This is a genomic window from Nocardia testacea NBRC 100365, assembly GCF_000308775.1.
Taxonomy (GTDB): domain Bacteria; phylum Actinomycetota; class Actinomycetes; order Mycobacteriales; family Mycobacteriaceae; genus Nocardia; species Nocardia testacea.
Genome location: NZ_BAGJ01000265.1, coordinates 1 through 56,082, shown reverse-complemented (window position 1 = coordinate 56,082; position 56,082 = coordinate 1). Strand labels below are relative to the sequence as shown.

Genomic DNA, 56,082 nt, shown 5'->3' with positions numbered 1-56,082 from the left:
TGGTACAGGCCGACGACGTCGACCACTTGCTCCACGAATAGCGGATCGGTCGATAGTTTGAACCCGTCGACCTGGTGCGGTTTCAGCTCGAACCGCCACCAGATCCGCCCGATCGGCGATTTCGACAGCCCGGTCCGGTCGGTCGTGGTAATCCTCCTCGGCCAGCAATGATTTCACGCTGGCCTGTTCAAGAACGCATCGATTTTCGAGCAACGGAGAGGCGTCGACTCCCTATCTGCTCGGCGGTGACAAGCGGGCGCTTCTTGAACAGTCGTGACGGGGGCCGGTCTCCGGCACAGCCAGCAGGCCATATGACCGATGGGTTGGTCCCCGTTCGAGGAAGTCTCCGGTTGTCCACCGGTTGTGACGCGGATGATTTCCCGAGATGGCAACCCGACCAGCTTGGGCCAGGCGATCGCCCACTACGGGCGGATCTTCAAGACCTTGCAGTGCGCCACGAGGCGCTGTTTTGTTCGGACGGAGGTGAGAGACCACCGTGGCCCTGTCGTCGTAGCGGCGGGGTGAAGTTGGAGGCAGCCTGATCCAGGGGTCGCCGGTGAGGGTGGGAGCAGCCTCGACGAAGTCAGGTCGGGCCGGGACTACCGGATGGGTCGGGCCTGGTGAACGAGACAGGAAGGTATACGCGAGGAACCGGTGTCGTTAAGCCTCTTCATTTTGAACCAGCTCGAACCCGGTGGATATGGGCCGGGGTGCGATGCGCACCCACGTGCAAGATAGGCAGGTGGGGAACTTCTGGCTGGGTATTGTTGGCCTGAGCTGGGAGGCCATAGTGAAGGACTGCGGCGTAACCATGGCGATATCGCAGGGGCAGAGCCGGGTGCCTAACCCGTTGACCGAACAACAGTGAACGTGGGAACCGTCCGCGTGCGCTCTCTCCTGACTCCCAGCCAGAGAGATCGATGGGGATAGGCCCGACGCCGGCCGAAGCGCGGACGGGGCGGAGCCGTCGTAGTACTCCGAGCTGGGGAGAGCCCGGCGCATGGGGAAGGGCGGCAGCATGTCAGTCAAGGAGAAGGGTGCAATGTCCGAAGTTGCGCTGGTGAATACCAGCGCCGTGCAGTGGCCGGATCCCGATTCGGCGTACTTCACGGTACGGACAGATCAAGTTGCATCGCTGGGCGGGAGAAGAGTCCTCCCGCCGTTTCGGCGATCTGTTCAACCTCGTCCATGACCCGGCGTTTCTGATGCATGCGTGGGAACGCGTGTCCGGTAACACCGGAGCAAGGACGGCGGGGATCGACAGGGTCACTGTGGCCCAGCTCGAGACCGGGATCGGGGTACATGCGTTCCTGGACGGCATCCGGAATTCGCTGAAGTCCGGCGAGTTCTCACCGGTCGCAGTGCGGCAGGCGATGATCCCCAAAGCAGGCGGCAACCTGCGCAAGCTCGGGATTCCGACTGTCGCCGACCGGGTCGTGCAGGCCAGTCTGAAAGCGGCGCTCGAGCCGATTTTCGAGGCGGACTTTCTGCCGTGCTCGTATGGGTTCCGTCCGAACCGGCGGGCACATGACGCGATTTCCGAGATCCATTTTCTCGCATCCCGCCCGAGGGATTACCACTGGGTGTTGGAGGCGGACATCAAGGCGTGTTTCGACGAGATCGATCACTCTGCCCTGATGAGTCGCGTGCGGGGCCGGGTCAAGGACAAGCGGGTGTGCGCGTTGGTGACGGCGTTCCTGAAATCCGGGGTCATGACGATCTTCGGAGAAACGGAAGACACCTGGACCGGGGTGCCCCAGGGCGGGTTCCTCTCCCCGCTGCTGGCGAATATCGCCCTCTTCGCGCTGGATGAGCACTTCGACCAGCAATGGCAGACGGTAATGGGCACCGATAAGCGGCGGCCCACACGCAGACGAAAGGGCCTGGGCAACTGGAGAATTGTCCGCTTTGCGGACGATTTCGTCCTGATGGTGTCGGGCGACCGACGCCATGCCGAGGCGCTGCGTGAGGAGGTGGCAGGCGTGCTGGCTCCGTTGGGGTTGCGCTTGGCGCCGGAGAAGACCCGTGTCGTTCATGTTGACGAGGGCTTCGACTTCCTCGGCCACTATACCGCAGGCAGCGGAAACGAGGGACGCAGAAGCATTACATCTATACCCGGCCGTCCAAAAAGGCGATTGAGTCGATCAAGGGCAAGGTCCGGGCGAAAGTGAACAGGTCGACCCTGCATCTCACCCTGGACGAACTGGTCAACAGTTTGAACAGGATGCTGCGGGGCTTGGCGAACTACTTCAGGTATGGAGTGTCCAAGCAGGTATTCCACGCGATCGACCACCTAACGTGGCACCGCATCGCAAAGTGGCTGCACCACAAACACTCCCGGCTCAAATAGAGCGAGTTGCGTCGTCGGTTCTGCCGACCGGGTACCTGGATCATCGAACACAACGGGGCCGTATTCACCGGCGCATCCAGCGTCAAAGTGATCCGTTACCGCCACCGCCGCAACACCATCCCGGCCCCTTGGACCCCGAAACCGGCAGTCACCGCTATCGGTGCCTGACCAGCGGGAAAGGCGCGTGGAGCGCCCGTTGCGTGGAGACACGCACGGCGGGTGCGGCGGGCGGACCGGGAAACAGGCTGGTTGCAAAGCCAGTACCGCGCCCCGGTCCGACCCAACCATCTTGCGGCTGGCCGACGACGAACCGTATCGACGCGAGGCCAAGGCCCAGGCCAACATTCAAGAAGGACGCCACGAACTGGGCCGCACCGTATTTCACGGCAAAGAAGGGCGAGATGACGCGCGCCTACCTCGACGGGATGGAGAATCAGCTCGCGGCGCTGGGGCTGATCTTGAACTGTGTGGTGCTGTGGAACACGGTGTACCTGGACCGGGCGCTGGTCGAACTACGAGCACAGGACTATCCGGCGCGCGATGAGGATGCCGCCCGGCTGTCGGCGTTCATGCGCCGCCATATCCGGCTCGAAGGCCACTACAGCTTCGCGCTGCCCGACCTCGGTGGCATCCACCGACCGCTACGCGATCCGGACGCCCCCGACGAGGACGAATGACCTACATGGGTATGTTGTCGTCGCGCTCGCCGACACCATGGTGCGGGGCCTGTGATCTGGGCAACCGTGACCGATATCGGTAGCGGACCGACGGAATCGATACATTTGCGCGTCATGGTTGCCGACGAGCACGCGCGGCCTTGCTCTTACAAGGTAATCGAGCAGACGACGGACGGTTCGGCGTGGTTGGCGCGATTGCTAGGCAGTGCCTCCCGATAGATTTCGCGGCGCTTGCGCGGCCGATCGATTCACTGGATCGTCTCGTCGGCGAGGCGTTGTAGGTAGCTGGCGAATTGGCGGCGGTCGTGTTCGTTCCACGCCGCGGTGAGCTGGTCGAAGCAGCGGCGTTGCCAGTCGTGGGACGTGCTCAGCAACTCGTGTCCGCTGCCGGTGAGTTGCACGACGACACGGCGACGGTCGCGAGCGGAGTCGCTGCGGGCAAGGTATCCGGCTGCCGGATGTGTGCGTTATGTCCGAACGGATCATGCTCGACTGCCTGGGCCGGTACAAGGCGATGGGCTGGGTCGGCGCGGTCCCCGCCGCCTGCCACCACACCCAGCTACACATTCCGGAAGGCTATGCGCCCTGGCTGTGGGGCTGGCCAGAACGGCTCGCCGAGCGCATGGCAGACGCGGATGCCCGGATCGTGCTCGTCGCCGGGTCCGGCGGCGTCTCCGAGGGTTTCGACACTCCCGAATCCCTCGACCGGATCCCCAGCGGATTCACCGGCCTGGTCTGGACCAACCGGATCGACACCATCGCATCGCTGCTTCAATGAGCATCGGCGCATAGCCGGCCCCAGCCGGACGGGAAGCACAGAACCGCACCCCACCCCATCACCTTCTGCTGCATGACGGGTGGCGCCAGCTATACGAGAACACGACCGTCTGGCCCAGCTCGGCAGCCGCAATGTAGCGGTCAGGGCTTCGTGACCGCGGTCATCTTGGGCTCGCGGGGGACAGTCTTCTCGTGGTCAAGGTGCCTGTCCACCGTCGAGCGGGGCACGTCGAACATGTCGGCGATCTGCTGGACCGTCGTCTCCCGCTCGTCGTAGAGCCGTTGGATGAGCGCGCGGCCTGGTCGCGGAACGAGCAGGGCCCAGGCCGAAGGTGAGGACCGCTCGAGCGGCCGTCAGGCGACGGTTCGGCGACGACCTGACCTGACCGGGCCGGGCCACAAATCCGCGCCGACGGCTGAAGGCGCTGGCCGGCGTATCCGTGTGCCTGGCCACCGCGACGCCGTCTGCGGGTCGCCCGCGCCCCCGGCAGTTACGTACACCATCAGTGTCAGACGCGCTCGTAGATCGCGCCGGACTCGTTCCTGCACAGCATGCCCTCGTCCACGAGGGCGCGGCGCAGGGTCACCCAGTCGTCGAACCACTCGCCGCAGATCGCATTGACCTTGGCCTCGGGGTAGGGCACGCCGGGCTCGAACGAGTCCCTCACCACATCCAGCACCCGGCTGCGCACTTCCGTGTTGCCCGGGATGGAGGTCAGTCGGCCACGCCGGAAGTAGGAGCCCGCTCCGTCCCCGCGGGCTCGCCCGGCGACCCTGACCTCCGACTGGATGGCTAGCCGGAAGGTGTCGTCGAGCAGGGTGTACGTGTGTTTCTCACGGTCGAAGGAAGCGATTCTGACGTCCGCCAGCTTCTGCAGGGCCACGGCGGCGGCCGGTGAGCGCAGCCCGGCGCGTTCGGCGACCTCGGCCACGGTCGTCGCACCGAGGGCGAGCGCCGCGTAGGCAGCGCGCCGGTCGTTCTGGGCGAGCGCGCCCACCAGGTCGCGGCAGGAAGGCTGATGGTCGTCTGCGGGGGGCATTTTCAGCGTGTCCGTTCTGGTTGTTGTCGGGGCGCCGGCTGTCCTTTGAACCGCGCGCGTCTCTACGAATGTCAGACAGCCTCTCGGGCGCAAGTGGTGTGGAGGCGTTCCCATAGGCCGACCACATGCGCGTGCAGAACCTCCTCAGCCTCCTCTGCGCTCAGGTGGCCTATGAGCACGTGGCTGGTGAGGCCGTCGGCGAGGGCGAGCAGGGTGCGAGCCTCGCGCTGCGGGTCGGGCGGCGCAGCGCCTTCGTCGGCCGGGACGCTCTCGGCGGCCTCCGTGATGAGGCGGGCGAGGAGGCCTTGGAGGGCCGCGTAGCTGGTTCTCAGCGGGGCGGCGAGCGGCTCACTGACGGCCGCCTGGGCGACGAACGCGAGCCAGATCCGTGCTTCGGCGCGGTGTTCTTTCCGAAGCAGGGCGATCTCGGTGGCCACGTGGCCCAGCGCGGTGGCGGCCGTCTGGGCCGGGGTTCGGGCCAGGCAGTCCCGCATGCGTTCGGTGATGCGTTCGCCGACATGGTCGACGGCGAACAGGAGCATCTCTTCCTTGCTGCGGAAGCAGCGCTGAACTGCACCCAGGGAGACCTGCGCGCGGGCGGCGACGTCGCGCATGGTCACTCCTTCCGGTCCGTGTTCGTCGGCGAGCAGGCAGACGGCTTCGGCAATCTGGCGGCGTCGGCTTTCGTAGTCCACCTGCTTGGGCATGCTCGTTGTCTCCTTATTCCGATACGATCGTATCGTATCCGGGGTATGGTTCCGATACAAGCACGTCGACATGTGGATGGGGAGCGCAAGGATCATGCAGGACGCCCTGTGGAAGCTGCCGGCCGCCGCCCAGGCGCAGGCGGTCCGAGGTGGAGAGGTATCGGCGGTCGAACTCGTCGACAGCCACCTGGAACGCATCAATGAGGTCAACCCGCAGGTCAACGCGGTCACACAACTGTTGGCCGAGCGTGCCCGTGAGGCCGCCGCACAAATGGACCGGCGGCGGGCCGCGGGCGAAGAACTCGGGCCTCTGGCAGGCGTGCCGTTCACGGTGAAGGAATCCACCGCTATCGAAGGCGTGCCGACCACTTTCGGAACGGCGCGCTTCCGTGACCTGGTAGCGCCTGCAGACGCGCTGCCGGTGGCTCGGCTGCGTGCGGCCGGAGCCATACCGATCGGACACAGCAATATGCCCACCCTGATCCTGGCGGGGATGCACTCTCGCAGCGAGCTGTTCGGCGACACCGTCAACCCCTGGGACCCGAGCCGGACCCCAGGGGGCAGCAGCGGTGGCGACGGGGTGGCCGTGGCCACCGGCATGGCCGCGCTCGGACTCGGCAACGACTCCGGTGGATCAGTACGGATCCCGGCCTCGTTCTGCGGCGTGGCTGGGCTGAAGCCGACCACCGGGCGGTTCCCCGCCGACCACCGCGTCCTCGGCCCGGACGACCCTGGACCGGCCTCACAGCTACTGGTCACAGACGGGCCACTGGCCCGCAGGGTCACCGACCTGCGGCTGGCATACGAGGCGCTGGCCGGGACCGACCCGCGCGACCCGCGGGCCGTACCGGTGCCCGTGTACGGCGCGCCGCTGCCGGGGCGGACGAAGGTCGCAGTCGTTGCCGACCCCGGCGGCCACGGTGTCCACCCCACGGTCCGCGAGGCAGTTGCATCCGCGGCCGACGCGCTGCGAGACGCCGGGTATGACGTGCAGGAGGTGGCGGACGTTCCGCGGCTGGACGAGGCACTCAAGGCGTACGGCCGGATCACCGTGACCGAGTTCGCCGAGACCTGGCCAGTGGTGCGGACACTGCTTGGCAAGGGCGGAGACCGCTACATCGAGATGGCGATGGAGAAGACTCCGCCCGTGACAGCCTCGGAGTTCATGAAGCTGATGGGGGCCTGGCTGGGCATCCGACGTTCCTGGGCGGAGTTCCTCGACGAGTATCCGCTGTTGCTCGGGCCGGTGTTCACCGAGCCGCCTGTCGAGCCGGGGCTGGAGTCACGCGACAGAGCGGGACAGGCACGAGTCGGCGCGGGCATGCGCCTGTGTACGGTGACCAGCTTCGTGGGCGTGCCCGGGGTCGCCGTACCGACCGGAGTGACCGACGGGCTGCCGTCCGGCGTGCAGATCATCGGGCGCGCGTTCCGGGAGGACCTGTGCCTGGCCGCTGCCCAGGAGGTCGAAGACCGCCTCGGCGTGCTCACACCGATCAACCCACGCTCCGAAATTTCGACTGCCGCACGGTAGGCGGTGCTACCGCACCGAGCAGCAAGGAGAGGCAAGCATCCGGTGGCAGGCCCAGACCGATCAGTCAAAGCCGCCGTCGCGCGGCGGGGTCGGTCTGGGCCTGCCACCGGATCAACGCCTCCGCTGATGGGCGCGCGTACTTACCGAGCGACCGGACCGAGGTGTGTCCACTCATCCGCATCAGCATCGGCGTCGATGCGCCGTCCTCGGCCACATGGGTCAACCGGCTGTGCCGAAGCTGATGCAGCGTGAACGGACCGCGCGCGAAGTCGGCCGTGTGCTGCTCGCACAACTCCAGCGCTCGCCGATACGACAACCGGCCCCGCAGCGTCGACGGGTCGATATCGCCTACCGCCACCCCAGGTTTCGCCTTTTGGTCGGTCGGATATACCGGTCCCTGTCTGCGCCCGGCCAACAGTCGTGGCAGTAGCCGCGCGGTCCCGGTCTGCCAGGCAACCACATCCTTGGCTCCGCCCTTGCGGGTCGCCGTGGCGGACCGGTTCGCTGGATCCGGCCGAATGGGGTCGATGCTAGTTGTAGTGAATGTTCCAGATCTGCAGCGCCTCTTGGCGCTGCAGATCCGAGGTCCATTCACGGGCGTAGAGCAATTCCTCGGCCAAGATCCTGTTGTAGCGCTCGACTTTCCCGTTATGGCGGGGCGTGTAGGACGTGATCCGCTGGTGGCGGGCCCCGAGAAGTACCTTCGCGAAGTCGTGGGCCTTGTAGCAGGGGCCGTTGTCGGTGACGATCCGCTCGATCCGGGTGATGCCGTGCGCGGCGAAGAACGCTCGTGCCCGGAACATGAGCCCGATCGCGGTGAACGCTTTCTCATCATCGAGGGATTCGGTGTAGGCCAGGCGCGAGTAACCGTCGACCGCGGTGTGCAGGAACGCATACCCGGGTCGGCGGCGTTTGGCCGCGGCCCGGGCGGTCAGGTCCTGGACAGAGCCTCGGCCGTGGACACGCCAGCCGCCGCCGTCGGGGATCCGGCCGACTTTCTGGATGTCGACATGCACCATATGCCCCGGTCGGCGGGCGATGATCCGGCGTGGCGCCCGGTTCGGTTCGCCGTTCGGGTCCAGGAAGCGACGCCGGTTCAGCCTGAGCCAGGCCGAGTAACGGCCGACGGTCCGCACCGAGACCGGGGTACCCTCGGCCGCCAATTCCAGCGCGATCCTGCGTGCCGACCACTCCCTGGTCCTTCGTAGCTGTTCGATTCGGTGGACGAGCTCGAGGGGATCGCCGTCGGTGACCGGTGCGGAGCCGAGGATCTGTCGAGCAGGCCGAGCTCTCCGAAGCGGCGGAATCGGTTGAGCCACTTCGATGCACATTGCCGTGAGATGCCCATCTCGGCGGCGACATGAGCGATCGGACGGTGCCTGCAGCGGTGCACGAGCCGGTGGCGGCTCTCGATGGTGAGCGGGGCGTTACGGTGAGACACGGCGGTTCTTTCGGTTGTGGCTGATGTGTGAGTTGGCGCTTCACATCTTGCCGCCGGAAGAACCGCCCCTTTCAGCTCACCCCACACCGCGCGTCACCGACATCACGACCCGCACCTGCTAAATTACCTGCAGCATTTTCGCGATTGCCTCGCCTTTCAACGCGGTCATCGAGGTTTCCCATCGCCGCGACCGGGGCCGTCGAGCAGCCGGATCACACGTGGTGAAGTCGACCTCGGTGAGCGTCGGGGCGGCACCGTCCAGCAGTGGCGCGCCGAAGTCCGCCGCTATATGCCGATGGTGCTATGTGGCCTTCACCTCTCGGCGCAATCGCTCGAAAGCCGCGGGATTCCGATACTCCGGCACGGCGGGGTGCACGGAGAACTGACGCGCGCAGGGCCGGGTCCGCCAGAAACCGCAACGGCGCGACGGTGCGCACGTTGCGGCCGCAAACACCCTGCAGATGCGCTTCTTGCGAAGGCTGACAGCGTCGAAGCCGCCCTTGGACTGCGGACAGGCGGTGCGCTCGACCGACGTCACCCGCAAACCCTCCCCGGCCGGGCCGTAGGACCGTGGTGTGGCGGGCCTGGTATGCCCACATCACTTTGTCGATGCTCGCCCTCGCGTGGCCTGCTTCCGCGAAAGCCATTGCAGCAAAGGGAATCATCGACAGCGATCGAGACATAATCGCCCTCACGTTGCCGGAGATCCGCCGACTCACCACCGCCTTGGTCCTGCCTGCACTCCGCTGCGCCCACCAGGTCCGGGCATGGTCGAACTGGCGGCGTCGCCGCCGACACCAAGCCCGCTTATCCCACTACAGGCGCCGAGGACACCATCGCCTGAGTGCCGTTGCAGTACTAGGGGTAGGAGATTCAGCGGGGTCCGCACGCGGCTTCCTCCGGAAAAGACCATTTCCGTCCCGCGGTAGTCCTATCGTCATCACCCCGGCCGATCGGACTCTGATTTCAGCTGACCGCAGTCACCGGGAGCCGTTCAGCGTAAACGCTCCCGCCAATACGGGGCCGAGAAAGATTCCGAGATAAGAGAGGGTGACCCATGGCTGGTTCGCCACGTAGTAGTCGTACGCCGGCAGGCCCCACCGCGTGTTGCCCAGGATTACGACATATATCACAAAGTCGATGGTTACTGCGCATGCCACCCAAGCGACGCCGAGGCGCAAAGATTGTCGTCGGCGATCGAGTGTCGCCCGAGATAGGGCGAGTAGGCCGCATATGCCCCAGATCAGCAGGTTCGTGACTACATGCACCGGCACGGTGGCTTGATATGCGGGATCGTACAAGAAGTCGGAATCCGGAACTGTCGTGCCGGCAACTCCCGTGTATACGAGCGTTATGGCCGTATTCACCACATTGACGATCAGATACGCCGCCAGGAACCAGATCATCGCACGTCTGAGCATTGCAAAACCTCCAGTATGAGATACGCAGTAGAGTATGGCATACGCACTTGCGTACGGCATCCGGCGGTCGGGTCGTACACTCGGCTCGGTTTCGCTGTAGAGTCTGTTGGTTTCGAGTTCGTGACCGGTCACAGATCGGACCAGAGGTTCGGAGGCGCACATTCTCTACGCCGCAACATCGGAGTGGACTGGTTCGCGCTAGCCTGCCTGTGGGCCGACCGACGGGCTGACGCACTGACGACGATCGGAGATGCAGCAGGGCAATGAGTGAAGACAACGGGCCGGACGCCGTCGCGGCCGAGGTTTCATGGCTGTGGGAGTCTCAGACCCGTGCGCGGCGCCGCCCGAGGCCAGAGCTGAGTCTGCAACTCATAGTGAGGGCCGGTATCGAACTGGCGGATAGCGAGGGGCTTGCGGCAGTTGCCATGGCTCGAATCGCTGACAGCCTAGGCGCCGGCACTATGTCCCTGTATCGTTATGTACCCAACAAGACCCAGCTGGTTCGAGCGATGCTCGATACCGCAATCGGGCAACCGCCGCCAACGATTCCTGCCGCTTGGCAGACGCAGTTGCGCGCCTGGGCGGTCAGCCTGGGAGCGATGATAGTCGCACATCCCTGGATGTTGCCGCTCTTGAACGAGCGCAGAGCGATGGGCCCCAACGAATTGGCCTGGTTCGAATCGGCTCTGGCTGTCGCCACAAGTGCTGGCTTCACGCCACGTATGGCAGTGCAGGTCGTGTTCGCCATAAATTCATACGTTCGGGGTACGGCAGGTGATCGAGCCAGGATGTCCGAGACCGAACGCGATACGGGAGTCAGTGAGGATGAATGGCGCGATCCCTATCTCGATGCCCTTACGCGAGTTGTCGATGAACAGCGCTATCCCACTCTTTCGGTTGCTCTGGCCGCCGGTGCACTCAGCCGGCCCGTATACTTCGAGTACGGACTGGATCGCCTGCTGGAAGGGATCACCGCTGCTGTCGGTGACACCGAGAAATCCTGAACGCGAAGTATGCCGAGCGGATGCTCGAGCAGTGCACGCGAACTGAGGAGCCCGGCCCCTCCGAACAGTGACGGGAACTGCATCGCCGCAACCGGCTACTCGAGCAGGAGAACGAGGTGCTTGGGCTTCATCAGCGGTGAACCAGCGACGCGATGTCTTCGCGGCCAGAGCGCGTTCCAGCATGGCCATCACCAGTCGCGGCTTGGTTGCGGACCTCGTTGGGAATTCCGGTTGCCCGGCAACGGCCGCGGTCGCCGGTCCACGATTCCGGCATATGCAACTCCCGAGCGACCAGAGCATGACTGTACTGGGAGGCCTACGCGAGGAAGACCCTGATCTGGCAGTCGGGTACTCACCGCGGGAGCCGCCGGTCGCGGCTTCGAGCGATTGCGCCGAGAGGTGGAGGCCCCACCGCGCCATCGGCATATAGTGGCGGACTTCGTCGCGCCTAGTGGCGGACTTCGTCGCGCCGCTGCTGGACGGTCGACCGATATCGGGCGAGATCGCTTACCCAGCCCAAGCGATGGCGCAGAGGACGCCGCCGGGACGTCCTCGCGAATATGAGGCGAGTCTTTCGAGGATCTCTTCGGACGTCTTGGTCCAGACGAACGCTGCGAGTTCTCGATCCAGGCGGCCATCCAGTACTTGGCTATGACTCGGTGTGTCGGCGGCTCACGAATGCATCGACTGCCCTCGGACCGCGGTGACGATCTCGTCGGTGGTGGGGAAGTGCTCACGCGTTCGTTTCGCCACCGAGACGCCGTCCACTGCAACGTCGAAAACGCCGCCTCGGCCAGGGATCAGGTCGACGGTAAGCCCTAGATCACGTGCGATCGCATCGGCTGCGTTCTGGGCGCGCTTGTCGTACTTGCACGGAACGCAGTACGTGATGGTGATGGTCATGGTCTCCTCTTCTGTTCGTTGCGGTTCGCGGGGCCGACGGTCGGTCGGCTACCTGGTCTGATGAGCGTCGGCTGCGAGCATGGCAGGCAGGGCGATCGCCCGGAACCGGTCGAGCGGGGCCCTGCTGCGCTCGACCTTCGTGCGGAGGATCGCGCCCTCCCAGCCGGTGATGAGCAGGTCGGCGAGATCGTGGGCGTCGAACGCGTCGGTGACCTCGCCGACGCGTTGAGCCTCTGCGATCCACTCGGTGAACCTCCCGATCCATTCCTGGTAGATATCGCTCAGCCGGGCACGGATCGGCTCGCTGTGGCCAGGTGCCTCGATGCTGAGGTCGCCGATGAGACATCCCCGAGCGAAGTCGTCGCTTATCAGCCGGTCGGTGACGAGGTCGAGGTAGCGCTCGATCTTGTCGCGCGGTGAGGGTGTCTCGTCGGCCACGGCCATCAGTGACCTGACGTGCTCGAAGTAGGTGTCGAGAACTTCAAGGGCGAACTGTTCCTTGGAGCGGAAATGATTGGTGAACGAACCGTGGGGAGCTCCTGCCGCATCGGCGATCTCACGCACGCCGGCGCCCACGTACCCCTTGCGGAACATGGTCCGAAGTCCCGCTTCGACCAGAGCGTCGCGGTGGCTGGGCTTGGGCATCAGGGTGCTTCGTTCTCGCGAATCCAACGGGCGACCTCGTTGCCGATCAACTGCGGGAAGTCCTCTTGGAGGTAATGCCGGCCGCCTGGCAGCTGCACCAATTCGACGTTCGTCAGAGTCGCGACGAACTCGCGAGCCTGCTGGGGGCTGAGGAGAGCGCCGGGGTCGCCCGCGAATACGAGCTTCGGATAGACCGAGGCGCGCAGCGCGTCGTGCGCGATGCTCAGCATCGCTGTGACGTCGGCAGGCTCGCCGCCGATTGGCAGCTGTCGGGGAAAGGCGAGCGTCGGTCGCCGGGAGTCCGAGGTCACGAACGGTGTGCGATAGGTGTCGAGCTCCTCGGCCAGGAGTGGCCGTTCGATCGATCCGGGCAGCACGCGTTCGACGAAGATGTTCTGCTCCAGGATCAGCCGCTCTCCGGCGGGTGATCGGAGCGACTGGAAAAGTTCGCGGGCCTGATCGCTCTGGTGGAAATCCGACCAAGAGGGCATCGGCCGGATGAATTCCATGAACACGAGGCCGCGGACGAAGTCGGGACGCCTGGCCGCGAGGTGGAAAGCGAGGGCAGTGCCCCAGTCCTGGGCCACCAGATAGGCGGACTCGATACCGAGCTCGTCGATGAACGCGTCGAGGTATGCAGCGTGCTGGATGAAGCTGTAATCGAGTGCTGGCTTGCCCGACTGTCCGAATCCGATCAGGTCCGGCGCGATAGCCCGCGCTACGGGAGCGACGAGGGGAAGGATGTCGCGCCAAATGTACGACGAAGTCGGGTTTCCGTGCAGGAAGAGGGTGATGGGTGCATCCGGGTCGCCGGCTGAACGATAGGCCATTTGTTCGCCCAGCACATCGATGCGCGGGAGGAGAGTGTCCATAGGTGCAGGTGTCATAGCCCTAGAATACGTACGAACGTATTAAAGTCAAGAGGCGGGTTTCCGGGGTTCCAGTAGCAGCCGGGACGTGACAACCGATACCGTCAATTCTTCTGGTGGGTGCACGCGTCGAGCGCGTCCGGCCCGAGCTCGCGTCCGAAGCCGCTCTGCTTGTACCCGACGTAGGGCATCAGCTCGGGAGGCGGTGCCGGTCGTTGATCCACACCCTGCCGGATTCCAGCCGGTCGGCGACCGTACGGGCGCGTATCAACACCCAATCTGCGCGCCCTCTAGGTTTCTCGGATTCTTCGGTCAGGCTTTCGCGTGGCTTCGGCGCGGACTTCGTCGATGATGTCCCGAGGGATGTGGTCGATGATGTCCTCGCGGGACCTGACCTTCAATTTGCGCAGGATGGCGGTGATCTGCGCGTCGATGGTCCTGGTGGATTTCCCTCGGTGGGCGGCGATGGCGGGATTGGTCCAGCCTGCAGTGGCCAGGACGGCGACCTCGCGTTCGGCTCGGGTCAATTCGTGCCAGTGGGAAACGTGCTGGTGCTCGGTGGGGTGATCGGCGGTCGAGGTCTCGATGGTGAGCGTGCCCAGGGCCAGCCGCTGGGTCTCGTTGTATTCGGGGCGCAGGCGCCTGCCGCGTGCTTCTGCCGCAGCGAACGTACTGGGGCCCAGTATCCGATGGGCAATCGCAATGGCCTCTTCGGACTTCTCGGTCAAGGGCCCTATCGCATCGATGACGATGCCGAACCTGTCGGCCATGGTCGCCATACCTCCCGCGAGGTGGGCGATCTCGATGGCCAGAGTCGTCGACTCGGTGTGGTCGGGGTTTCCGGTGGTGAGTAGGTCGGTGATCAGACGCGCCAGCGTCCAGATGCGGATCTGCACGGCCCACATTCCGACCACCCAGTCACCGACAGCGAGCTGATAGGCTAGCGAGGACCGCCCGAGCTCTAATGCTTTGCAAGGCTCACCGTACCGGGTCAGAGCAACCGCCCAGGCGAGCTCGGCCCATGACCTCTCCTGTGATGTTGCGGGAAAGTTGACGTGGTCGTAGTAACGCTGGGTCAATTCCAAGGATTGATCGGCGGTTCCCAGCACGCCCGCGGCGAGGTTGGCATGCAGTTCGCTCACGGCCGCCGAACCATAATCGCGCTGCTCGAGGTATTTGTCTCGGGCGCGCACGAACACATCGATGGCACCGATATCGCCGCGGACGAACAGCAGCTCGTATCCCCATGCGTGTTCGACGGCAGGGGCTAGGCCGATATCCGTCCCGGTGGTACTCCGCCAGTTAGCCCTGGCGTCCGGATCATCGATGCAGGCGGTGACGCAGGCCTCCAGTATCTGTTCGGTCTCCTCCACTCTGCCCTGGTGCAGGGCCAGCCCCGAGATAGTGGCCATACCTGCGATCTGGAGGCCGGTGAGCCGACTGTCCTGTGCCCGAGTGGCGTTGAGGCATCGTTCGGTCCAGCCACGCATTTCTCGCACCGACCCGTTGACAAAATTTTGCATAGCGTAGAGATCGACGCAGATTTGCAGGCCGAGAGCGGCCTGAGCGGGCGTTGTGAGGCTGGTCTCGAGGGCGATCACAGTATTGGCCCAGGTTGTTCGAACCCAAGCCATGAGATGCTGCCGCTCGGAGCGCGGCCACTGGGTGGCAGCGTAACGGATTCGGTCCCGGTAGTACCGCAGGTGCCGGTCGGCCAGCACGGCGGGCTCGTCCCCAGTGGGACGGCTGCGTTGCCGCAACTGGTCCTGGGCATAGACCCGGAGGCTTTCCAGCAAGCTGTACCGCACCGTGGTCGGTGTCCGGTGCACCGACACCAGCGCGTGATCGACGAGCCGTTCCAGCAGGTCCTCGATCTCTTCCGGGGCCAGGATCACGCGGCTGCCGTCAGTGTCCTCGAGCGAGTCGGTTTCGTCGCTGCAGATGGTCCGGATGGCCTCCAGATCGGCACCGACATCCGGATCGGCGGTACCGGGGCCGGTGGCGTAACCGGCGGCGAAGATCGACAGGCGGTCGAACAGCAAACGTTCTTTGTTCGTGCACAACTCATACGACCAGGTGATGGCGTCGCCTACCCCGTAATGGCGGGGCTCGGCTCCCACGCGGAGACTGCGCTTCCAGCGCAGCCGGGCGTCGTCGGCGCGTCCGGTGAGCCCACTCAGCACCAGCGCCGGCGGTTGATGACGTAGCCGGGCGGCCGCCAACTGAATGTATAGGGGGTGATTGTGCAGCCGATGGCAGATCTTGGCGGCGGTATTCATCTGATCATTGCCCGCCAGCGGGTGGCCGGTGAGTTCGGCGCGCCGGCGAAACAGCAGCGCCGCCTGCTGGTCGGTCAGCGGCGGGACCGGGACCAGGTACTCGTCGACCCAGCCGACCGGCTGGCGGCTGGTGGCCAACACGGTCAACTCGGGGATCACCTCGAGCAGATCGGCTATCACCTCGGCAACGTCGGGGAGCACATGTTCGCAGTTGTCGAGTACCAATACGGTGGGCGGGACACGCCCGGTCGGCCCGGTGCGGGTGAAGGTGTCGACGAGGGCGTCCCAGGTCGACCGCCCGGAGAAATCGCCGTCGATCACCGCATGAGCAATTTCCTCTTCTACCGCAGCGCTTCCGCTTCCCTTGGGTAAACGCGCCAACCGCACCCAGAACACGGCGGAACGCCCGGAGTGCGCATGACGGTACTCGCGGATCACTTCAGCGGCCAGGCGGGTCTTTCCGATTCCGCCCGGACCGATCAGGGTTGTCAACCGGACCGTACCCAGGAGCGTCCTGATCTGCTGCAACTCTTGTTCCCGACCCACAAAGGTGAGATCGGGGGCGGGCAGGCCACCGGCAGGGTCCCGCGGAGGTGCTTCCACGACAGAAGAATAACGCGTTACAGCCGGGCCTGTCATGCCGCCCGGCGCCCTGACCTGGCAAAAACCCGCTTCTACACGGCGGGACACGCCGGGTGAGTTTCGCGCGGATCAGCAGATCCGCGCCGGTATCGGTGATCTGCTCGATCAACGCGGTGACCGCGAAGTTCCGTTCGGCCGGCGACAAAATGCCCGGTCGGGTCGCACGCCGGGGCGGGGTTGCTGTACGGACCGCGGGGAATGCCGGTTCGACCAGGCGCTTGTCGACGTAGCGGTCACTGTCGCGCAAGCCCGGCGCCCGGCACGATCCCGGGAAGATCATGACGGATCTCGCGGTGATGCTCTCGCTGGGAGGGTACTGCGTGTCCGACTCGCGTGGCTGCGCGGCGAGCCCGGGGTGTTCGGTGTGGTGGTGGCGTGCGGCACCACCACACCGTCGTCGATATCGTGTTCGGCCCGTTGCGGATCGCCGAAACCGCATATGCTCCCGCGAGTGGCGGGTGTTTGCGCCGTCGGGTGAAATGATGTCGCAGGCGTTGGGTTCGGGCTACCGCAGAGCGCCGAGAGCGACGATCTGGATGAGGAATTCCTGATGTCCCGTGCGGTTGCGCGGTCTACCGGCATGCTCAGCACCGGCTGGGCTGGATGCGCAGGACGTCGGTCCTTGCGATCGCCTCGTCCCGTTCGGCGATCAGCGCCTGGCGTCGTGGATCGTTCAGGTAGGCGTCCAGCGCATCGTCGCCGGGAAAGATGAGCCACTGTACTTCTGTGGGCGCCTCGTCGGCGGGCGCTTGCACAGTGCCGCGTTGCAGAACCTGCCCACCGTGGTCGGTGATCAGTTGCAGCACCCGGTCCTCGTACCGGACGAGCGCGGACTCCTGGCCGGGATGGGCCCACAGCAGAACGCACAGTGTCGTTGGTTGATTCGCCATCCCGATAGCATGCACCAGCACGCGGTTCCCGCACCGGCATCGGGGCTGTGTTCAGCGGGTTGGTTGCAGGTGTGCGTCGGTCGGTCGGGCCATTTGTTCCAGGGCGCCGGTTGCGTTACCTCGCGTTGAACGGCACCGATCACCGCAGTCATAGTGAGCAGGACGCGGCGATCGGTGCCTACATTCGCTGGCGCAACCAGCACTTTCGACCCGTACGAGAGTTCGCCGTCAACTCCACAAACCGGCACCCGTATTACTTACCCAACGTTGCTTGACGAGGCACTGGTCTTCCGTGGCTGCCGACAGCTCCGCTCATGCCGACCGTCCTTGCACCCGACCGGACGTTCCCGACGAGGCCGATGCTGAGTAGATTCGGCACAGGAATTGGCACGGTGACTCGGCTCGGAAAAAATCTCGGCGTGTGTCGATTTCGCCGATGGCTCTTCGTATAGGGGGTGAACGGGCCGCGGAAGGGCGGTCCGCAGGAGCAAGGAGCGTGATCATGCGCATGGTCAACGCCACGTTGTCCATCACCCTCGACGGAGTCGTTCAGGGCCTTGGCCGCCCCGACGAGGACACCCGCGGTGGCTTCACCCACGGGGGTTGGGGCGGCAAGTACAACGATCAGGTCATGGGCCATGAGATGGGTAAGAGCATGGCCAGACCCACTGACATGCTGTTCGGACACCGGACCTGGAACGACTTCATCACCGCCTGGGGTACTCGCACTGACGACAATCCGTTCACCTCGCACATGAATGCGGCCACCAAGTACGTCGCCTCCAGAACCTTGAAAAGCGCCGATGCTTGGCAGAACTCGATCCTGCTTTCGGGCGACGCCGTCGAGACGGTAGCGAAACTCAAGGCCGCGCCGGGTAAGGACCTGACGATCATCGGCAGCGCCTCACTGGTCCGAGACCTGCACGTCGCGGGCCTCGTCGACCACTACACGCTGCTGATCCACCCGCTGACCCTGGGCTCCGGCACGCGGCTGTTCGAGGGCCCCGCCCCACTGACCGAGTTCGACCTGACCAGTAGCGTCACCACCACCACGGGCGTGATAATCGCCCATTACACCCGCAAGTAGGAACCATGCCTGAATACCTGCTCTCGATCTACCAGCCCGAAGGCGAGCCGGACCCCGTGGCGATGGCCCGGGTCGTGGCCGATGTGCACCAGTTCAACGAGGAACTGCGCGAGAGCGGCTCGTGGGTGTTCACCGGTGCCCTGCACGCGCCCGGCACCGCCACTGTCGTGCGCGCAGATGGGATGATCACCGATGGCCCCTACGTCGAAGGCAAGGAGCACGTCGGCGGTTTCTGGGTGATCACCGCGCCCGACCTGGACGTCGCCTTGGCGTGGGGGCGCAAGGCGGCTGCCGCGACGACACTGCCGATCGAGGTCCGCCCGTTTCAGGACGTGGAGCCGTATTGAGTCCGACACAGCAGGAGATTGCGGACGTCTTCCGCGCAGAGTACGGCAGAGCAGTTGCCGTACTCGTGCGCGGGCTCGGGGATATCGGCACAGCCGAGGACGCTGTCGCCGAAGCGTTCACCACCGCCCTGCGACGCTGGCCGGTCGACGGCATGCCACCCAGCCCTGCCGGCTGGATCATCACCACCGCCCGTAATCGGGCCATCGACGAATTACGCCGCGAATCGCTCCGCGCGCACAAGCACGCCGAGGCGCAGTGCACGTACTGCCCAGACGAGCCCGAAGAGGAGGGACCCGTGCGCGACGATCGCCTCCGGCTGGTCTTCACCTGCTGCCACCCGGCTCTGGCCATGCCCGCACAGGTAGCGCTTACGCTGCGGCTGCTCGGTGGGCTGACCACCTCCGAGATCGCCCACGCCTTCCTGGTGCCCGAACCGACGATGGCACAGCGCCTCGTCCGGGCCAAGGCGAAGATACGCGATGCCAAGGTCCCTTACAAGGTGCCCCGCGACGCTGATCTGCCTGATCGCCTCGGTGCGGTGCTCGCGGTGCTCTACCTGATCTTCAACGAGGGATACACCGCGACCTCCGGCGCTGAACTGGCCCGCGCCGATCTGTGTGCCGAGGCGATCCGGCTGGCCCGGTTGTTGGCGGAGCTTATGCCCGACGAGCCGGAGGCATCCGGTCTTCTTGCGCTGATGCTGTTGATCGAGGCCCGCCGAGCCGCCCGCACCGGCCCGGACGGCGATCTGGTTCGACTGGCCGACCAGGATCGCTCACGCTGGAACGCCGACCTGGTTCTGGAAGGCCGAGCAATCGTCCGCGCCTGCCTGCGCCGCAATCAGCCGGGCCGATATCAGATCCTGGCCGCGATCAATGCCGTGCACACCGACCCCGTCACCGACTGGACTCAGATCCTGGCACTCTACGACTGCCTCCTACCCTTCGACAACGGTCCGGTGATGGCGCTCAACCGCGCGGTCGCACTCGCCGAGATCCAGGGTCCGGCAGTGGCACTTCGTGTGGTGGATGACTTGGATCTCGGAAACTACTACCTGTTCCACGCGGTCCGCGGCGACCTCCTCGCCCGCCTCGGACGAAGCCGGGAAGCACAGCATGCCTTCGATGCTGCGGCCCAGATCACCGCGAACCAGTCAGAGCGCAGATTCTTGATCGCCCGGCGCGACCGACGCGACTAGAACGGTGCTCCAGGCGGCGATAAAGGCTCGCTCAGCGAACTGCAGCAGATAGCCGCACGCTATGTACAGCTACTCTTCACCGTGAATTCGGCGGCGATGGTCCGGACCGCGTTGTGTGGTGGGCCGATCTTCTCGGTTCCTTATGAACCGGACCTGGAAAACACCGGACCACCCCCAGGTGACCCTTCGGATTCGATACAACTCGCCGCGGCGAGCCCGGATCTGCTTCGTCAGATGCTCGCCTCGTTCATTTAGACGATGACGAGCGCCGAGGCGGACGCCATCTGCGGCGCCGAGTACGGCCAGCGCAGCGACGAACGCGTCAACCGCAATTCAATTCCCGAACTCGTCATTCCAGGCCTCGAGGAATATCGGACAATAGTTATCGTAATCCGAACTCTGGTAGATCATTTAGGCAATCTCACGGCGCACTTGCTCGCGACTTGGGTGAACGTCAAGGTGCGGGCTCTCGAGATCTGCATACAGGATCTCGGCGTAGCCGACACGGGTGGGGGCCGCCTGCAGCGAGTCCAGGAAGCGGTCGACCGCCCCGGCGACGGTGGGCCGATCGCCGCTGGGGTCCAGGGCCGGGAACGCGACGACCGACACGAGCACCTCCGCACTGATGTGACGTATAACGTTGCCGAGTCGCCCCCCGCAGCAGCCATCAGCGACCTGTGCGGCCCCGGCCCGGTCGGAGTGTATGTGATAGGTGATTCATATTCTATGTCACAGGCCCTGGGGCGTATTGCTACGGGCGCGACGTCCGGCTCTCGGACGGAATCGGGTCATCCGGTGCTGGGCTCGGCGAGGGACGTCCACTGGTCGAGCCCGGTAGGGATGGGCGTTCCGGGCGGATGGCCGGGCGGTGGGTCGGTCGGGAAACGTGCCAGATCTTCCTTCCCGGACAGCCATGCGTACGTACCCGGCTTGATCTCCTGCGCACCGAAATGACCCACTTCGTCTCCGGAAACTGCATACAGTCGCACCTGGCCTGGTGAAAGCTGTGCGGCGATCCTTTCGGCATGCGCAGTGGGTGCGAATCCGTCCCCGCTCGCAGTCCAGACGATAGTCGGACACTTGATGCCGCTGATGTCGAACCCCCAGGGCTCTTTCTCTCTGATGTTGTAATCATCGTTCCAGCCTTTGTCGCCTTGCTTCAAGGCCTCAGCGAATTGGATGCATAGATTTTCCGCGTGTTTGTCCACGATTTCCCGATCGATACTGCCGAGTTCGTTCCGCGGAATACCAATGATTGTCATCGGATCGGTGGGATGTGCGTTGAAGTTCGCGAGTCGCGCTGCAGTCACTCCTTCGATTGATAAAGCCTGGCCGGCCGTAACCTCAGGTTTCTGGGTCATGCCCACAAAGTTCTCTTCTTTCATCAGGGCGGGAGGTGCGTGCGGGACGAGGAGTCCGAGTCTGGTGACCCGGTCGGGCAGGGCTGCTGCCACTGCCGCTGCGTGAGCGGTTCCGCCGGATCGGCCGACGACGGGGAATCTGTCGATTCCGAGGTGGTCGGCGATCGCTTTGACATGCGTGGCGCTATCGGAGATCTTCAGACCTTCTTGTGGGTCGGATCCGCCGTAGCCGGGGCGGTCGTAGGTGATCAGCCGTACACCGAGTCGATCGAGCAGTTCGGGTGGGGCGGTGTCCACGCGACTGCCCGGTGTGCCATGGAGTTGGAATATCGGTGTACCGTCTTCCGGTCCTTCGACACGGCACTGCAACCTGTGTCCGTCCGGGAGGGTGACGACGAAATCTCCGGGATGTTCTTCCCCTCCTCGCGTTCCGGCATCTGGTGGTCCGCCGCCGGTGCCGGTGCCGCCCGGAGTATCGTTCCCGTGTGCAGGGGTATTGCCGACAGGTGTTTCACCGCGGGGGGTAACTTTATTGAGCGGCCGGTTCGAGGGGATGTCGAAAGCGGACAGTCTTTTGCGTTCGGCATCCAAGTACATGGGGACCGCAGACCGAAGAGTCTTCGCGGTGGTGGAAGACGGAAGCGCCCGAGATTTCGAGTAATCCGGCGCGAGTACCATCAATCTGTCGCGGACAGCTGAACACAGCCCAGGAAGACCAACTCCTCCGATCACGGTATCAACTCGCTCACACCGGCGATTACCACCGGAACCCCACACGCGCCGGCCGGTGCAGACCTGCGTCCGTGGCTGCCGAAAGGTCGAACCCGAGGTGATTCACGCCCGTCTTGCTTCCCATGGTCTCCGCAGTCACCTGTCAGGCGGCCGGGTCGAGGGCCGAGAAATCGATTTCCTCGAGTGTCGGGTCGAACGGGTCGGGTTGGCGGGTGAGTTCGTCGGTGGCGTAAGCGCCGAACCTGCTGATGTGCGAACGCACGTAGGGCGACAGCGCGGCGACCTGGTTGGAGTTGGTGGCCACCTCCGTCTGCTCCCCTCTATCGCCCTCTTAGGTGATCGATACACCGAAACCGGGTTTCTTGTCATAATCGGTATCGGAGTGACCTGGATCGTTTCCGAGATCTGACGAGTCGGAGTCCAGTGAGTCGAGAATCCCTCGCGGTTGGTGTCTGGTTCTTCAACGTGGAACCGTCGGGATGTTGCATGCCTCCCGGCCTGGCCCTGGCCAGGCCGGGAGCGCCGACCTGGTTCGGGCGGTTGTGGCGACGGAATCCGAATCGGGCTCTCCCCGGTTGTAATAATCGATGCCGCGTTATGCACGTGAACGGTCGGCATCGGGATGGGCAGCGTCACGCAACCGTCACGCTGCGACTTCGTGCACCTCGGCATCGGCTCGCGCCTCGAGAACGGCCAGCAGGACCATCCGGGACACGGCCATGTCGGACATGTGACCAGTCAGGGTTATCACTGAGTGAGCTGCGGCTCGACGGCATTCCTGGACGAGATCGACGAATGCCGGGGGGAGTAATCCGTTCTGTGGTGCCGGCTCGTGGAAGACCGTGCCCAGCTCGTATCCGAGTAAGCCGGCAGCGGCTCGGAGCCTGCTTTCGATCGTATCGGCGTCGCTGTCGTGAAGCAGGTCATCGCGTAGATAGCCATAGGCAAGGGGTAGTAGTGTAGTCATCAGATGAGCCAGTTCTCGATCGTTCGGCCGCGTTGGGCCATACCCTTCGCAGCCAGATGGACAGGTCATCGCAGGGCACTGTAGTGCACCTGTTCGCCGGGGCTCGGCAAAAGTCGAGTCCGGCCGTGCTATCGAATGTTGGACGCGGATTCTGTGCTTCCGGTCGGCCAACGTGTCGACACCGGAAACTTGTGCTCCGTGACCGCTCGTACCGCACGACTGCCAGTCCTGGAATGGCCACAACCTCCGAGCGACGCTGCTCGAGCTTGGCTGCACTTCGTTGTGCGCCGAAGGTTCCGTGCCCGTCCCCGGCGCGTTCGGCCGCGCGATCGAGTACTACTTTGGGGCGGCGTCGGCGGCTCCACCGCCGACACCTTCAAGTCTTATCGTCTAGGCATCTGGTCTGAATCGGTAAGAACGCTCCTTTCACCCACGAAGTACCTACCTAAAGTTTGATACGGAGGGTTGAGGCGATCCCGGAGTAACTCGATCCGCAGTAGACGGATGTCGGGGCCATGACGTTCTCCCGTGGGCGGCCTTCAAGGGCTCAGCTGGCGGCCGCCGACGGTTGGTGGGTCACCGCCCGCCGAACGCGCCGGCGGAGCCGCCGCCGGGCGGCCGGAACTGCCCGAGTGTCCTGGAGGCGTTCCTGTCCCACGCGGCCGCCGGCGACGGCTTCCGGGTGTGGCGGGAACCATAGAGGAGGACGCGAATGACCGGCCCGGCAGATGTCACAGTGACGTATTTCAGGTATGTCACTCTACGGCCACATGCTCCGACCGGCATTCGCCGATATCGCCGACAGCAATGCAGATGACTCGGCCGCGGAGTACCAGGCGTTCACCGACGTCGCGGCCGCGGAATTCACCGCGTTCGCTGACGCCGGGAACACCACATGCACCTGTGATCGGGCGTGGAACGCATCCAGCGCATGGTGTGTCAGAGCCGGACAGCAGGCACTGCCGTACCGAAGACCGTCGTCCGGTTCCTGTCCACCGTGGCTGCCGACCCGCAGCGCCCGGGCGCCATTGCCCGCCCTGCGGTTACTGCGCGGGGATCGCCCGTGCCCACACTGACGCCGGACTGGTGGACTCCACTGCGGAAAACTCCGTACAGGGACCTCGTTGCCGAGATCTGGAGTGTCCAGCGCACAAAGTTGATCCGCGGCCTTTATGTCGCCGGATGGAAGCAGGTCGATTGTCTGCTGCTTACAAGTATTCGCCCGAGGTCAGCGATTGCGCCCGTGAGGGAGAAAGCCTGCGACCTGGAAGCACTGTGAACCTTGCAGCGGTCCTGCTCAGTTCGACTCCTGCAATCCTTTCACCGCGACCTGACGGAGATTGTCGGCAAGAACGGTTGCCGACGGGCTCAGCGCTCGCATCGCCGCGATGGTGATTCCGACGCTGTGCCCGATCGTATCGAGAGAAACCGGCAGTGTACGCAAACGATCGTCGCTTCGGCCGATCAGGCTCGGCAACACCGCGACGAGATCGGTCTCGAGCAGTAGCTGTCGGACCGTCAGAAAGGACGTGGCCTCGACTCGATTCTCCGGCAGCGGCATACCGTTCCGTGCGAAGAACTCTTCCAACTCGCCCCGCAGCACTGTCTCGGTGCCCGGCAGGATCCAGGGAAACTCCGCAAGGTCCCGCAAAGCGAGTTCGGTGCGGTCGCCGAGTGGGTGTTGCACTCGCGTGAAGACCTCGACGAACTCGTCGTACAAGGGCTGACGGATGGCTGTCTCGGTGGTAGGCGCGGTGAGCCGCCCGACGATCATGTCGATGCGACCGGCCTCGAGTTCGACGAGTAAGGCTTCTGGCGAACCTTCCCGCACGATCACGGTCAGCAACGGTCGATCTATCTTCAATCGGGCGATAGCTTGCGGCAGCAACACATTCGACCCCGCCAGGTGTGTTCCAACCACCACGGTGCCGCGCTCGGCGTCGGCGAGTTCGGCGACATGTCGCCCAGCCTGGCTCAGCTGGGCGAGTACCGCGCGCGCGTGTGCGGTAAATGCCTCGCCGAAGATCGTCGGAGTGATCCCACGCGGTCCGCGATCGTAGAGCGGAACGCCGAGGATCGCCTCGAGATCGTGCAGGCTTCGCGTGGCGACCGGCTGGGCGATGTGCAGCGTCGCGGCCGCGCCGATCACGCTGCCTTGTCGTGTCAACGCGTCCACAAGGGTCAGGTGGCGCAGCTTCAGCCTGCCGTCCAGTAACCGTGGGTGGTCCACTGCAACCTCCCTGATTTTATATCAGCCCTACTCGCCTGTGTAGAATACAGCAAGTCGATGCCTGTACCTCGGCTTATTCGGAGATCGGGTTCTTCCATATCAGATTTTCGATCCAGACAAAACAGGAAGATGGATGCGGCCCAGCTTTGCCCCCATCGCGGGCCCCGGGTAATCTCAGCTGCACTCCAGCAATTCCGGGGGCGCTGGAACTGCGCATCAACAACGTACCCGGTGGGTATTTACGCTATAGCCCGAGAAAGCGTTCGGCATTCTGATGGGTGATGAGCCTTTTGGTTGCGATATCGAGGTGGTCGCTCTTGCGTACGACCGCCGCGATCGGTCGTTCGCCGAGGGGGTAGGGGTAGTCACTGCCCACCATAACCCGTGCGCGTCCCACCGTGTCGACGAGCAGGCGCAGGGCGCGGTCGTCGAATACCACCGAGTCGACATAGAACCGGCCGAGGTAGTGCGAGGGCGGGTATTCGGATGTGCCGATGACGTCGTTTCGGCGATGCCAGGCGTTCTCCATGCGGCCCATCCAGAACGCGAACGACCCACCGCCGTGGGCAAACCCGATCTTCAATCGCTCGTCTACACGGTCGAACACTCCGCCGAGAATGAGTGCCAAAATCGACAGGTGTGTCTCCGCAGGCATCGCGGTCAGCCATTGCCCCATCCACCGGTCCAGGCGAGGCGAACTCGCCATGTCCCACGGATGCACGAAAACCGGAACTCCGAGGTCGGCGCAGTGTTGGAGGAATGTAACGATGCCCGCACTGTCGAGGTCGCGGTCGCCCACGTGGTTACCGATTTCGACGCCACGGTGCCCATTGGCGAGGCACCGGTCGAGTTCCTGGCAGGCAAGATCGGTGTCCTGCAGAGGGACCTGACAGAACGGGATCAGCCGGTCGGGCGCGGGCGCGGCGATATCGAGGGCGAGGTCGTTGAAGATCCGGGCGATCTTGGCGCCTTGCGCACCGGTGCGTCCATAGTTGAAGAATCCTGGCGTGGGAGAGATCACTTGGGCGCGAACACCATCGGCATCCATATCACGGAGCCGAGTTTCGGCGTCCCAGCAGTCGGACTGGATGCGTCGAAATTCTCTGGTGCCCATCATGATCATTGCCTCGTGCTCGGATTCGATCCTCAGCCATGGTGCGTCCGGGCCGCCCTCGGCGCTGACATCTGGCCAGCCCTTGGGTACGTAATGGGTGTGGATGTCGATGATGTCGGACATCATCACCCTTTGCCTGGATGCAGCGCACCGCAGTTATCGCACCGTCTGGCCTGCTGGTTGTCGTAAAATTCGGTGAATACCGGTGGCAGGTCTTCGACAATGTTGCGGACCTGTAGTTCGGTCTCGTGGATCAACGTCCCGCAATCGAGGCAGTACCACTGGAACTTCTCGAGAGTGCCTTCTTCGCGGACTCGTTCGATGACGAGACCGATCGAATTCGGGTCCGGGCGTTGCGGTGAATGGGGCACATCGCCGGGCAACAACCAGACCTCTCCCTCGCGGATATCCACTCGACGAGGCCCGGAACCGGTCATGAGGTTCACATGGATATCACCGCGGACCTGGTAGAACCATTCCTCATAGGGGTCGAGGTGAAAGTCGGTGCGCTGGTTGGGTCCGCCGACTACTTGAACGATGAAATCGTTACCGAGTGCCATGGTCTGATTGTTCACCGGTGGTTTCAGCAAGTGCTCGTGCTCGTCGATCCAGCCTTGGAAATCGATCGGCTCTGGAATATCTGTCATTACCGTTCCTTCAGGTCGTGGTCGTTGTCGACGTCCGCGTGTCCAGGTCGACGGTGCGCGATTGCCTGTATCTCGATCAGCAAATACGGATGTGGCAGTTGATGCACCGCAACTGTTGTTCGAGTCGGTCCGTGCTCGTCGAAGTACTCTCCGTAGATTTGGTTGTATCCGCCGAAGTCGTTCATCGATACCAGAAATGTGGTGATCTGTGCGATATCGGGCAGATCTGCGCCGACCTCGTGTAGAATCGCCTGAATATTCTCGATCACGGCGCGGGTCTGCGCTCGGATGTCGAGGTTCGTCGTACCCATTGCATCGACTTCGACGCCGACAAAGGTGTTGTCGGGCCGGCGTGAGCTCGTCCCGGACACGAAAATAAGGTTGCCTACCACCTTCACATGTGGGAACCGTCCCCGCGGCGTGGCGCGACCCGCAACAACCGTCGACTCGTAGGTTTCGGCTTCGGTCATCGACTCACCTCGAACGTCACGCTGCCCAATCCTGCTATATCGCATTCGACGATGCCGGACTCGAGCCGCAGCGCGGCGGTCGCCGCGCCCGCGAGAATTACCTGTCCGGCTCGCAGAGGAATTGCCCTGCGACGGCATATCTCTGAGAGAGCGTGCAGTGCCCTGATCGGGTTGCCGAGGATTGCCGTAGTCGAGCCGACCGACTCCACGCCGGCGACCTTCATCCTTACCGCACGGTTGTCCATCGACCGCAATGGTTGCCATGTCCCGATCACGAATGCGGCGGCCGAGGTGTTGTCGGCTACCACATCGGTGTAGGTGAAGCGAAAATCCCGATATCGGGAATCGATGATCTCCATCGCCGGTGCGACCGCGTCGACGCAGGCCTCGATGTTTACCATGGCATCGTCGGGGTCGACGTCCTGGCCGAGCCGGTAAGCGACCTCGGGTTCGACCCTGGGGTGGATAAATGAGGTGAGTTCGAGGCAGTCACCGTCGGCGAAGCGCATCGCGTCGGTCAAGTGGCCGACGATCACTTCGGACACACCCATCTGTGCCATCTTTGCCTCGCTCGTGAACCCCAATTTGAGACCGATTACCTTCTCGCCACGATGCTCACGGCGCGCGATCAACGCCGACTGGATGGCGTAGGCGTGGTCGATCGTGAGTTCGTGGCCGTCGGCCAGACTCGGCGTATCTGTGCGGGTGGTCTGTGCTTCATCGAGGCGACGGGCGAGTGCATCGATGTCGAGTGCGGTCTGCATATTGGAAGTCATTGTGTGGTAACCATTTTCCTTCTCTCGCTCGAGCGATGAGAGCGACGGCGATATCGACGCTCACGTCTTCGTGGCCACCGACCGGATTACGGCCACCGGCGGGTGAATATATCGGGCTCGCCCTGCGCCGGACGGTAGCGTGTAGGACTGACACGGTAAGCGACTGAAACGAGTCGGTCATAGGTAGCTAGCGCCTGCCAAGCGATTTCATCAGTTCGCGCGAGGTATGCAGGTAGGCTTGCGAGTCAATATTTCTCATGTGTTCACGAAGCTGGAGTATCCGTGCCAGCGATACGACGATCGGACAGGTCGATTGCGATCGGTACCGATGAGAATTACAGCGACACACAAACATTCGTCGGCTGGGTGTAGAAGTGCCGCGAAGATTCGCCGCCCTCGCGGCCGATGCCGGACAGGCCCATGCCACCGAACGGCGACCGTAGATCTCGCAGATACCAGGTATTCACCCAGGACATTCCGACATTCATCGCCTGTGCGACGCGGTGTCCGCGGCGAAGATCGTTGGTCCATACCGCTGACGCGAGGCCGTAGTCGGTATCGTTCGCGAGCGTGATTGCTTCGACTTCGGTGTCGAAAGGGATCAACGCGGCGACGGGGCCGAAGATCTCCTCTCGCACTACGCGATCGGCATTGGTCAGTCCGGTCCACAGGGTCGGCTCGATCCACGACCCCCCCTCGAGGCCGCTGCCCAGCGCAGGCACACCGCCACCGGTGAGCACCTTCGCGCCCTCGCGTTCGGCCATCTCGAAATACGTAAGCACTTTGTCACGATGAGTCTGCGAGATGAGCGGCCCGGTTGTGGTCTGCGTATCCTCTGGATCGCCCAGCCGCAGGTCGCGCGCGCGCTCCACCAGACCTGCGGCGATGTCATCGAAGATGCTGCGCTGTACGTAGATTCTCTCGGTACAGAGACATACCTGCCCGGTGTTGGTGAACACGGACCTGCTCAATCCGCTGAGAACCTCGTCTAGATCCACGTCGTCGAACACTATGGCGGCGTTCTTGCCCCCGAGTTCGAACGACACCGGGCGCACGCGCGGTGCGACGGTCTTCATCACCTGCGAACCCGTCGCCGACGAGCCGGTGAACGTCACCCCGTCGATCCCGGGGTGTGAAGTCAGGAACTCACCGGCGGAGTCGCCACCGAAACCGTGGACCACGTTGTAGACGCCGGCGGGCAGCCCGACCTCGACGAACACTTCCGCGAGCAGTGTGGCCGTGGATGGGGTGTCCTCACTCGGCTTCACCACGACCGCATTACCGCATGCAAGCGCCGGCGCGACCTTCCAGGTCAGCAGGAGCAAGGGCAGGTTCCACGGCACGATCACCGCGACCACACCCAACGGCTTGTGGACTGCGTAGTTCAATGCTGTTCCGCCGCCGGGCCGCTCGGTGATGAATGACTCTTGACCAGCGGCCGCGACTATATCGGCGAAGGCGCGAAAGTTTGTCACCGCACGGGCGACATCGAGTTCCCTGGCCTGTGTTACGGGCTTGCCCGTATCGGCAACTTCCGCGGCAACGAATTCCTCGAACCGTTCCTCGATCCGGTCGGCGGCGCGCCGTAGGAGTGCGGTGCGCTGTTGGACCGAGGTCCGACCCCAGGCGCCGTCGAGCGCACGCCGAGCCGAGGTCACCGCGCGGTCTACCACTGGCCGGTCGGCCTGGTGCACGTGGGCGAACGCCGTGCCGGTGGCGGGGTTGGACTTATCGAAGATTTGGGCGGGGTCCGGGTCGACGAATCGACCATCGACGAAATTGCGGATCCACCGTGGTGCCTGTGGCGTCATGTCACCACTGTGGCGGGAGAATGCATTGCGAACAAATAGGTATTTCTCCTGTCGTTATGACCATTTCGGTATGGCATAGGAGCCATACCGTACATCCCCGCGCTATATCTACCGGGTATAGGTCGAGCACGTATCGGTATTCGACACGTATGGGTTCGTAGATGGATGATGGATCCGTCCGAGACTCTCGATGACCATGTCGAGACGCAGCGGCGACCGCATCAGTGTTGTCGATGCTGAATTCGCGACCATCGCGGAGCAGAGCCCAGAGCACGTCGACCGGCCAGCGGGCCAGGGCTAGGAGGGTGTGGCTATGGATCTGGCGTTCGCTTCGTTTGCGGTGGTAGAACCGCCGCGACGGTCCGTTCTCGTAGCGCAGGCCCGACAAGGCCGCGATGGAGAAAACCTGCGCATATGTCGGTTGTAGCTTTTCGGGCGGTAAAGTGGCCCGGCCCGGCCCGGTCCGAGTCATGAGGCACAGGCACCGGCCCGGCATAGGACGGCAAAAGTCCCGCGTTGGCGAAATCCGCCAGGTCACCGCAGGTGCCGATGAGAAATTCCGCACCCACTCCGGGGCCTATCCCGGGCAGCGGTTCGATGACGCGCGCCCACGGGTGTTGCCGGGGACCAGTGGTGACGAGTCGGTCGGTGTCCATGATCTCGCGATCGAGATCGAGGAGTATGGCGGTGATCTGTTTGACCGGCATGGTGGTGTCGGCCTCGCCTGGAAAGGCCAGGGTCTGACGGCCGGCGGCATCGACCGCGGTCTGGGTGATGGCGGGCTTCTACGCCCCGTTGCCGGTGAGATGAACAGTGACACCATTTATTCCTGCCCCGCGGATCTCGGCTGGAGTGCACATTCCGGCGACCGCGATCAGCGGAGTCCGTTTCGAGAAATCGAACGCGGCCTCCAACGCAGGGAAAATCGACCGGGGCAAGGCACGCAGCCGGTTGATCCCGGCAACCCGGTCGCCCATGAGATCAGTACGATATCCGGTCAACTGGGTCAACCCGACAGCCAGCTCGTCAGGCATCGTGACCTCGCTCGGGTCACGGCGCATACGAGCGGCCTCGGCGATCACCTTCGCGCCTCTCAGCTAGAGCACACCACTCTGGGCATCCAGGGCACCAACCCGAGACACCTACAAACTCGAGGATCCACCATGTCCGACCCCGAGATCGACGCCGATTACAACGTCAGAAATACGGTGCCGACAGCCGTGTTCGACCACGTGATCGGCGAATACCGCCGCGCTTCAGCGGAAGCCGTGGAAGGCCTGCGTGGATACCCCGACATTCGTTACGACTCACACAGCGAGCAGATGCTCGACATCTGGGGCGTCACCGGACAACCTGCTCCCGCTTTTCTTGTCATACACGGCGGGTACTGGCGGATGCTGTCCCGCCGTGATACCTCTTTCATGGCGCGCACACTGCACCGGCATGGGATCGTCACGGTTAGCGTCGATTATGGGCTGGCGCCGGACACGACACTCGAAGAGATCGTACGCCAAGTGCGATCCGCGGTGGCCTGGCTCTACCGCAACGGCCGCACGTACGGCATAGACCCGAATCGTATCGTTGTGGGCGGCAGCTCGGCGGGCGGCCACCTTGCCGGCACCTTGATGGTCGGCGGCTGGCAGCACGCGCTGGATCTCCCATCCGATGTGGTGCGGGCAGCACTACCTATCAGTGGACTGTTCGACCTTCGCCCCTTGGTGGATTCTTTTGCCAATGACTGGCTCGGCCTGACGCCTGAACGTGCGGCCGCGTTGAGTCCCGCGTTGCACACAGGCAGGCGGGGCCCGAGCTGTGTGATCGCCGTCGCCGAGCTGGACGGCCGAGGGTTCCTCGACCAGAGCCGTCGATTCCATCGGCTGTGGTCACAGCATGCGCCGAGTAGCTTGCTCGTCGTCCCCGATCGCAATCACTATGACGTGTTCCTGGATCTGGCGGATCCGAACTCTGCCCTCACTTACGCGCTGACGAGGTTGATCGCGGGCACTGGTCGGCGTCCGGGCACGAACGCCAACTGACCGTAGGCACTATCCAGCGCGGGCCAGCGTGAGCGGTTGTTGTGATCAGCACGCAGACTGCACCTTCCTCGCCGCCGGGCGATGTGACAACAGAACGCGACACGGTCCTGTTCGATCTCGACTGTTCTTGGTGGAGACCTGCAACCTGTCTGGCATGCCGATATTGATATACCCCGGCAGCAAAAAGCTATTTGACCAGCAAATCCATTACGCGCAAGCTATCTCCAAGCATCCCGCATCGACGGAAATACGGGCGACGCCACGCGCGGAAACCCCGCACTAGCAGATTGGAAGTCAAGTATGAACGACCTTGCCGGAGTGCAGGATCGGAAGATCGAATCGGACTCGAAACCGCGCAACGTGGCAATCGCGAGCCTGATCGGTACCACCCTGGAATGGTATGACTTCTTTCTCTACGGCACCGCTGCGGCTTTGGTGTTCAATAAGCAGTTCTTCACTACCATGAGCCCTACAGGGGGAACGCTCGCCGCCTTCGCGACATTCGCGGTCGGTTTTTTTGCGCGGCCACTGGGTGGGATTATATTCGGTCATTTCGGCGATCGAGTCGGACGTAGGGCAACCCTCGTAGTATCACTGCTGACTATGGGATTGGCTTCCATGCTGATCGGCGTTATTCCTACTTATGCCACGATCGGAATCTGGGCTCCCATTCTCCTGGCGCTACTTCGGTTGATGCAGGGTATTGGCCTCGGCGGTGAAACGAGCGGCGCCGTTCTCATGTCGGTCGAACATGCACCGGCCGGGCGCAGCAATTTCTTCGGCGGATTTCCGCAGATGGGTGTTCCAGCCGGTTTGGTCCTGGCGAACTTGGTATACTTCATCGCCGCAACGCTGTCCTCCGATGACGCGTTCACTGGTTGGGTATGGAGAATACCTTTCCTGCTCAGCGGCCTGTTGATCGTCGTCGGACTCATTATTCGGTTGCGAATCACAGAGTCCCCGCGCTTCAGTGCTGTTCAGGAACAGAGCGAGATCATCGCCGTTCCCGGCTGGGCCGCGCTCAGTAAGTATTGGCCGCAGATCATCGCGACCGTATTGATGGTGACAGCCGCATCCACCTGCTCGTATGTGTTCACGGTATTTTCGTTGTCCTACGGGTCGCAGGACCTGCTCATGAATCGTGAGGTGCTGCTGCTCTTCATTACCTGTGGCAGCCTGATCTGGATGGCTTCGATCCCGTTCTGGTCTCGCGCGGCCGACCGATACGGACGTCGTAGGGTTTTCATGTTCGGGTCGGTGGCGCTACTCGCCGCGGCAGTCGTATATTTCCCCATCCTCAATCAAGGCACCCTTGTGACGGCCGCAGCCGCCTTCCTCTGCATGGCGCTTACCACACCTATCTCGCATGCGTTGCAGGGCAGTGTCATGGCGGCGGTGTTCCCGCCGGCCATGCGCTATTCGGGCATGGGGATCATCCTCGGCCTCGGTTCGATGATCGGCGGCACGGCGCCACTTATCGCTTCTGCGTTGTTCGCGCTCAATGGCACAACAGCGCTCATCACCGGCTATCTCGTCGTCGTCTGCGTGTTGAGTCTGGGGGCGGCGCACACACTGTTTCGCACAGCTCCCCAGATCGACACCGGTGAGGGTGACGGTGTTCAGACGGTACTCAGTCCCCAGCAGTAGAAGTGCCGGCGGCAGTGAAGGTCATTGCCGCCGGAATGGAAGAACCGAGAAAGGATCTGTATTCCATGGATATACTCATCGTCGGCGGCGGGTTCGCCGGGGTGTGGAGCGCTGCGGCGGCCGCCCGGGTCCGCGAGCAGACCGGCGCAAAGCTTTCGATCACTGTGGTTTCTTCCAGCGCCGACCTGGTAATTCGGCCACGGCTCTACGAAGCCGACCCCGAGCGCCTGCGGATTCCGCTGAGCAGAATCCTGCCCTCGATCGGAGTGACCCAGGTGACTGCCACAGTTTCTGCTATCGACACCAGCACCCGGACCGTGTCGGCAGTCGACGGGAACGGGCGGAGGAAGCTCCACTACAGTCGGCTCGTACTTGCTGCCGGCAGTACCATCAGGCCCGCAGACCTGCCCGGTTCCGAATACCTGCACAACGTCGACACGATCCAGGGGGCGACCGCCCTCGACAAGCATCTTCGCTCCCTGCCCAAAGCTCCGGGCAGCCGGACCGTGGTGGTCGTCGGCGCGGGCTTCACTGGGCTCGAAGTCGCCACCGAGCTGGTCGGGCGGCTCACCGACCTGGCGTCCGACGCAGAGTCGGCTGACCCGCCGCCCCGGGTCGTCTTGGTCGAGCGCGCCGACACCGTGGCTCCAGACCTCGGGCCCGGTCCGCGCCCTGCCATCGAAGAAGCACTGGCGAAGCTGGGCGTCGAGGTTCGACTCGGGCAGACCATCGCATCAGTCGCAGCCGACGTCGTCCGGTTCACCGACGGTACTGAGCTACCTGCAGGCACTGTTGTATGGACAGCCGGTGTCCAGGCCAGCCCGCTCACGGCCGAGATCCCCGGCCGGCGCGATCCCTTGGGCCGACTGTATGTCAACGAGTATCTACAGGTTGCGGAGGCACCCGCGGTGTTAGCCGCGGGTGACACCGCAGCCGCGAACGCCGAGGAACCCGGACGCTTGGTATTGCAGTCCTGCCAGCATGCCATTCCGCTGGGCAAGTACGCGGGTTATAACGCTGCTGCGGATCTGCTCGGCCTGCCGCTTGCGCCGTTCAGCCCCGCCCCCTACGCGACATGTGTCGACCTTGGCGCAGCCGGAGCGGTACTCACCAGCGGGTGGGAGCGAACGGTCGTCAGCACCGGGGACGCGGCGAAGCAACGCAAGGAGACAACGAATCGAGAGCGGATATATCCACCGCTCGACGCTGCGGAACTCTTGCGGGCCGCCGACTATCAGGTCGGAGTCCGGCCCCCCGCCGCCAAGATCTGATTCCGTCGCGCACAACCGGCGAACCATCTCCGGCTCACAACCACCGGTCGGTCTCAACCGAACTCGTGCGCAGCAGACGGTACACCAATCGAATATGGGAGAAGTGAAGCTACCGACGTTTTCAATGCGACTTGTTACTCCGACACTGAAAGGAGGTTGCATCCACATTCTCGGAAAACTGGCTCGTGCCCCTTTATCAACAGAGGATAGAGAGAACGATGAACGATCGAGACATCACGGCGAACCCAGCCGGATTCGAGGCAGCGATGGAGGCGCTGGTTATGGATGACCCGTATCCGAACAGTTCGTTCGGGGACTGTCCTACACATTGGTTACGAAGGGGTCTGTACGCATACGAGTGGGCAAAACATATCTACCCGGACGCGGAGCTGGAATTCTTTTCTCGCAACGCTCTCGAACCGGGGAAAACTCGGGAGGCGGTCTTGCGTTACGAGGCCGGCCATTTCGAATTAGGAAGACGCCGATGAGCGCGCGCAACGGGTATGGACACGATGCGCGTACCGGTAGCTCTCGCCGCCAAAAGAAGGGTGCGGACAGTCGGCGCGACGATGACACGACCGGTCTCACCGGAGAGGACTGGGTAGCGATCCGACCCTGGCTCGACCCAGGCGACTGGCCCGGCGTCCGCCCATTTCCGGAGATGGGTGGAGCATGAACGCCATGCTTTAGTTCAGGTCTCCTGCGTACACCCGGTAACGGGCGAAGCCTCGCCGCAAGGTCATCTTCTCCAGCTGCATGCGGTCCAGGGTGACGCTCGGACACAGAAGCCGAATAGAGAAGGCATGTGTGAGAGCAACAGTCGCCGCTCGACCAGTAGCGGCGTGCATCAGCCGGGAAGTAGTCGGGTGCCGATGAGGGGTACCCACTACTTCTTGTGCAAGCCTGCCGAATCAATCGAATATTCGTGACGATCCCACTGACATCGCCAAAGACCTTGGATATGTGGAGCACGCGCACCGTCACCCCGAACAGCGGCCGGCAGGCCATCCGCAAGTACAAGCTATCCCTGACCAGCGCCCTGAAGTGCGTGCTGGACGCGTATCCGAAAGCCAACGCGCGCATTGTCGAAAAGGGGTTCCCGGTCGGGCCCGGCGGCACAGACGGACCGCCGAGGGGCTGGAACGAGAAGAATCGCTTGGAAGAGCAATGGTACGAAGAGAACGGCCATTCACTGTTCTGACCGGGCCTGGAAGCCACCGTCACCCCCGGCTCAGAACATCGAGGCCAACCGGTGGCTGTCAAACCGATCACCAGGGCGATGACCGAGAGCCAGGCCGGGCGGGGCGATCCGCTGCCCCTCGCAGAGTGCTGCTTGCGGGCTCTGGCCAGGGGCAGCGCTGTCGACCCGACCGGCGGGTGCTCTCGGCCGGATCAGATTGCGGGTGGCGCGATGTAGGTGTAGGCCCGATGACCGCGCGATCGACCCACTATATGCTGTCAAAAGTGCTCATGAAGATAGGAATCGATCACCTTCGTCGCGATGTTGCCACCGGTAACGACCGTGAGAACCTTCTTGCCACGGAGATCGTAGTCGTCGAAAACCCCTTGCACCACTCCATCGTTCTGCAGAACTGCCATCGGACCCACGGCGCCCGCGGCTTCTACCGGGTGGCCCATGGCATCGGAGAGCAGGACCACCCCGCGGGCGATATCGGAGTCCGGAACCGTGATGATGTCGTCGACTCCGGTCCTTATCTGGTCGAACAGATGCGCGGGTACGGTCTCGACTCTCATCGCCTCTGCGATCGTGGTCGCTTCGGTGGTGCGCGGCGCACCCGCCTGTAGTGACCTCACGAGGGTGGCCGAGTCGGCGGGGCAAGCGCCCAGTACCAGATATCGACGACCTGACAACTCCTCGAACTCGCGGACGACCTGGGCGCCAGTCATGATGGTTCCACCCCCGCCGGGCAACACGATCGCGTGGACATCGGGGTGCTGAGTCAGCATTTCATGCACAACGGTTCCCAATGCGGCGACCGAATCCGGTGCGTCGACATCCAGAAGATGTGAATCGGTTCCGCGGACGAAGTGTTTGGCATGGTCGTAAGCCTCGTCCCAGGTCTCTCCGTGCCGCACAACAGTCGCGCCATAGTGTTCAATCTTTGCAACTTTGAGTTGAGAAGTGCCGCGCGGGACTACCACGGTCAACGGCGTCCCGGACTGCTGACAGGCTCTGGCATAAGCGATGCCGTGGTTACCGGAAGATGCGATGACGCATCGCGTCCCCGGTTGCAGGCCCGCCACTTGATGACTCAGCAGACGTGCTGCCCGGTCCTTGATCGAGCCCGTGTCCGGAGATAGGTTTTCCAGCGCGAGGTGTAGATCGACCGGAGTCCGCCAATCGAGATCCTTGCTCAGACTGACTATTCGAGTCAGCGGAAGACCGGATTCGGCGACGAGTCTTAGCGCCTCCCAGCGCTGGGCTGACGTCGGAGCGAGCAAATGCGCCGATGGTATCTGCTCTCGGGCAATAGTCTCGGTCGCCCGATGCAAATCAGCGGCAGCGCGAAGCGGATCGATTGTCCTGCTTCTGATGCGTCTCCTGAGGAGACTTGCCGCGCCGGTCAGGGTTTCGCCTATTCGAGTAGCAGCCTCACAAGCCACCCGAACTATGCCATCACTCATCGGTGTCGCATCGCGTGCTGTGATCGGAGGGCGCTTACCGCCTGGGTGCGGCCGAAAGCACAACCAAATGCTCTCTTCGACAACTCGGCCTCGGAGCTGGAAGGATTGTCCCCTTGTCGAACAGATCCAGGAGGGTCCCGCCGGACTGGGCCGCCATCACCGGCCACCCTATACCGTCTGACATAAGAAAACACTCGCTTGACATGTCGTGCAAGCTCGTTCAAGTTTCGACTTCTCCGACTTCCGGATGGTGGGCGAATGGCGAACGCTCTCGTCTCCGCCGAATCTTCGACCCACCCCGATCGATTTCTGCCTCAGGAATCTCCGCATGATATCTGGACTACAGGCACGGCGTCGACCCGGCGAAATTCACATGTGCGGCAAGAAAGTTTCTGCTACGAGCAATTCTCGGGATCCCGATCCCGCGCCGGCCGGTGCCATCCGTTTCGCCAGCCCTCGCAGCGTCTCAAGGCTGGCCAGCACCTCCGAGCGGTTGTCCGAGCTTTCATCCACGCTGGCAGCCGAGCGAACATCGACATCGTCGGCCGCACGCCGCCACGCTCTCGTAATCGCGCTCCGACGTAGGCAGACAGCGCGTCGATGTGCTCCTCGTTGTAGGCCCACAAGATGTGACCGGCGCAACGGGTCTGCAGCCGTAGAGGCCCGCTGGAAGAATGGATCCTCACTACCACCGAACACCGCACCGACCAGCCCAGCCCCCTGTATCTCAGGTTTCCATTCGGCGACGGCACCACACCCTCCACAAGCCAGGTGACGCGGCTGGAACAGAAGCTCGCTGAAGTATCTGGGCTCAGAAAGGCCAGGCCGGGGGATCACAAGAGCAAGGCCCCCGCATCGCGGACAGGTCACAAGCATCCGACCCGAACCGGGCCAACCAACCTCCTCGGTCATAGTGATGAGCGAGATCAGTGCGCGGCTCGGAATGCATGGAGGACACCATCTCAGGTCCGCGATACAAGCAGCTACCGGATTCTCGAACTGACGGCAGCCCATGTTTCGGGACTTGTTCCGGGACGCTCTGACCTGGCGTTTTGTTTCACGGTCGTGAGTGTCCCGTACTCGACAACGGCGCCCCGTTTCACAAGAGCAAACTGATCGAACGCCCCCGCGACATCACACCTCCTCAATCGGCCCGGCCGAACACACCGGAACGGAGGTCGCCTAAACTTGTCGATCCACAGGATTTGACAATATCTCGCCCGCACGACCGTCCGAGCCTGTCTCGACCCAGTACATGCGCTCGTCGGTCCAGAACTACTCAGCAGTCTGCCTGCCGATGACCTCACCCTTCTCTCCAACAACCTACCGGTAGCGCATGAATCGACTGCCGAGCCAACCGTGCGGTGCGGTTGCGGCGGGGCTGGTTGGCAGGCGCATCGTCCCCATAGATCCACATTCCGACAACACGAGAAGGCGCCGTGGCGTATGACATCATCATCACAGTGGTTGCAGGACGAAGTTCGAGGTACACCACTGGGCGCCAGTCACTTGCCTTCGTCGAACGCGAGCAGGCCCCCAACGATGGTGGCGACGTAGACCACCCCGTCCGGCCCGATGGTCGTTCCTACTCCGAATATCGAGGTGCCGGGAACCTCATTGCGGTCCAGTTCGACGCCTGTGGCGGTATCGAGCACAACGAGGTCGTTGTGTAGCTGACCACGGTCCACAAGAGCATAGGCGAGCGATCCCGAACTCTGCGGGACAATGCTGCGGTTGTCCAAGTCTTCCCTCCGCCAAACCAAGGTAGCGTGGTCGCCGTCGTCTCGGATCGCTTGTACTGCGCTCCCTCGTCCACCAGCGGGGATGACGATGCCAGAAGGAGATACCGAGGCACTGCCTCCAGCGGCGTATCCAATCTGTTGGCTCCACACAACATTTCCAGTGGTGGTGTCGATGGCGTGCAGCGCGTCGACATTGTCGGTCACGTACAGTCGGTTGCCGTCTGCGGACAGAGCAGGGCTGGAGCCGCTACCGCCGGGGAGCGCATCATTGATCCACACGTTGCTGATGACCGGCTCAGGATTCTCCGTATACGCCATGGCGCGAATATCGGCCTGGGTTTTCCCTGGAGCCCAGAAGGTGAAGAAGAACTGGCCCCGTTCTAGCGCGAAGGCGATGGTATTTGCACTCGGGCAAGCCTGCGTGCCCCTGGCGCAGGCAAACAGATCCTCGCTGGGATTCCACGTCGCACCGGGAATGAGCTCGAGCGGACTCAGCATCGGGTGGCCGGTTGCCCGGTCGAGAACGTGAATCGTCCCGACGTGGGTGATGAAAATGAGACGTCCCTCAGAGGTGAACTGGGCCGATAACGGCACCCCCACGATCGGGGTGCTCCACAGGACCGAACCAGAGCTACCGAATGCGCGCATCGCGCTACCATCGGCGAGATAGAGGACACCCTGCTGGTCGATCAACGGGGAGGAGACCACCGCGAACCGATCCACTTCTGGCGCACACCACAGCGTCTTTCCAGTTGCGGTGTCGAGTGCCTGTAAGTTGCAACCCTGCGCTGTTGAGGTGACATACACGCGGTGTCCGTCAGGACTGATGGTCGGGCCGAGATTGATTGTCCACTCGAACGGCCCGATGCGTGTATCCCCCTCGAGGTCGCGCGACCAGCGGAGGTCGAGGCTGCGATAGCCCGGCGCAGGCGTGTAGTCGCTGTTTGCGGCGTCGGCGTGCACAGCCGACCAACCGGCTCCATACACCCCGCTTCGACCCCCTCCGCCCGCCGTTGCAGTGTTGTCGGGCTGGCCGGCGGATATGCCCGCACCACCACACGCTGCTACCGTGAACACAACTGTCCACGCGGCGAACCAGCGGCACCACGATGTGACTGATGGGCGAGCGCCACGTGAGAGTGTCATCACCGGTCACCAGACTCGAGCGCATTCAGCACACCGATGGTGAGCTCCGGAAAGCCGAAAGGAACCTCTCCAGGTGGTTTCGGCCCCAACCGGACCGCCACGACCCCCGTTTCCGGGAGCACTGCCAGCGTCTGGTTGTTGAAACCGAGAGCCCAAAACGTATCGCGCGGTGCGGCAGGCACCACCGGCCCTCCGAGTCTTTCTTGATTCCCGTGCCCTGTCGTGGCCAGCGCAGGTGACACGACGACGCCTTCTGCGTTCACCCACCACAGTCGCCCGTACCCGCGATTGAGGTCGGTACTTGGGCTCACCGATGCCCGCGCATATTCCGCGTCCACGATTTGTGTGCCATTCCAGTTTCCCTCGTGAAGCATCAGAACCCCAAGTCGCGCGAGATCCAAGCAAGTCGTGTTCAGCCCCATGAAGGTCAACGCTCCACCTGAACGATCGCGTTCGAGGTGGGAAGCATCCATGCCGAGCGGACCGAGGATGTGTTCCTTCGCATAATCCGACGGGTGCACCCCGGTTGCGTTCTGTAGAACCTTTGAAAGCACCTGCACCGCCGAGTTGTTGTAAACCCATACCGTCCCGGGTTCAGCTTGTTGTCCAAGCCCGATGGCAAAGGTGGACTTGTCCGCTGCTTTCAACGCCATCTCCCCGTAATCGGTGGCTACGTCCCACTGCCGACCAGATGTTTGGGTAAGAAGATGCTCCACCGTCACCCCTTCCGAGGCCGTTCCGCGCCACTCCGGTATGTAATCCGAAACCTTGTCGGACACCGACAATTCGCGGCGCTTCACCGCCACGCCCACCAGAAGGCCGGTCAACGACTTCGTTACCGAGAAGGCTTCCCGAGGAGGCATGGCCGGGCCGGAACCGTGCTCGTCGACCACGACCTTGCCATTACGAACGACAGCCACACACGACGACTGGGCCGCACGCGCTTCGGAAACGACCGCATCGAGCGCGGCAGCATCGAAACCGGCTTCCGCTGCGGACACCCGTCCCCATGTTGCCGCGGGAAAGACCACCTCGGCAGAGTCTGCCCCCTGAGGCGAGCCCAGCGGCACCGCCGGCGCCTCGCCGGAGCACGCTGCCATGACAACCGCAGCAGCAACAGCAACAGCCCCCCGACTCCACCGCAGCGGTGAAGCCACACGCCTGAAACATGCAGTTGCTGCACCTGTCAGTAAACTTTGAAACCCGAGAACTTTCATTTCTCCACTCTCGCTCCACCATCTTGGTCAGTTGCTGCAAAAACCCGCCTTCGCCACTGAGCTGCAGCCCGCCGGCGCGGAACTACTCCACCGGCTCGGCATCCACCGCTAAGGTCTACGCATCCGTCCGCCTGGCCACTGCAGCAGTTCGGAAGGCGGGCTCACGAAGTGAGAGTTGATCTCCCGACAACCCACGGGCGCAGTGAATAGCGACCTCTCCACCCCGGCACTGGTTGGTGCAAGGCCATGATCGACGCAAAAGCGGGCGGGTTCCACACTCGCCCGCCCCGACGTCAGTAGTTGTGACAGGTCTCGGCGACGGTGCGCATGTTCTGTACCTGCTGCTGAGCCTGTGGCGTCTCGCGTCGTCCCTCGAGCTTGCCCTTGGCATCCTGATGTGTGCCCAGGAACTCTTCGGCCCGCTGCTTGCGTTGCTCGACCGGGAGGTTGAGGAATTCCTGGAGCTTGGCCTTGCGGTCGGGGTGCGCGTCGAGGCGGGCCGCGGTTTCGGGGAACTGAGCATGAATGGCAGCATCGATCTGCGCGAAGCTGCACGTCGTCTCGATCAGGCCGGCACCCGGTTGCGCGGAGGCGGGAACCGAGGCCAGCAGCATCCCTGCGGCGGCCAAGCCGGTGAAGGCAACGGTGGCGCGAACGATCCTTGTCATATGAGGTAATCCTTCGGTTGGACGTACGGGTCACGTTGATGTGACCCGGCGCCGAGTACATCAAACAGGGTGTTTGCTCAGTGCTAGGAACTTCGCATCTCGCGTACACGACGGCAGATCCCGGCAGCGAGTGAGCGTTCAGCGCAAGTCTGTGTACGAGTCGCGCGTGACGGTCGCCCGTGTTGGAGGCGGTACCGACCACAGGACTATCCGTAGGCGGGAATCGGCACTCGACACTGGAACACCACACGACGGAACTTCGGCGCTAACAGGGTGTCTTACGTGGGCGTAGTTCGTTGTCCAGCATGATGTGCCCCCTGGTCGACAGGCTTGCTCAGAGACTGGTCCCGGACGCGTTGTGGGACATCGTGAAACCGCTGCTACCGGCGTTTAGTCCCAGAAGGCAGGGCGGCGGGACCTCACCGGTGGACGAACGTGCTGTGTTCACCGCCGTCGTTCGGGGTGAGTGTGCCGACAGCGCATCGCCGGTTCATAGTGTGGGCCGAAACTGGAGTGTTCGATGCGCTGCATCGGGAAATATTGGACCGGCTCGGAGCGGCCGGCGACCTCGACTGGAGTGCGGCAATCCTGGATGCAGCCAGCGTTCGGGCGAAAAGGGGCTCACTGACCGGTCGCAGCCCGGTCGACCGCGGGAAGAAGGGATCGAAGATCCACGTGATCTCCGATGCGAGCGGAATCCCGCTGACTACCGGTGTTTCCGCTGCCAACACCCACGACTCAGTGCTGCTGCAACCGATGGTCGAACAGATCCCGCGGGTGCGCTCGAGGCGCGGCCCACGCCGCGGCAAGCCACACAAACTGCGTGCGGACAAAGGCTACGACTACGACGTCCACCACCGCTGGCTCCGCGCCCGTGGGATCGTGCCCCGCATCGCCCGCCGAGGGATCGAGGATCCCTCACGGCTGGGTCGGCACCGGTGGAAGATCGAACGCACCATCGCGTGGTCGACCGGCTGTCGACACCTCACGGTCCGCTACGAACGCCACGGCCGTCTTTTCGCAGCCTTTCTACAACTCGCAGCCGCGATCACCTGCTACAAGAAACTACCCACATAAGACACCCCGTTATGGACTCAGATCGCCAGTTGTCTTGAACAACGGAATGGCATGAGCATGGGCGAGGTAGGCGGTACCCTCGGTAAATCCGCTTCCAGGCCGCTCTCCCAGCATCCGCCTTGCCAGGCTGTAATGGGTCCTGCGCCAACGCTGCACCTCAGCGGACAGGGCAGCCATACTTTCAACCAGTCGGTGCTCCAGCCCGGGATCCACGGCACGTTCTCGCCGAGCGGTGAACAATGCCTCTTCCAGGCTGATATGCCCGGCTTGGACCTGGTGTTTCACCTCGGGCACCGATTCGTAGCTGATCGAGTTCAGACGCGCGGGGTCGGGTTCGCGGCACAGCGACTCGACGATCTTGTAGTTGTGGGACTGAATCGCGCTGGCACCTTCGGTGAACTTGCGGAACTCGTGGAAGGCTGCCGCCTGCATTGTGCCCACCAAAGAAAACAGGGCGCGCGAGTCACTCAGAGCATGGTTTGCCCACTGTATACATGCGGCTGCGGTGGCAAGTCGATTGGTCGCTGTGGCGAAGATCGCTGCTCGCAGGTACATGGCCATTAGGGCGAATGTGGACTCATAGGATTGCAGCACGCGGATGAACAGGTATTCGTCGTGGAATGTGTACACCGGGAGCATGGTCGTGGAGAGCATCCGTCGGTCGTTATCGTCGGCCATCAGCGATGCCAGCCCCGGTAGGTGGGCAGGTTCGAGAGCGCGGTCATCGTTGACGAGGCGGCGTCGCCGAATCGCGGGTAGCGCAGCGCGAAACGCCAGCCCGCATCGCTTTTCGATCAATGCCGGCGACGGGCGAAGTCCGGGAAGTTGCATCGTTCTCTCGGCCGCAGCGTCCAGTTCGAATGCTATGAGGTCCGCTATGAGCAGCAGTAATAGGCGATCTCGACGGGCATGGGCTCGGCTGAGACCGGAAAGGTCCAGATCAATCACCTCGGCGTCCGGTAGCGGTAGTAAGGGTAGTGCGAGATAGGTGGTGTAGTCGTAAGTGCCGTCCCATTTGTCCAAGGCGATGTCCAGGAAACGGCGAAGCTCCGTAGTGGCAGGGCCTCGGACGGCACGCAGCAAGATGCGCAGGTGGTGCAGTTCGTGGAGCAGCGATTCGGGAACGAAGTGTTTTCCCACCGCCCGGTAGCAGGCGATGACTTTGTCATAGGGGAATGTGGCCGGGTCCAGGTATGCGGCGTTCAGATCCACTGTTCTAGTCCTGAAGTGCGTCGATGAGTCGCTCGATGTCAGCGCTGGTGTTGTAGTAATGAAAGGCGAACCGCACCGTGTCACTTCGTGGGCTGGTCACGATCCCGCGTTGTTGTAAGGCCTGTGCCAGTAGAGGCGCACTCGGGTGACGTACCGCGACAATCGGTCCACGCTCATGCGGTGGTCCGGGTGAGCAGACCTCATATCCGGCGAGGTCCAGTTGTATGGCGGCGGCCGTGGTCAGTGTCCGGATGTGGTCGCGGATCGTTGCCGCGGGTATCTGCTGGAGCAGTCGCAGGCCGGCGATGGCGGCATAGACAGCGGGTATCGCGGGCGTTCCGGTTTCGTATCGGCGGGCGGTCTCACTGAAGACCAGCGAGCCGGAGTCGGGACCGAAGGGGTCAGGAGCGCCCATCCAGCCCGTAAGCACGGGGGACGGGCCACCGTGCTCAGGGACGGCGGAGTACAAAGCTGCCACTCCGGGCAGGCCGAGCAGATACTTCGAGAACCCGAACACGACATAGTCGGCCACGTCGACGATCGGCGCCATGGGTTCCGTTCCGGCCAGCTGAGACGCGTCGACGAATACTCGTGCGCCGAAATGATTTGCTGCCGCGGCGATCTCGCGTACCGGGAGCCGCTGTCCGTGCAGGAATCCGCAGGCGGGTATGGAGACAAGCCCGGTACCTTCATCGATGGCTTCCAGGTAGTCGGCGGCGAGCACCTCCATCGAGGAATCGCCCGGAACAGTCCTCAACCTCGCCCCACGCACGGATTGGGCGTGCCAGACCCGGGTTATGGAGGGGAACTCCGCCGTGCAGGCGACGATTTTCGGTCGGTTCTGCCAGTCGATCGATGTCGCGACCTGATAGGCCCCGATCGTGGCGTTGGGTAGGATCGCTACCCGATTCGCCTCCGCGCCCAGAAAAGACCCGACCAGCCCCCGAAGGGTCGACACAGTGCGCTCGAATACTTCCCACGCCAGAGCGGGCTGCCTCATCTGGAAAAGCATCAGGTCGACCGCGTCCTCCAGAAAGATTGAGGACGCGCCAAGACTGCAGGTGGCTAGATACGCGCACTCGCCTAGCGACGGAAAATAGTCTCGAAATTCGCGGCTGCTGATCGTGGTCATGTCTCGGTACTGGAGTCGGTGTAGCCGTCGCCATCAACCGTTTTAATCACTGAGGACAGAGGCCCCTGCTCAGTCAGAATGCTTCGGATCCACCACAGTTCTGGGAAATACTTCTGGTTCAGCAATCCGGTCAGCGAGTCGACGGGAGTTCCTTTCGTTCCCCTCGCGGCGTGGCCGATGATCCGAACGGCAAGTTTGTAGTGCCGCGCCCGCCAGAGCCCCAACGCTTCATCCCAATCGATCAATGCTTACATCAACTCGTAGACGGCCGAACCCGGACCCTCCTTGTAGACGGTCACCAGATCGATTCTCTCGCCCTTGACGAATGCATCCACGACTTGCGCGAGTTCTTGCGATGTTCTTCGGACAGCCGCCCAGCCAGGAGATTCGAAGCCCGACCCGTGCCCAAGCGCCACCCGGATCTGCTGAAAACCCCAAGGATCGAGATTCTGCAGGATGCTCAGCTCGTCGGTGATAAAATTCACGGCCGCCGTCGCCCGGCCCGCTACAACACGTGCATAGCGCAGGTCGCGATCCAAGATCGCGGCCAGTGTCCGCTGAAGCTCACTGTTCGCGAGCTTCAGCCACAACTCGGTGATCTGATGAACCGCCTGAAACATTATCTCGTCGTGGTGAACCACATCATCGGGATCGCGCTGCAACGCCAGCAATTCGTCGGTCCGCATATATCGCGCATAGTCTGTTGAGCTGGAACCGTCCAATATAGGCTTCGAGTAGTCGGTCACAATCCGCCTTGTGATCTCTGCGCTACGCGGATATGGGCACATCGATAAATGGGCAAAGAATCGCCTGGGTCGGCGAGTTTGTCTGAATTCATGACTTTCCGTGTCTCTTGAGATACCGTTCGATCAAAGTTTCTGAAGTGCCGACTGGCCGGCCCTGAAGCGTGCGGTCGCAACAGGGCGAGACGGTCGAGCGGTTCCGGCTTGGCAGTCCGAGAGTGACGGTACGAATGCCGAGAGAAACTGTCCGCCCGTAAGCAGAATCCCTACAGTTCACCGCGCCCTCCCTGAACTCTCACGTACTGACAAGCAGCAATGGTCGGGCAACTGAAGGGAACCGGCATCCGTGATCGCGCAAGTACTACCTACATGCACACCTATACGGTTACCTAGAGGGCAGGACCGAATGGTTCAAGGCGCTGCCATATCAGGCCGTGGGCACCCGATCAGGCCAGACTTCTTCGGCACCCGAAGTTGACATCGACGCCGAACTCGCTCAGATCGGCTTCAACCGGATTCCCGTCGGGCTCTACGCCCGTATCGCCGGATTTTTCATGCTCCTGCTCGCCCAACCGTTCGCACGCATCGACCGCATACGCGCCGACCAGGCCGTCGTCCAGCCCGACCGCACCGTCACCATCACGTGCGACACCATCGCCCGAACCCCTGGACCAACTGATCCGCCACCCCTCACCGCCGGAAGCCCCGCCTCCTACGCCAACCAAGGCCGCTGGCTCTTCCCAGGCCGACTACCCGGAAAAGCCCTGATCACGAAAACATTCGCAGCCATCTCATCGCACGCGGCCTCCGGCCAGGACACGCCCGCGACGATATGTGAACGGACCAACGACAACATACCCACCCCGTTCGCGCACACAACCTTGTGTTCGCAGCCGACCCCTGAAACCAAGATCACACCACGCAGCAACGCAGGAGACCGCCTACGCCATGCGAATCCCCGGCACCGACCCCGACATGAACCTCGCCGCAGGGCGACTGGCCAGCTCCTTCCACCAACTCTGCGGCAAATTACACGACCACGCCTCCGGCGCGGCCGACTACCCGCGCAAAGTCGGAGAGATCTTCAGCGCTCTCGGGCAACGGTCACGACTCTCGGCCGAAGTCACCGCCCCCACACCTACCGCACCAGCGGCCATCCCCACACCTGACCTCACGGGTCCCATAATGCTCAGCGGGCGGCAAGCACTCGACGACCTCGTCACACGTTACGGCGACCGCATCGTATTCCACGGCACCGCCTATCCCGTCAACAAACTCGAACCCCGACAGACGAGCTGGGTCGACGGCACCGGCCGCCGCTACCCCGACGGCGAACCCGCCCTCTGTGCCGATGCCAACTGCGACATCCCCATGTTCATGGCCCTGTTCAAAGGCCGCACCCGGTGCGGCTATAGTTCGATGCCGAAGGCCACGTCACCTACCAAGCCAAAGGCGCTGCCACCAAGGGCATGAGCTCATACTCCGGCCACGTCCACGTCATGGACCGTCGACACATCCAGCTGATCGACCTCCAAGCCCCACAGGACTGCCCGGAACCATTGGACGCGCTGTCGATCTGACTCACTCGGGCCGGTCCGGGACTATCTCGGTAACGGTGTTTCCGGCGGTTTCTCTCAGTAGGTTCGGGCGTCGGGCCAGCGATCAGCGAAGGTGATCGCGAACGCGTTGACCGCATGCTTCCACCGCATCGTCCATCGTGCCCGACCGGCACCGGTCGGGTCGAGCGAACGAGTCACCAGATACAAGCATTTCAGAGCGGCCTGCTTGGTCGGGAAATGCCCTCTTGCCTTGATCGCCCGCCTGATCTCGACGTCATAGTCCAGGAAGGGGATGAACTCTTCCCAGGCGTTGTTCCACAACCGCATAACACCGTATTTCGAGCCCCACCGCTCGGTCCGCTCATCGAGTGCTGCCGGGCGGCGTCAGCGTTGACTACGGTATAGATCGGTTTCACGTCCCGTTTCAACGCCAGAACTTCGCGCCCTCGCCACCGGAGCCGGCCCAGAGTCCGAGGATGTCCTTTTCGCCGGTCACGGTGACCCCGATCGCGGCATAGATCGGCCGGTTGGCGACTTGTCCATCGCGGATCTTGGCTCTGGCGCAGTCTTCGTGATCAGTTTTGTAGCAGGGTGCGTTTGCGGAGTAGGTCGAGGTTGGCTCGGCCGAACATTTGGCGTTTGATCATTTTGATGCGGTTGATGTGGCCTTCGACCGGGCCGGAGCTGTAGGGCAGAGTCAGTCCGTTGCGGACGGCGTCGATGTCGCGGCGGAGGTTGCGGGCGAATGAGGCGATCGCGGTCAGTGAGTCGTTCTCGACGGTGTTGATCCATTTTTCGAGGCGGTGGCCTTCGAGCCGGGTCATCATGATCGCGAAGTCCTCGACATGACGCGCCAGACGGCGCAGGTCTTTGCTGCGCCTGCCGAGCCGGTGCAGGCTAGCGGTGTCGTCGGTGGTGAGGTTGGCGGGATCGGTCATGATCCACCGGGTCATGTCGCGGACCGACGGCGGTCGCGGGGCGGGGACCGGCATGTGGCCGGTTCTGGTTCGGAATCGGCGCAGATAGCGTTGAACCTGCTGTTCGGTGCCGGGATATCCGAGCTCGGCGATCTCGCGGGTGAGTTGGGCGCCGTTGCGGATGCCGTCGTTCCAGCGTCGGTGCAGGTGTTCGTGGTAGCCGTCCAGGATGGATGAGCGCTGTTGGTTCTTGGCGATCAGCGGATCGACGGTATCGGCGCCTGCGAACTTGCGCACTGTCGCTGGATGCAGGCCCAGCTCGCGACCGATCGCGGACTTGCTCAGTCCCTGCTGCAGCAGCCGGTGAACCGCGGCATGCTGATGCCGGAAGCGTGCGACCACCTTCAGTTCACGATGGTCGACGACCGCAGGCGTCCGACCGGAAGGCTCGGTGGCAGCTTCCGCTGCCAGAGCCGCAGCAAGGTCTCGGCGAATCGCTGAAAGGTCTTTCTCCACGACTTGGCCGAGGTTCTGCCACAGATGGAACCGGTCGGCGACCTGCAGCGCGGCCGGAGCTCCCTGCCGGGCGCCTTCGGCATAACCGCCGGCCCGGTCACGGCAGATGATCTGCGGCAGGGGCCCGGCACGCAGCCAGGCAGCCAGGGCGTCACCGTCGCGGCCCTCGATCAGGTCGATCGGTCTGCGCGTGTCGAGATCGACCAAGACTGTCCCGTAGCGGTGGCCGCGGCGGACAGCGAAATCGTCCACGCCCAAGATCGCTAACGGGCTGTTCGGCGGGTCCGGCAACCGGCGGACCAGCCGGATCAACGTGTCTCGGCCGGCAGGCATCCCCAATCGGCCCGCCAGCCGGGCGCCGGCGCGACCGGCCATCGCCAGCCCGATCGCGACAAGCATCGACGTCAGCTGGCTTGTGCGCCGGGACCATTTCACCGTCAGGCCGGCAACCTGTTCAGCGAAAGTCTTCGCCGAACAATCGCTGTTCGGGCAGAAGAACCGCCGAACTACCAGTTGAACGGTCACCACCCGTCCGGCGACTGCGGCATCGGCCAGCGTTCGCCGATAGCGGGAATGCACACGTGCCGACACCGACTCGCATCCTTGACACCGAGCAGTCGGCGCGGCGACCACAGCCCGGTGAACCAACCCATCGCCTTCGCTGTCGACTGCTTCTACCGCCAGATCAGCCAAGTGCGGCAACAACTTCTGAACAAGATCACCCAAGCACGCCCGACACCATTACCAAGCCGGGTACTCCGACGACAACACGCCGAGCATCGGGATCACGAAGACTGCGCCAGAGCCCGGATCTTCACCACGATGGCGTCGGTGAAGACCGCGACATACACCTCGTCGAGAGGCCTGCTCGACCATTCCTGCATCTCCGCGATCACCTTGTCTGTGATCCGAGAGACCCGTTTCCTTCGACGCCGACGCCCCATAGATCTCGGGGAAATGCGCCGAGATCTCCCTGGTGGCCAGTCCTTTCGCGGACAGCGACAGCACGATTTCATCGACCCCGGTCAACCGGCATTGACGCTTCTTCGCGATCCGGGGTTCGAAGCTGCCATCGCGGTCGCGGGGGACCTCGATCGGCACCGGCCCGGCCGTCTCGGTCAACACGTCTTCGACCGGGTCCCGTTGTGTACGTTGCCGGAGTCCCTGTCGGCATGCGGGGTCCAGTTGGCCGGAAACTGGCGTTAGCCAGTGTTGGTGGCCGAAACGCTTTGCTGTGGAGGTTGATTCGCTGGATCGGTGGGTGCTGGTGAGTGTGTGGTGGTTGCATGTCGATTTGTGGGTGATGAGGGCGGGGCCGGGTACGGCCGGTTCGGTGTGCTGTCGCGGGTCGAGCTGGAGCGGTTTTTTCATCTCGATGACACCGATCGGGAGCTGATCGCGGTCCGGCGTCGGGATTCGAATCGGCTCGGATTCGCGCTCCAGTTGGTGACGGTCCGCTACTTGGGGATGTTTCTGCCGGATCCGCTCGATGTTCCGGGTGAGTTGGTCGATTATCTGGCTGAGCAGCTGGAGATCGCGGATCCGTCGTGCGTGAAGTCCTACACCGACCGGGAGAAGACCCGGTTCGAACACGCGTGGGAGATCCAGCGCAAGGAGGGGCTGATCTTGTTCGCGCAGGTCGAGGTCGACCTGCTGGCGTGGATCACTGATCAAGCGTGGATGACCGGCGACGGACCGAAGGCCCTCCTGTCCGGCGCGGTGGGCTGGCTGCGAGAACACAATGCTCTGCTACCGGGCGTCACCACCCTGGAACGGCTGGTCACCGACGGCAAGCAGGACGCCGACCGGCGACTATGGGGGGCAGCTGGCCACCCAGCTGACCGGCGGGGAGTCCGGGGTGCTGCTGGGTCTGCTGGACACCCGGGAGGAGAACCGCCGCCGTGATGTCGAGCTGGAGCGGTTGCGTAAGGGCGCGTTCACTCCGTCGCCGACGGGCATGAAGAACGCCTTGGCGCGGGTGCGGGATGTGAACGCGGTCGTCCCGGCGTCGGTGGACATCGCGGCGGTGCCAGCACGCCGGGTGATCGTCCTGGCCACGCACGGGCTGACCGGCAAGACCGCGCACCTGCGGCGGATGAAATCCCAGCGAGAGCGGCTGCTGGCACTGCTCACCGCGACCGTGTTTACCCTGCGCGCCAAGGCAATCGACGACGTCCTCGAATTGTTCGACCTGCTGATGGTCACCGACTTGATGGCAAAGGCCGAACGTCAGTCCAAGGACGAGAAGCTCAAGCGTTACCCGCGAGTGAGCCGCAACGCCGGCAAGCTCGCCCAGGTAGTGCGGGTACTGCTGGAGATGAGCGAGAACGAACCGGAGCTGTCCCTCGAACTGGTGTGGGATCTGATCGAGAACACCGTGTCCAAGGCCGAGCTCCGGGCCGCGCTCGCGGCGATCGACGAGCTGGTGCCCCAAGCCGATCCGGAGTGCGACTCACAACGGCTCGAGGAGCTCGCCAACCGATACGCCACGGTCCGCTCATTCCTGCCCGCGATGATGCGCAACATCGACTTCGGTGCCACCGCCGACGCCGCGCCGGTGCTGAAAGCGGTTGTGGCGCTGGCAGACATGATTTCCCCGCAACGCACCGGCCGCAGCGGGTTACCGGCGCGGTGGCTCGATGCCCGGCGCGTGGATCACGACCTGATCGGAGGTGGCTGGCAACGGCTGGTGTACCCGCCGGAGCGGCCGGAGCAGACCGTTGACCGCCGCGCCTACACTCTGTGTCTGCGTGAGCAGTTCCACCGGCATCTCAAGCACCGCAACATTTTCGCCGAGCACTCCTCCAAATGGCGTGACCCCCGCGCGCACCTGCTGTCCGGCATGGCGTGGGAATCCGCTCGCGACCGGGGCATGAACGTGCTCGGCCTGCCGGATAACCCCCGCACGATGCTGGGCGAGCTGACCCAAAGCCTGGACAGCGCCTACCGGGAGCTGGCCGCGCACCTGGGTGAGGACACCTCGGCGTCGGTGGACGAGGACGGGAAACTGCATGTGGCGGCGCTGTCGGCGATGCCGGACCCGCCGAGTCTGGTCGATCTACGCCGCCGCACCGCGGCGATGATGCCGCGGGTGGACCTGCCGGAAATGGTCCTCGAGGTGATGTCGTGGCTGCCGGGGTTCGTCGAGTCGTTCACCCACGTCGCCGGCACCAGCGCCCGCGTCGCTGATCTGGCGGTGTCGGTGGCGGCGGTGCTGTGTAGCCAGGCCATGAATGTCGGGTTCACGCCGGTGACCACGCCCGGCGCCGACGCGCTGACCCGCGATCGGCGGCGCCATGTCGATCAGCACTATCTGCGTGCGGACACCCTGTCCGCGGCGAACACGGTGCTGGTCAACGCCCAAGCCAATGTGCCGCTGGCCCAGTTGTGGGGCGGCGGGGCCGTCGCCTCTGTGGACGGGATGCGGTTCGTCGTGCCGGTCCGCACCATCCACGCCAGACCCAACCGAGAATATTTCGGGCCGAAACGAGGCGCTACCTGGCTGAACATGCTCTCGGACCAGGCGGCCGGGCTGAACGCGATGGTGGTATCGGGCACGCCCCGCGACTCGCTCAACGCCATCGACGTGATCCTGCGCCAACCCGAGGGCAGCAAGGTTCCCGACGACATCATTTCCGACAATGGGTCCTATTCGGACATCGTGTTCGGGCTCCTGCATCTCCTCGGCCGCAAGTACCGGCCGCAGCTGAAGAGCCTGCCCGATCGGCGGCTGTGGCGCATCGACCCAGCCGCTGACTACGGGCCGCTGGACAAGGCCGCGCGGGGGCGGATCGATGTGGAGAAAATCCACTCGCACTGGGAGGACATGTGCCGGGTGGCGGTGTCGATGAACCGTGGTGAGGTCTCCGCGCACGAGGTCACGCGCATGATTTCCCGCGACGGCAATCCCACCGCGCTGGGCCAGGCCATCGCCCATTACGGCCGGATTTTCAAAACTCTCCATATCTTGCGGCTCGCTGACGACGAACCCTATCGGCGGGAAGCCAAGGCGCAGGCCAACCTTCAGGAAGGCCGCCACGATCTGGGCCGTACCGTCTTCCACGGCCGCAAGGGCGAACTCACCCGCGCCTACCTCGACGGCATGGAAGACCAACTGTCCGCGCTGGGGCTCGTTTTGAATATCGCCGTGCTATGGAATTCGGTGTACCTAGACCGGGCTCTGGACGAGCTGCGCGCCCAGGGCTACCCGGTCCGCGATGAGGACGCCGCGCGGCTCTCGCCGTTCATCCGCCGCCATATCCGGCTCGACGGCCACTACAGCTTCCACCTGCCAGATCTGGGCGGGGGTCACCGGCCGTTGCGGGATCCGGATGCTCCCGATGATGACGAGTGAATCGGGCGCTCAGGCCGGCCCGCCCAGCAGTACGGATTAGTCAAGCAACGCGAGCTGTAGTAGCCGATTGCAGTGTGTCGCACAGATGGTCCCTGTTCGGGAGGGGGTCGGCCTCGGTTTGTTCGTGATCATTGTGCCGTCTGCTGAGAGTCCGCGATCCCGGTGAGGATGCGGCGCAACCCGTGCGAGAACTGTTCGGCCGGGCTCAGGTCGGCGGATTTGATCATGCGCGAAACCGAGGGATATGCGCCGCTGTCGATGACCTTGCGCATGTAGGGGGCGACGGCGGCGCGCCACTGGTCTTCGGTCTGACCGGTGCGCCGTTGGGTCTGTTTCTCGGCGAGCTCGCGGATGACCGCGCCGCGCACGTAGTCCCTGATCAGCCCAACGGCCGAGGCCGCGTCGGCGATGTCGGAGGTCAGCGGGGCGGCTGCGGTGAGTGCGTGTTCCAGGCCGCGCAGCCAGTTCGGGCCGAGCGATGGCCGGGTGGCAAGCAGCGGGGCGAGCCAGGTGTGCCGCAGCCACAGTTCGCGCTCGTGGTGAGCGTATGCCTCAAGGTCGGCGCGCCAATCTCCCGTCAGCGGCGCGTGGTCGTCCTGTACCGCATCGGCCATGAGGTCGAGCAGGTCGTCACGGCTGTCCACGTAGCGGTACAGCGAGGTCGTGCCGGTCGACAGCTCGGCGGCGACGCGGCGCATCGACAGCGCGTCGATCCCCTCGGCGTCAGCGATGGCCACGGACGCGTCCACAATGCGCTCCACGCTCAGGGCCTGCCTGTTCGGCCGGTACGGCTCACGCTCCCAGATCAGCGACATGGACAGGAGTCTACAGAAGTGGATACAGTGTGCCCATGAATGGGCACACTGTATCCACAGATGTTTTGATCGCGGGCGGCGGATCCGTCGGGCTGATGCTCGCGGTGCTGCTGCGCCACCACGGCGCCAAGCCCCTGGTCGTCGAGGAGAAGCCGGACCTCTCGCCCCACCCCAGGGCCACCGGCATCGGGTCGCGGTCGGTGGAGATCCTGCGCGAGGTGGGCCTGGATCACGCCGTCAACGAGGCTGCGGTCGATTTGCGGGCGGGCAAGATCAGAGGGCGCACGCTCGCCGAGGCCGACTTCGCCGAAGGCGTGGAGTGGAAGGCGAAGACCGCAGCCGAGCTCACCTACACCCCGGCCCGGATCCGCGGCACGTGCGGTCAGAACCTTCTCGACCGCGTGCTGATCACCAAGGCCGGCGACGTGGAGTTCGGCGTGGCGCTCGACTCGTTCGAGCAGGACTCCGGCGGCGTCACCGCGACATTGTCCGACAGGCGTGTCGTGCGGGCGCGCTATCTGGTGGGAGCCGACGGTGTGCGCAGCCGGGTCCGGCAGGTCCTCGGTGTCGGCCTCACCGGTCCCGGTGTGATGGGTCGGGAGACGACGAGTGTCCTGTTCCGCGCTGATCTGCGTCCGAGCGAGCCGTTCGCCATGTGCAATATCGAGCATCCGGACGCGACCGGCCTGCTGGTGACCGTCGACGGCGCACGCGAGTGGGTGTTCCTCACCGGCCTCGACACCGAGCCGACTCCCGAACTCATCCGCACCGCGCTCGGCGACCCGTCCTTCGAAGTGGAGATCCGGAGTGTGCTTCGGTTCCGGGGCCGTGGCCAGGTGGCCGATCGCCTGTCCGTCGGCCGGGTCTTCCTGGTGGGCGATGCGGCGCACGCGATCCCTCCACTGGGCGCGTTCGGGTTGAACACCGGCATCGCCGACGCCCACAACCTGGCGTGGAAACTCGCACACGTGCTGCGCGGTGAGGCAGGGCCCGAACTGCTGGAGACCTATCACGCCGAACGCCATCCGGTGGCCCTCATGACGATGGAACAGGCACGGCTGCGGTTCAACGATCCGTCCCTGCACTGGGGCAAGGACATGGCGCAGGCGCGCAAGGCAGCCGGGGCGATCAACGCGCCGGTGGTGCACCTGGGCTACCGGTACGGCGGCGCGGAACTCCCCTCCACCGAGGACGTCGCCCTCGACCTCGACGGGTCCCCAGGATCTCGCCTGCCGCACATGTGGGTGGCCGACGGGGTGTCCACGCTGGATCTCGTCGGATCGCAGTGGTGCGTATTCACGGCCGATCCCGGCGTGGAGGCCGATGTTCCGGTGCACCAGGTGGACGGCTGGCCGTACGGGACGGTGCTGGTCCGCCCCGACGGTTTCGTGAGCCGCTCCTACAGCTAGTGTTCCGCGCCTGAAATCCGTTGGATATATCGGGCGAGGGAGTCGAGGATCTCCTCGG

51 protein-coding genes and 6 pseudogenes are annotated in these 56,082 nt (G+C 63.6%); 20 read left to right on the top strand and 37 right to left on the bottom strand.

Annotated features, from left to right (window positions below; translation table 11 throughout):
- The first annotated feature begins 1,127 nt into the window (after positions 1 to 1,127).
- From ltrA to ON38_RS29175, 4 genes and pseudogenes are all read left to right on the top strand, one after another.
- Positions 1,128 to 2,171 carry a group II intron reverse transcriptase/maturase gene (gene ltrA / locus ON38_RS29180; RefSeq protein ID WP_306306707.1) on the top strand — a complete coding sequence of 348 codons (1,044 nt, stop codon included), beginning with the start codon at positions 1,128 to 1,130 and terminating at the stop codon, positions 2,169 to 2,171.
- Positions 2,168 to 2,350 (top strand): group II intron maturase-specific domain-containing protein, encoded by a 183-nt coding sequence (locus tag ON38_RS38110; RefSeq protein WP_306306706.1) that lies wholly within the window; start codon positions 2,168 to 2,170, stop codon positions 2,348 to 2,350. The genes ltrA and ON38_RS38110 overlap by 4 nt, the downstream gene beginning before the upstream one ends.
- A 160-nt stretch (positions 2,351 to 2,510) precedes the next feature.
- Positions 2,511 to 2,738 (top strand): annotated as a pseudogene (locus tag ON38_RS38305) (hypothetical protein); the annotation flags it as partial.
- A gap of 13 nt (positions 2,739 to 2,751) precedes the next feature.
- Positions 2,752 to 3,027 (top strand): Tn3 family transposase, encoded by a 276-nt coding sequence (locus ON38_RS29175; protein WP_083873195.1) that lies wholly within the window; start codon positions 2,752 to 2,754, stop codon positions 3,025 to 3,027.
- A 248-nt stretch (positions 3,028 to 3,275) separates the two neighbouring features.
- Here the strand turns inward: ON38_RS29175 and ON38_RS29170 are convergent, their stop codons facing one another.
- A complete protein-coding gene (locus ON38_RS29170; RefSeq protein ID WP_174372471.1) occupies positions 3,276 to 3,428 on the bottom strand; it encodes a hypothetical protein in 153 nt (50 codons plus the stop codon).
- 68 nt (positions 3,429 to 3,496) lie between these two features.
- Here ON38_RS29170 and ON38_RS29165 point away from each other — a divergent pair, with 68 nt between their 5' ends.
- Entirely contained in the window at positions 3,497 to 3,805 is a 309-nt protein-coding gene (locus ON38_RS29165; protein WP_039828292.1) for a PI-PLC domain-containing protein, read from the top strand.
- Between the two features lie 140 nt (positions 3,806 to 3,945).
- Here the strand turns inward: ON38_RS29165 and ON38_RS35355 are convergent, their stop codons facing one another.
- The 3 genes from ON38_RS35355 to ON38_RS29155 form a co-directional block, all read right to left on the bottom strand.
- Positions 3,946 to 4,092, bottom strand: a complete 147-nt coding sequence (locus tag ON38_RS35355) for an ArsR family transcriptional regulator (RefSeq protein ID WP_245564366.1) — start codon at positions 4,090 to 4,092, stop codon at positions 3,946 to 3,948.
- Positions 4,093 to 4,313: 221 nt separating this feature from the next.
- Positions 4,314 to 4,844: a DUF2087 domain-containing protein gene (locus ON38_RS29160; protein ID WP_039828291.1), complete on the bottom strand. Its 531-nt coding sequence runs from the start codon at positions 4,842 to 4,844 to the stop codon at positions 4,314 to 4,316.
- Between the two features lie 71 nt (positions 4,845 to 4,915).
- Positions 4,916 to 5,551: a TetR/AcrR family transcriptional regulator gene (locus tag ON38_RS29155; RefSeq protein ID WP_039828290.1), complete on the bottom strand. Its 636-nt coding sequence runs from the start codon at positions 5,549 to 5,551 to the stop codon at positions 4,916 to 4,918.
- Between the two features lie 94 nt (positions 5,552 to 5,645).
- On the opposite strand from ON38_RS29155, the gene ON38_RS29150 reads away from it, so the two are divergent.
- A complete protein-coding gene (locus tag ON38_RS29150) occupies positions 5,646 to 7,082 on the top strand; it encodes an amidase (RefSeq protein WP_039828289.1) in 1,437 nt (478 codons plus the stop codon).
- 64 nt (positions 7,083 to 7,146) lie between these two features.
- Here ON38_RS29150 and ON38_RS37750 read toward each other — a convergent pair whose 3' ends face one another.
- The 3 genes and pseudogenes from ON38_RS37750 to ON38_RS36490 form a co-directional block, all read right to left on the bottom strand.
- Positions 7,147 to 7,440, bottom strand: coding sequence for a tyrosine-type recombinase/integrase (locus ON38_RS37750; RefSeq protein ID WP_245564364.1), 294 nt, complete (start codon positions 7,438 to 7,440; stop codon positions 7,147 to 7,149).
- A gap of 175 nt (positions 7,441 to 7,615) precedes the next feature.
- Positions 7,616 to 8,523, bottom strand: a pseudogene (locus tag ON38_RS29140) (IS481 family transposase); the annotation flags it as partial.
- A 980-nt stretch (positions 8,524 to 9,503) separates the two neighbouring features.
- Positions 9,504 to 9,944 (bottom strand): hypothetical protein, encoded by a 441-nt coding sequence (locus ON38_RS36490; protein ID WP_157181980.1) that lies wholly within the window; start codon positions 9,942 to 9,944, stop codon positions 9,504 to 9,506.
- Between the two features lie 263 nt (positions 9,945 to 10,207).
- Between ON38_RS36490 and ON38_RS35345 the strand changes: the two genes are divergently transcribed.
- Positions 10,208 to 10,948: a TetR/AcrR family transcriptional regulator gene (locus tag ON38_RS35345; RefSeq protein WP_083873192.1), complete on the top strand. Its 741-nt coding sequence runs from the start codon at positions 10,208 to 10,210 to the stop codon at positions 10,946 to 10,948.
- A 672-nt stretch (positions 10,949 to 11,620) separates the two neighbouring features.
- Here ON38_RS35345 and ON38_RS29125 read toward each other — a convergent pair.
- The 6 genes from ON38_RS29125 to ON38_RS29105 form a co-directional block, all read right to left on the bottom strand.
- The gene (locus tag ON38_RS29125; protein WP_039828286.1) at positions 11,621 to 11,851 is read right to left on the bottom strand and encodes an Rdx family protein; all 231 of its coding nucleotides are present in this window, start codon (positions 11,849 to 11,851) and stop codon (positions 11,621 to 11,623) included.
- Between the two features lie 48 nt (positions 11,852 to 11,899).
- Complete coding sequence (locus ON38_RS29120) at positions 11,900 to 12,496, bottom strand: TetR/AcrR family transcriptional regulator (protein WP_051165420.1); 597 nt, start codon at positions 12,494 to 12,496, stop codon at positions 11,900 to 11,902.
- A complete protein-coding gene (locus ON38_RS29115) occupies positions 12,496 to 13,368 on the bottom strand; it encodes a haloalkane dehalogenase (RefSeq protein WP_245564362.1) in 873 nt (290 codons plus the stop codon). The genes ON38_RS29120 and ON38_RS29115 overlap by 1 nt, the downstream gene beginning before the upstream one ends.
- 101 nt (positions 13,369 to 13,469) lie before the next feature.
- Complete coding sequence (locus ON38_RS37740) at positions 13,470 to 13,589, bottom strand: aldehyde dehydrogenase family protein (RefSeq protein WP_157181979.1); 120 nt, start codon at positions 13,587 to 13,589, stop codon at positions 13,470 to 13,472.
- 66 nt (positions 13,590 to 13,655) lie between these two features.
- Positions 13,656 to 16,247 (bottom strand): AAA family ATPase, encoded by a 2,592-nt coding sequence (locus tag ON38_RS29110; RefSeq protein ID WP_169333311.1) that lies wholly within the window; start codon positions 16,245 to 16,247, stop codon positions 13,656 to 13,658.
- A 623-nt stretch (positions 16,248 to 16,870) separates the two neighbouring features.
- Positions 16,871 to 17,176: a DUF1330 domain-containing protein gene (locus tag ON38_RS29105; protein ID WP_039828304.1), complete on the bottom strand. Its 306-nt coding sequence runs from the start codon at positions 17,174 to 17,176 to the stop codon at positions 16,871 to 16,873.
- A 502-nt stretch (positions 17,177 to 17,678) separates the two neighbouring features.
- Between ON38_RS29105 and ON38_RS29100 the strand changes: the two genes are divergently transcribed.
- The 4 genes and pseudogenes from ON38_RS29100 to ON38_RS37735 all read left to right on the top strand — a co-directional run.
- The gene (locus ON38_RS29100; RefSeq protein WP_039828303.1) at positions 17,679 to 18,263 is read left to right on the top strand and encodes a dihydrofolate reductase family protein; all 585 of its coding nucleotides are present in this window, start codon (positions 17,679 to 17,681) and stop codon (positions 18,261 to 18,263) included.
- A 5-nt stretch (positions 18,264 to 18,268) separates the two neighbouring features.
- Positions 18,269 to 18,610: a YciI family protein gene (locus ON38_RS29095; protein WP_039828283.1), complete on the top strand. Its 342-nt coding sequence runs from the start codon at positions 18,269 to 18,271 to the stop codon at positions 18,608 to 18,610.
- A complete protein-coding gene (locus ON38_RS29090) occupies positions 18,607 to 19,809 on the top strand; it encodes an RNA polymerase sigma factor (protein ID WP_039828282.1) in 1,203 nt (400 codons plus the stop codon). Before ON38_RS29095 ends, ON38_RS29090 begins: the two co-directional genes overlap by 4 nt.
- Before the next feature lie 153 nt (positions 19,810 to 19,962).
- A pseudogene (locus ON38_RS37735) lies at positions 19,963 to 20,136 on the top strand (IS256 family transposase); the annotation flags it as partial.
- 84 nt (positions 20,137 to 20,220) lie between these two features.
- Here ON38_RS37735 and ON38_RS29085 read toward each other — a convergent pair.
- The 11 genes from ON38_RS29085 to ON38_RS38040 form a co-directional block, all read right to left on the bottom strand.
- Positions 20,221 to 20,418, bottom strand: a complete 198-nt coding sequence (locus tag ON38_RS29085; protein WP_157181977.1) for a hypothetical protein — start codon at positions 20,416 to 20,418, stop codon at positions 20,221 to 20,223.
- A 179-nt stretch (positions 20,419 to 20,597) separates the two neighbouring features.
- Entirely contained in the window at positions 20,598 to 21,767 is a 1,170-nt protein-coding gene (locus ON38_RS29080; RefSeq protein WP_157181976.1) for an alpha/beta fold hydrolase, read from the bottom strand.
- Positions 21,768 to 22,044: 277 nt separating this feature from the next.
- Positions 22,045 to 22,206 (bottom strand): hypothetical protein, encoded by a 162-nt coding sequence (locus ON38_RS36480; protein WP_157181975.1) that lies wholly within the window; start codon positions 22,204 to 22,206, stop codon positions 22,045 to 22,047.
- A gap of 339 nt (positions 22,207 to 22,545) precedes the next feature.
- Positions 22,546 to 22,869 (bottom strand): hypothetical protein, encoded by a 324-nt coding sequence (locus tag ON38_RS29070; protein WP_039828280.1) that lies wholly within the window; start codon positions 22,867 to 22,869, stop codon positions 22,546 to 22,548.
- A gap of 1,297 nt (positions 22,870 to 24,166) precedes the next feature.
- Complete coding sequence (locus tag ON38_RS29060; protein ID WP_039828278.1) at positions 24,167 to 25,099, bottom strand: LysR family transcriptional regulator; 933 nt, start codon at positions 25,097 to 25,099, stop codon at positions 24,167 to 24,169.
- Positions 25,100 to 25,343: 244 nt separating this feature from the next.
- Positions 25,344 to 26,336: an amidohydrolase family protein gene (locus ON38_RS29055; protein WP_039828300.1), complete on the bottom strand. Its 993-nt coding sequence runs from the start codon at positions 26,334 to 26,336 to the stop codon at positions 25,344 to 25,346.
- A gap of 2 nt (positions 26,337 to 26,338) precedes the next feature.
- On the bottom strand, positions 26,339 to 26,860 hold the full coding sequence (locus ON38_RS29050; protein ID WP_039828277.1) for a 3-hydroxyanthranilate 3,4-dioxygenase: 522 nt from the start codon (positions 26,858 to 26,860) through the stop codon (positions 26,339 to 26,341).
- The gene (locus ON38_RS29045) at positions 26,860 to 27,330 is read right to left on the bottom strand and encodes a RidA family protein (RefSeq protein WP_039828276.1); all 471 of its coding nucleotides are present in this window, start codon (positions 27,328 to 27,330) and stop codon (positions 26,860 to 26,862) included. The genes ON38_RS29050 and ON38_RS29045 overlap by 1 nt, the downstream gene beginning before the upstream one ends.
- On the bottom strand, positions 27,327 to 28,106 hold the full coding sequence (locus ON38_RS29040) for a 2-keto-4-pentenoate hydratase (protein ID WP_039828275.1): 780 nt from the start codon (positions 28,104 to 28,106) through the stop codon (positions 27,327 to 27,329). Before ON38_RS29040 ends, ON38_RS29045 begins: the two co-directional genes overlap by 4 nt.
- Before the next feature lie 335 nt (positions 28,107 to 28,441).
- Positions 28,442 to 29,917, bottom strand: a complete 1,476-nt coding sequence (locus tag ON38_RS29035; RefSeq protein ID WP_039828274.1) for a 2-hydroxymuconic semialdehyde dehydrogenase — start codon at positions 29,915 to 29,917, stop codon at positions 28,442 to 28,444.
- Between the two features lie 311 nt (positions 29,918 to 30,228).
- Complete coding sequence (locus tag ON38_RS38040; RefSeq protein WP_305082410.1) at positions 30,229 to 30,573, bottom strand: transposase; 345 nt, start codon at positions 30,571 to 30,573, stop codon at positions 30,229 to 30,231.
- A gap of 150 nt (positions 30,574 to 30,723) precedes the next feature.
- Between ON38_RS38040 and ON38_RS38030 the strand changes: the two genes are divergently transcribed.
- The 4 genes from ON38_RS38030 (at position 30,724) to ON38_RS29015 (ending at position 36,072) form a co-directional block, all read left to right on the top strand.
- Positions 30,724 to 31,953 carry an alpha/beta hydrolase gene (locus ON38_RS38030; protein ID WP_444543714.1) on the top strand — a complete coding sequence of 410 codons (1,230 nt, stop codon included), beginning with the start codon at positions 30,724 to 30,726 and terminating at the stop codon, positions 31,951 to 31,953.
- A 300-nt stretch (positions 31,954 to 32,253) separates the two neighbouring features.
- Entirely contained in the window at positions 32,254 to 33,600 is a 1,347-nt protein-coding gene (locus ON38_RS29025; protein ID WP_051165416.1) for an MFS transporter, read from the top strand.
- Positions 33,601 to 33,614: 14 nt separating this feature from the next.
- Positions 33,615 to 34,871: an NAD(P)/FAD-dependent oxidoreductase gene (locus tag ON38_RS29020; RefSeq protein ID WP_245564358.1), complete on the top strand. Its 1,257-nt coding sequence runs from the start codon at positions 33,615 to 33,617 to the stop codon at positions 34,869 to 34,871.
- A 925-nt stretch (positions 34,872 to 35,796) separates the two neighbouring features.
- Complete coding sequence (locus ON38_RS29015) at positions 35,797 to 36,072, top strand: hypothetical protein (protein WP_157181974.1); 276 nt, start codon at positions 35,797 to 35,799, stop codon at positions 36,070 to 36,072.
- A 257-nt stretch (positions 36,073 to 36,329) separates the two neighbouring features.
- On the opposite strand, the gene ON38_RS35335 is transcribed toward ON38_RS29015, so the two are convergent.
- From ON38_RS35335 to ON38_RS28995, 4 genes are all read right to left on the bottom strand, one after another.
- Positions 36,330 to 37,334 carry a threonine ammonia-lyase gene (locus ON38_RS35335; RefSeq protein WP_157181973.1) on the bottom strand — a complete coding sequence of 335 codons (1,005 nt, stop codon included), beginning with the start codon at positions 37,332 to 37,334 and terminating at the stop codon, positions 36,330 to 36,332.
- A 1,688-nt stretch (positions 37,335 to 39,022) separates the two neighbouring features.
- Complete coding sequence (locus ON38_RS29005; protein WP_051165414.1) at positions 39,023 to 40,222, bottom strand: outer membrane protein assembly factor BamB family protein; 1,200 nt, start codon at positions 40,220 to 40,222, stop codon at positions 39,023 to 39,025.
- 182 nt (positions 40,223 to 40,404) lie between these two features.
- Positions 40,405 to 41,406 carry a serine hydrolase domain-containing protein gene (locus ON38_RS29000; protein ID WP_157181972.1) on the bottom strand — a complete coding sequence of 334 codons (1,002 nt, stop codon included), beginning with the start codon at positions 41,404 to 41,406 and terminating at the stop codon, positions 40,405 to 40,407.
- 509 nt (positions 41,407 to 41,915) lie between these two features.
- Positions 41,916 to 42,290 (bottom strand): hemophore-related protein, encoded by a 375-nt coding sequence (locus tag ON38_RS28995; protein ID WP_039828270.1) that lies wholly within the window; start codon positions 42,288 to 42,290, stop codon positions 41,916 to 41,918.
- Positions 42,291 to 42,598: 308 nt separating this feature from the next.
- Here ON38_RS28995 and ON38_RS35325 point away from each other — a divergent pair.
- Positions 42,599 to 43,367 (top strand): annotated as a pseudogene (locus ON38_RS35325) (IS5 family transposase).
- Positions 43,368 to 43,376: 9 nt separating this feature from the next.
- Here the strand turns inward: ON38_RS35325 and ON38_RS28985 are convergent.
- The 5 genes from ON38_RS28985 to ON38_RS36475 all read right to left on the bottom strand — a co-directional run bounded on the left by ON38_RS28985 (position 43,377) and on the right by ON38_RS36475 (position 47,179).
- Positions 43,377 to 44,579 (bottom strand): tryptophan 2,3-dioxygenase, encoded by a 1,203-nt coding sequence (locus ON38_RS28985; RefSeq protein ID WP_039828269.1) that lies wholly within the window; start codon positions 44,577 to 44,579, stop codon positions 43,377 to 43,379.
- A 4-nt stretch (positions 44,580 to 44,583) separates the two neighbouring features.
- Positions 44,584 to 45,711 carry an aminotransferase class V-fold PLP-dependent enzyme gene (locus ON38_RS28980; RefSeq protein WP_039828268.1) on the bottom strand — a complete coding sequence of 376 codons (1,128 nt, stop codon included), beginning with the start codon at positions 45,709 to 45,711 and terminating at the stop codon, positions 44,584 to 44,586.
- Positions 45,708 to 45,956 carry a hypothetical protein gene (locus tag ON38_RS34465; protein WP_051165410.1) on the bottom strand — a complete coding sequence of 83 codons (249 nt, stop codon included), beginning with the start codon at positions 45,954 to 45,956 and terminating at the stop codon, positions 45,708 to 45,710. The genes ON38_RS28980 and ON38_RS34465 overlap by 4 nt, the downstream gene beginning before the upstream one ends.
- 3 nt (positions 45,957 to 45,959) lie before the next feature.
- Positions 45,960 to 46,499 carry a tryptophan 2,3-dioxygenase family protein gene (locus ON38_RS34460; protein WP_083873183.1) on the bottom strand — a complete coding sequence of 180 codons (540 nt, stop codon included), beginning with the start codon at positions 46,497 to 46,499 and terminating at the stop codon, positions 45,960 to 45,962.
- A gap of 401 nt (positions 46,500 to 46,900) precedes the next feature.
- Positions 46,901 to 47,179 carry a hypothetical protein gene (locus ON38_RS36475; protein ID WP_157181971.1) on the bottom strand — a complete coding sequence of 93 codons (279 nt, stop codon included), beginning with the start codon at positions 47,177 to 47,179 and terminating at the stop codon, positions 46,901 to 46,903.
- A gap of 223 nt (positions 47,180 to 47,402) precedes the next feature.
- Here ON38_RS36475 and ON38_RS36470 point away from each other — a divergent pair, with 223 nt between their 5' ends.
- Complete coding sequence (locus tag ON38_RS36470; protein WP_157181970.1) at positions 47,403 to 47,927, top strand: hypothetical protein; 525 nt, start codon at positions 47,403 to 47,405, stop codon at positions 47,925 to 47,927.
- Between the two features lie 161 nt (positions 47,928 to 48,088).
- On the opposite strand, the pseudogene ON38_RS35320 reads toward ON38_RS36470, so the two are convergent.
- The 3 genes and pseudogenes from ON38_RS35320 to ON38_RS35315 all read right to left on the bottom strand — a co-directional run.
- Positions 48,089 to 48,581 (bottom strand): annotated as a pseudogene (locus tag ON38_RS35320) (transposase); the annotation flags it as partial.
- A gap of 7 nt (positions 48,582 to 48,588) precedes the next feature.
- On the bottom strand, positions 48,589 to 50,172 hold the full coding sequence (locus ON38_RS28960; protein ID WP_218000858.1) for an ISL3 family transposase: 1,584 nt from the start codon (positions 50,170 to 50,172) through the stop codon (positions 48,589 to 48,591).
- An 80-nt stretch (positions 50,173 to 50,252) separates the two neighbouring features.
- A pseudogene (locus ON38_RS35315) lies at positions 50,253 to 50,600 on the bottom strand (transposase); the annotation flags it as partial.
- A 103-nt stretch (positions 50,601 to 50,703) separates the two neighbouring features.
- Between ON38_RS35315 and ON38_RS37725 the strand changes: the two are divergent.
- Positions 50,704 to 51,351, top strand: coding sequence for a DUF4158 domain-containing protein (locus ON38_RS37725; RefSeq protein WP_444543713.1), 648 nt, complete (start codon positions 50,704 to 50,706; stop codon positions 51,349 to 51,351).
- On the top strand, positions 51,305 to 53,800 hold the full coding sequence (locus ON38_RS28955) for a Tn3 family transposase (protein WP_245564331.1): 2,496 nt from the start codon (positions 51,305 to 51,307) through the stop codon (positions 53,798 to 53,800). The genes ON38_RS37725 and ON38_RS28955 overlap by 47 nt, the downstream gene beginning before the upstream one ends.
- A 128-nt stretch (positions 53,801 to 53,928) precedes the next feature.
- Here the strand turns inward: ON38_RS28955 and ON38_RS28950 are convergent, their stop codons facing one another.
- Positions 53,929 to 54,615, bottom strand: a complete 687-nt coding sequence (locus ON38_RS28950; RefSeq protein WP_039828266.1) for a TetR/AcrR family transcriptional regulator — start codon at positions 54,613 to 54,615, stop codon at positions 53,929 to 53,931.
- 35 nt (positions 54,616 to 54,650) lie between these two features.
- On the opposite strand from ON38_RS28950, the gene ON38_RS28945 reads away from it, so the two are divergent.
- Positions 54,651 to 56,024 (top strand): FAD-dependent monooxygenase, encoded by a 1,374-nt coding sequence (locus tag ON38_RS28945; RefSeq protein ID WP_083873181.1) that lies wholly within the window; start codon positions 54,651 to 54,653, stop codon positions 56,022 to 56,024.
- Positions 56,025 to 56,082: the final 58 nt, after the last annotated feature.

Bases quoted from the DNA above. Each gene is read 5' to 3' on its own strand.
- ON38_RS29175 (WP_083873195.1), top strand. From the start codon at position 2,752: ATGACGCGCGCCTACCTCGACGGGATGGAGAATCAGCTCGCGGCGCTG.
- ON38_RS29165 (WP_039828292.1), top strand. From the start codon at position 3,497: ATGTCCGAACGGATCATGCTCGACTGCCTGGGCCGGTACAAGGCGATG.
- ON38_RS29160 (WP_039828291.1), bottom strand. From the start codon at position 4,844: ATGCCCCCCGCAGACGACCATCAGCCTTCCTGCCGCGACCTGGTGGGC.
- ON38_RS29155 (WP_039828290.1), bottom strand. From the start codon at position 5,551: ATGCCCAAGCAGGTGGACTACGAAAGCCGACGCCGCCAGATTGCCGAA.
- ON38_RS29150 (WP_039828289.1), top strand. From the start codon at position 5,646: ATGCAGGACGCCCTGTGGAAGCTGCCGGCCGCCGCCCAGGCGCAGGCG.
- ON38_RS36490 (WP_157181980.1), bottom strand. From the start codon at position 9,944: ATGCTCAGACGTGCGATGATCTGGTTCCTGGCGGCGTATCTGATCGTC.
- ON38_RS35345 (WP_083873192.1), top strand. From the start codon at position 10,208: ATGAGTGAAGACAACGGGCCGGACGCCGTCGCGGCCGAGGTTTCATGG.
- ON38_RS29125 (WP_039828286.1), bottom strand. From the start codon at position 11,851: ATGACCATCACCATCACGTACTGCGTTCCGTGCAAGTACGACAAGCGC.
- ON38_RS29120 (WP_051165420.1), bottom strand. From the start codon at position 12,496: ATGCCCAAGCCCAGCCACCGCGACGCTCTGGTCGAAGCGGGACTTCGG.
- ON38_RS29115 (WP_245564362.1), bottom strand. From the start codon at position 13,368: ATGGACACTCTCCTCCCGCGCATCGATGTGCTGGGCGAACAAATGGCC.
- ON38_RS29105 (WP_039828304.1), bottom strand. From the start codon at position 17,176: ATGGCGAATCAACCAACGACACTGTGCGTTCTGCTGTGGGCCCATCCC.
- ON38_RS29100 (WP_039828303.1), top strand. From the start codon at position 17,679: ATGCGCATGGTCAACGCCACGTTGTCCATCACCCTCGACGGAGTCGTT.
- ON38_RS29095 (WP_039828283.1), top strand. From the start codon at position 18,269: ATGCCTGAATACCTGCTCTCGATCTACCAGCCCGAAGGCGAGCCGGAC.
- ON38_RS29080 (WP_157181976.1), bottom strand. From the start codon at position 21,767: ATGTACTTGGATGCCGAACGCAAAAGACTGTCCGCTTTCGACATCCCC.
- ON38_RS29070 (WP_039828280.1), bottom strand. From the start codon at position 22,869: ATGACTACACTACTACCCCTTGCCTATGGCTATCTACGCGATGACCTG.
- ON38_RS29055 (WP_039828300.1), bottom strand. From the start codon at position 26,336: ATGTCCGACATCATCGACATCCACACCCATTACGTACCCAAGGGCTGG.
- ON38_RS29050 (WP_039828277.1), bottom strand. From the start codon at position 26,860: ATGACAGATATTCCAGAGCCGATCGATTTCCAAGGCTGGATCGACGAG.
- ON38_RS29045 (WP_039828276.1), bottom strand. From the start codon at position 27,330: ATGACCGAAGCCGAAACCTACGAGTCGACGGTTGTTGCGGGTCGCGCC.
- ON38_RS29040 (WP_039828275.1), bottom strand. From the start codon at position 28,106: ATGACTTCCAATATGCAGACCGCACTCGACATCGATGCACTCGCCCGT.
- ON38_RS29035 (WP_039828274.1), bottom strand. From the start codon at position 29,917: ATGACGCCACAGGCACCACGGTGGATCCGCAATTTCGTCGATGGTCGA.
- ON38_RS38040 (WP_305082410.1), bottom strand. From the start codon at position 30,573: ATGGACACCGACCGACTCGTCACCACTGGTCCCCGGCAACACCCGTGG.
- ON38_RS38030 (WP_444543714.1), top strand. From the start codon at position 30,724: ATGAACAGTGACACCATTTATTCCTGCCCCGCGGATCTCGGCTGGAGT.
- ON38_RS29025 (WP_051165416.1), top strand. From the start codon at position 32,254: ATGAACGACCTTGCCGGAGTGCAGGATCGGAAGATCGAATCGGACTCG.
- ON38_RS28995 (WP_039828270.1), bottom strand. From the start codon at position 42,290: ATGACAAGGATCGTTCGCGCCACCGTTGCCTTCACCGGCTTGGCCGCC.
- ON38_RS28980 (WP_039828268.1), bottom strand. From the start codon at position 45,711: ATGACCACGATCAGCAGCCGCGAATTTCGAGACTATTTTCCGTCGCTA.
- ON38_RS34460 (WP_083873183.1), bottom strand. From the start codon at position 46,499: ATGTGCCCATATCCGCGTAGCGCAGAGATCACAAGGCGGATTGTGACC.
- ON38_RS36470 (WP_157181970.1), top strand. From the start codon at position 47,403: ATGCGAATCCCCGGCACCGACCCCGACATGAACCTCGCCGCAGGGCGA.
- ON38_RS28950 (WP_039828266.1), bottom strand. From the start codon at position 54,615: ATGTCGCTGATCTGGGAGCGTGAGCCGTACCGGCCGAACAGGCAGGCC.
- ON38_RS28945 (WP_083873181.1), top strand. From the start codon at position 54,651: ATGAATGGGCACACTGTATCCACAGATGTTTTGATCGCGGGCGGCGGA.